The organism is Pseudomonas sp. 28 E 9, from assembly GCF_900004785.1.
GTDB classification, from domain to species: Bacteria; Pseudomonadota; Gammaproteobacteria; order Pseudomonadales; family Pseudomonadaceae; genus Aquipseudomonas; species Aquipseudomonas orientalis_A.
The window spans coordinates 1-57,671 of record NZ_CVTK01000057.1; the positions used below are offsets into that span (position 1 = coordinate 1).

General features: G+C 60.5%; 47 protein-coding genes, 2 rRNA genes and 2 pseudogenes (1 of these 51 running past the window's edge). 32 read left to right on the top strand and 19 right to left on the bottom strand.

The features are described from left to right. Nucleotides 1–63: 63 nt before the first annotated feature. The 8 genes from BFQ00_RS24775 (at nt 64) to BFQ00_RS24810 (ending at nt 15,014) form a co-directional block, all read left to right on the top strand. Nucleotides 64–2,955: ribosomal RNA gene (locus tag BFQ00_RS24775) — 23S ribosomal RNA — on the top strand. Nucleotides 2,956–3,112: 157 nt separating this feature from the next. Further along, nucleotides 3,113–3,228 (top strand): 5S ribosomal RNA (gene rrf / locus BFQ00_RS24780). A 135-nt stretch (nt 3,229–3,363) separates the two neighbouring features. Beyond that, the gene (gene recC / locus BFQ00_RS24785; protein WP_065935022.1) at nt 3,364–6,816 is read left to right on the top strand and encodes an exodeoxyribonuclease V subunit gamma; all 3,453 of its coding nucleotides are present in this window, start codon (nt 3,364–3,366) and stop codon (nt 6,814–6,816) included. After that, a complete protein-coding gene (recB, locus tag BFQ00_RS24790; protein ID WP_065935023.1) occupies nt 6,813–10,484 on the top strand; it encodes an exodeoxyribonuclease V subunit beta in 3,672 nt (1,223 codons plus the stop codon). Before recC ends, recB begins: the two co-directional genes overlap by 4 nt. Beyond that, the gene (gene recD / locus BFQ00_RS24795) at nt 10,481–12,550 is read left to right on the top strand and encodes an exodeoxyribonuclease V subunit alpha (protein ID WP_065935024.1); all 2,070 of its coding nucleotides are present in this window, start codon (nt 10,481–10,483) and stop codon (nt 12,548–12,550) included. Before recB ends, recD begins: the two co-directional genes overlap by 4 nt. A 142-nt stretch (nt 12,551–12,692) precedes the next feature. After that, nucleotides 12,693–13,259 carry a YfiR family protein gene (locus BFQ00_RS24800; protein WP_065935025.1) on the top strand — a complete coding sequence of 189 codons (567 nt, stop codon included), beginning with the start codon at nt 12,693–12,695 and terminating at the stop codon, nt 13,257–13,259. Continuing rightward, on the top strand, nt 13,256–14,518 hold the full coding sequence (locus tag BFQ00_RS24805) for a diguanylate cyclase domain-containing protein (protein ID WP_065883483.1): 1,263 nt from the start codon (nt 13,256–13,258) through the stop codon (nt 14,516–14,518). Before BFQ00_RS24800 ends, BFQ00_RS24805 begins: the two co-directional genes overlap by 4 nt. A gap of 4 nt (nt 14,519–14,522) precedes the next feature. After that, nucleotides 14,523–15,014 (top strand): OmpA family protein, encoded by a 492-nt coding sequence (locus BFQ00_RS24810; RefSeq protein ID WP_065935026.1) that lies wholly within the window; start codon nt 14,523–14,525, stop codon nt 15,012–15,014. A gap of 414 nt (nt 15,015–15,428) precedes the next feature. On the opposite strand, the gene BFQ00_RS24815 is transcribed toward BFQ00_RS24810, so the two are convergent. Further along, nucleotides 15,429–16,376 carry a LysR family transcriptional regulator gene (locus tag BFQ00_RS24815; RefSeq protein WP_065935027.1) on the bottom strand — a complete coding sequence of 316 codons (948 nt, stop codon included), beginning with the start codon at nt 16,374–16,376 and terminating at the stop codon, nt 15,429–15,431. 124 nt (nt 16,377–16,500) lie between these two features. On the opposite strand from BFQ00_RS24815, the gene BFQ00_RS24820 reads away from it, so the two are divergent. Both BFQ00_RS24820 and mmsB read left to right on the top strand, forming a co-directional pair. After that, entirely contained in the window at nt 16,501–18,018 is a 1,518-nt protein-coding gene (locus BFQ00_RS24820; RefSeq protein ID WP_065935028.1) for a CoA-acylating methylmalonate-semialdehyde dehydrogenase, read from the top strand. A gap of 16 nt (nt 18,019–18,034) precedes the next feature. Beyond that, on the top strand, nt 18,035–18,922 hold the full coding sequence (gene mmsB, locus BFQ00_RS24825; RefSeq protein ID WP_065935029.1) for a 3-hydroxyisobutyrate dehydrogenase: 888 nt from the start codon (nt 18,035–18,037) through the stop codon (nt 18,920–18,922). Between the two features lie 158 nt (nt 18,923–19,080). On the opposite strand, the gene BFQ00_RS24830 is transcribed toward mmsB, so the two are convergent. Further along, on the bottom strand, nt 19,081–19,425 hold the full coding sequence (locus BFQ00_RS24830; RefSeq protein ID WP_015885872.1) for a cupin domain-containing protein: 345 nt from the start codon (nt 19,423–19,425) through the stop codon (nt 19,081–19,083). Between the two features lie 370 nt (nt 19,426–19,795). Here BFQ00_RS24830 and kynB point away from each other — a divergent pair, with 370 nt between their 5' ends. Together kynB and kynA are read left to right on the top strand one after the other, a co-directional pair. After that, the gene (kynB, locus tag BFQ00_RS24835) at nt 19,796–20,446 is read left to right on the top strand and encodes an arylformamidase (protein WP_065883501.1); all 651 of its coding nucleotides are present in this window, start codon (nt 19,796–19,798) and stop codon (nt 20,444–20,446) included. Next, entirely contained in the window at nt 20,443–21,315 is an 873-nt protein-coding gene (gene kynA, locus BFQ00_RS24840) for a tryptophan 2,3-dioxygenase (protein WP_065935030.1), read from the top strand. Before kynB ends, kynA begins: the two co-directional genes overlap by 4 nt. A 50-nt stretch (nt 21,316–21,365) precedes the next feature. On the opposite strand, the gene BFQ00_RS28695 is transcribed toward kynA, so the two are convergent. The 3 genes from BFQ00_RS28695 to BFQ00_RS24850 form a co-directional block, all read right to left on the bottom strand. Then, the gene (locus BFQ00_RS28695) at nt 21,366–23,054 is read right to left on the bottom strand and encodes a M60 family metallopeptidase (protein WP_083227429.1); all 1,689 of its coding nucleotides are present in this window, start codon (nt 23,052–23,054) and stop codon (nt 21,366–21,368) included. Nucleotides 23,055–23,220: 166 nt separating this feature from the next. Next, nucleotides 23,221–24,624, bottom strand: a complete 1,404-nt coding sequence (locus BFQ00_RS24845) for an amino acid permease (protein ID WP_065935031.1) — start codon at nt 24,622–24,624, stop codon at nt 23,221–23,223. A 195-nt stretch (nt 24,625–24,819) separates the two neighbouring features. Continuing rightward, nucleotides 24,820–25,293: an Lrp/AsnC family transcriptional regulator gene (locus tag BFQ00_RS24850; RefSeq protein ID WP_065883506.1), complete on the bottom strand. Its 474-nt coding sequence runs from the start codon at nt 25,291–25,293 to the stop codon at nt 24,820–24,822. Between the two features lie 144 nt (nt 25,294–25,437). Between BFQ00_RS24850 and kynU the strand changes: the two genes are divergently transcribed. The 6 genes from kynU to BFQ00_RS24880 all read left to right on the top strand — a co-directional run bounded on the left by kynU (nt 25,438) and on the right by BFQ00_RS24880 (nt 33,066). Then, nucleotides 25,438–26,688 carry a kynureninase gene (gene kynU, locus BFQ00_RS24855; protein WP_065935032.1) on the top strand — a complete coding sequence of 417 codons (1,251 nt, stop codon included), beginning with the start codon at nt 25,438–25,440 and terminating at the stop codon, nt 26,686–26,688. 210 nt (nt 26,689–26,898) lie between these two features. Further along, nucleotides 26,899–28,305: an amino acid permease gene (locus tag BFQ00_RS24860; protein ID WP_065935033.1), complete on the top strand. Its 1,407-nt coding sequence runs from the start codon at nt 26,899–26,901 to the stop codon at nt 28,303–28,305. Nucleotides 28,306–28,351: 46 nt separating this feature from the next. Next, nucleotides 28,352–29,119 carry a sulfite exporter TauE/SafE family protein gene (locus BFQ00_RS24865; RefSeq protein ID WP_065935034.1) on the top strand — a complete coding sequence of 256 codons (768 nt, stop codon included), beginning with the start codon at nt 28,352–28,354 and terminating at the stop codon, nt 29,117–29,119. A 29-nt stretch (nt 29,120–29,148) separates the two neighbouring features. Continuing rightward, the gene (locus BFQ00_RS24870; protein ID WP_065935035.1) at nt 29,149–30,045 is read left to right on the top strand and encodes a LysR family transcriptional regulator; all 897 of its coding nucleotides are present in this window, start codon (nt 29,149–29,151) and stop codon (nt 30,043–30,045) included. Between the two features lie 103 nt (nt 30,046–30,148). Next, nucleotides 30,149–31,042, top strand: coding sequence for an NAD-dependent epimerase/dehydratase family protein (locus BFQ00_RS24875; protein ID WP_065935036.1), 894 nt, complete (start codon nt 30,149–30,151; stop codon nt 31,040–31,042). Nucleotides 31,043–31,620: 578 nt separating this feature from the next. Next, nucleotides 31,621–33,066: a SulP family inorganic anion transporter gene (locus BFQ00_RS24880; RefSeq protein WP_065935037.1), complete on the top strand. Its 1,446-nt coding sequence runs from the start codon at nt 31,621–31,623 to the stop codon at nt 33,064–33,066. Between the two features lie 11 nt (nt 33,067–33,077). On the opposite strand, the gene BFQ00_RS24885 is transcribed toward BFQ00_RS24880, so the two are convergent. Next, complete coding sequence (locus tag BFQ00_RS24885; protein ID WP_065883518.1) at nt 33,078–33,458, bottom strand: lysozyme inhibitor LprI family protein; 381 nt, start codon at nt 33,456–33,458, stop codon at nt 33,078–33,080. Between the two features lie 248 nt (nt 33,459–33,706). On the opposite strand from BFQ00_RS24885, the gene BFQ00_RS24890 reads away from it, so the two are divergent. From BFQ00_RS24890 to BFQ00_RS24910, 5 genes are all read left to right on the top strand, one after another. After that, nucleotides 33,707–35,056, top strand: a complete 1,350-nt coding sequence (locus BFQ00_RS24890; protein ID WP_177343725.1) for a GntT/GntP/DsdX family permease — start codon at nt 33,707–33,709, stop codon at nt 35,054–35,056. A gap of 11 nt (nt 35,057–35,067) precedes the next feature. Further along, on the top strand, nt 35,068–35,928 hold the full coding sequence (locus tag BFQ00_RS24895; RefSeq protein ID WP_065935039.1) for a MurR/RpiR family transcriptional regulator: 861 nt from the start codon (nt 35,068–35,070) through the stop codon (nt 35,926–35,928). Nucleotide 35,929: 1 nt separating this feature from the next. Continuing rightward, a complete protein-coding gene (locus BFQ00_RS24900; protein WP_065935040.1) occupies nt 35,930–37,402 on the top strand; it encodes an N-acyl-D-amino-acid deacylase family protein in 1,473 nt (490 codons plus the stop codon). A gap of 119 nt (nt 37,403–37,521) precedes the next feature. Then, nucleotides 37,522–39,990: a dermonecrotic toxin domain-containing protein gene (locus tag BFQ00_RS24905; RefSeq protein WP_065935041.1), complete on the top strand. Its 2,469-nt coding sequence runs from the start codon at nt 37,522–37,524 to the stop codon at nt 39,988–39,990. An 82-nt stretch (nt 39,991–40,072) separates the two neighbouring features. Further along, on the top strand, nt 40,073–40,441 hold the full coding sequence (locus tag BFQ00_RS24910) for a glyoxalase superfamily protein (protein WP_065935042.1): 369 nt from the start codon (nt 40,073–40,075) through the stop codon (nt 40,439–40,441). Nucleotides 40,442–41,074: 633 nt separating this feature from the next. Here the strand turns inward: BFQ00_RS24910 and BFQ00_RS30560 are convergent. Both BFQ00_RS30560 and BFQ00_RS30565 read right to left on the bottom strand, forming a co-directional pair. Then, complete coding sequence (locus BFQ00_RS30560; protein WP_370671195.1) at nt 41,075–41,938, bottom strand: methyl-accepting chemotaxis protein; 864 nt, start codon at nt 41,936–41,938, stop codon at nt 41,075–41,077. A 39-nt stretch (nt 41,939–41,977) separates the two neighbouring features. Next, nucleotides 41,978–42,994: pseudogene (locus tag BFQ00_RS30565) on the bottom strand (methyl-accepting chemotaxis protein); the annotation flags it as partial. Nucleotides 42,995–43,250: 256 nt separating this feature from the next. Between BFQ00_RS30565 and BFQ00_RS24920 the strand changes: the two are divergent. Further along, entirely contained in the window at nt 43,251–43,868 is a 618-nt protein-coding gene (locus BFQ00_RS24920) for an FKBP-type peptidyl-prolyl cis-trans isomerase (RefSeq protein ID WP_003176055.1), read from the top strand. Between the two features lie 124 nt (nt 43,869–43,992). On the opposite strand, the gene BFQ00_RS24925 is transcribed toward BFQ00_RS24920, so the two are convergent. The 3 genes from BFQ00_RS24925 to BFQ00_RS24935 form a co-directional block, all read right to left on the bottom strand. Then, nucleotides 43,993–44,250 (bottom strand): PA4570 family protein, encoded by a 258-nt coding sequence (locus BFQ00_RS24925; RefSeq protein ID WP_003194088.1) that lies wholly within the window; start codon nt 44,248–44,250, stop codon nt 43,993–43,995. A gap of 157 nt (nt 44,251–44,407) precedes the next feature. Next, nucleotides 44,408–44,749 (bottom strand): zinc ribbon domain-containing protein YjdM, encoded by a 342-nt coding sequence (locus BFQ00_RS24930; protein ID WP_065935044.1) that lies wholly within the window; start codon nt 44,747–44,749, stop codon nt 44,408–44,410. A 192-nt stretch (nt 44,750–44,941) separates the two neighbouring features. Then, the gene (locus BFQ00_RS24935) at nt 44,942–45,910 is read right to left on the bottom strand and encodes a polyprenyl synthetase family protein (RefSeq protein ID WP_065883534.1); all 969 of its coding nucleotides are present in this window, start codon (nt 45,908–45,910) and stop codon (nt 44,942–44,944) included. A gap of 239 nt (nt 45,911–46,149) precedes the next feature. On the opposite strand from BFQ00_RS24935, the gene rplU reads away from it, so the two are divergent. The 7 genes from rplU to BFQ00_RS24970 all read left to right on the top strand — a co-directional run bounded on the left by rplU (nt 46,150) and on the right by BFQ00_RS24970 (nt 51,786). Next, nucleotides 46,150–46,464 carry a 50S ribosomal protein L21 gene (gene rplU / locus BFQ00_RS24940; RefSeq protein WP_003176051.1) on the top strand — a complete coding sequence of 105 codons (315 nt, stop codon included), beginning with the start codon at nt 46,150–46,152 and terminating at the stop codon, nt 46,462–46,464. A 34-nt stretch (nt 46,465–46,498) separates the two neighbouring features. Continuing rightward, on the top strand, nt 46,499–46,756 hold the full coding sequence (rpmA, locus tag BFQ00_RS24945) for a 50S ribosomal protein L27 (protein WP_003176049.1): 258 nt from the start codon (nt 46,499–46,501) through the stop codon (nt 46,754–46,756). Between the two features lie 193 nt (nt 46,757–46,949). Continuing rightward, nucleotides 46,950–48,173 (top strand): Obg family GTPase CgtA, encoded by a 1,224-nt coding sequence (gene cgtA / locus BFQ00_RS24950; RefSeq protein ID WP_065883536.1) that lies wholly within the window; start codon nt 46,950–46,952, stop codon nt 48,171–48,173. A gap of 110 nt (nt 48,174–48,283) precedes the next feature. After that, nucleotides 48,284–49,402: a glutamate 5-kinase gene (gene proB / locus BFQ00_RS24955; protein ID WP_065935045.1), complete on the top strand. Its 1,119-nt coding sequence runs from the start codon at nt 48,284–48,286 to the stop codon at nt 49,400–49,402. Between the two features lie 15 nt (nt 49,403–49,417). Continuing rightward, nucleotides 49,418–49,882, top strand: coding sequence for a CreA family protein (locus BFQ00_RS24960; RefSeq protein ID WP_065935046.1), 465 nt, complete (start codon nt 49,418–49,420; stop codon nt 49,880–49,882). A 101-nt stretch (nt 49,883–49,983) separates the two neighbouring features. Further along, nucleotides 49,984–50,466: a glutathione peroxidase gene (locus BFQ00_RS24965; protein WP_065885054.1), complete on the top strand. Its 483-nt coding sequence runs from the start codon at nt 49,984–49,986 to the stop codon at nt 50,464–50,466. A gap of 216 nt (nt 50,467–50,682) precedes the next feature. Next, the gene (locus BFQ00_RS24970) at nt 50,683–51,786 is read left to right on the top strand and encodes an NADH:flavin oxidoreductase (RefSeq protein ID WP_065935047.1); all 1,104 of its coding nucleotides are present in this window, start codon (nt 50,683–50,685) and stop codon (nt 51,784–51,786) included. Here the strand turns inward: BFQ00_RS24970 and BFQ00_RS24975 are convergent. Both BFQ00_RS24975 and cysZ read right to left on the bottom strand, forming a co-directional pair. Beyond that, nucleotides 51,755–52,957, bottom strand: coding sequence for a glycosyltransferase family 4 protein (locus tag BFQ00_RS24975; protein WP_065935048.1), 1,203 nt, complete (start codon nt 52,955–52,957; stop codon nt 51,755–51,757). The genes BFQ00_RS24970 and BFQ00_RS24975 overlap by 32 nt on opposite strands. Before the next feature lie 54 nt (nt 52,958–53,011). After that, on the bottom strand, nt 53,012–53,776 hold the full coding sequence (cysZ, locus tag BFQ00_RS24980; protein WP_065935049.1) for a sulfate transporter CysZ: 765 nt from the start codon (nt 53,774–53,776) through the stop codon (nt 53,012–53,014). Nucleotides 53,777–54,059: 283 nt separating this feature from the next. Here cysZ and trxB point away from each other — a divergent pair, with 283 nt between their 5' ends. Beyond that, nucleotides 54,060–55,022, top strand: a complete 963-nt coding sequence (gene trxB, locus BFQ00_RS24985; RefSeq protein WP_065885058.1) for a thioredoxin-disulfide reductase — start codon at nt 54,060–54,062, stop codon at nt 55,020–55,022. Between the two features lie 124 nt (nt 55,023–55,146). On the opposite strand, the pseudogene BFQ00_RS24990 reads toward trxB, so the two are convergent. The 6 genes and pseudogenes from BFQ00_RS24990 to folM all read right to left on the bottom strand — a co-directional run. Beyond that, nucleotides 55,147–55,308 (bottom strand): annotated as a pseudogene (locus tag BFQ00_RS24990) (HopJ type III effector protein); the annotation flags it as partial. Between the two features lie 142 nt (nt 55,309–55,450). After that, complete coding sequence (locus tag BFQ00_RS24995) at nt 55,451–55,792, bottom strand: HopJ type III effector protein (RefSeq protein WP_065935051.1); 342 nt, start codon at nt 55,790–55,792, stop codon at nt 55,451–55,453. Beyond that, complete coding sequence (locus BFQ00_RS25000; RefSeq protein ID WP_065885060.1) at nt 55,785–56,081, bottom strand: DUF1244 domain-containing protein; 297 nt, start codon at nt 56,079–56,081, stop codon at nt 55,785–55,787. The genes BFQ00_RS24995 and BFQ00_RS25000 overlap by 8 nt, the downstream gene beginning before the upstream one ends. Nucleotides 56,082–56,097: 16 nt before the next feature. Next, a complete protein-coding gene (gene folX / locus BFQ00_RS25005; RefSeq protein WP_065885061.1) occupies nt 56,098–56,469 on the bottom strand; it encodes a dihydroneopterin triphosphate 2'-epimerase in 372 nt (123 codons plus the stop codon). Nucleotides 56,470–56,471: 2 nt separating this feature from the next. Beyond that, a complete protein-coding gene (folE, locus tag BFQ00_RS25010; RefSeq protein WP_065935052.1) occupies nt 56,472–57,032 on the bottom strand; it encodes a GTP cyclohydrolase I FolE in 561 nt (186 codons plus the stop codon). Between the two features lie 20 nt (nt 57,033–57,052). Further along, on the bottom strand, nt 57,053–57,671 hold the 3' portion of the coding sequence (folM, locus tag BFQ00_RS25015) for a dihydromonapterin reductase (protein ID WP_065892854.1). It continues 92 nt past the right edge of the window; only the last 619 of its 711 coding nucleotides appear in the window; its start codon lies beyond the right edge, outside the window — the gene reads right to left on this strand; it ends in the stop codon at nt 57,053–57,055.

Consider the following 57,671-nt stretch of genomic DNA (forward strand, 5'->3'; position numbering starts at 1 on the left):
GAGAAATTCGAATTTTCGGCGAATGTTGTCTTCACAGTATAACCAGATTGCTTGGGGTTATATGGTCAAGTGAAGAAGCGCATACGGTGGATGCCTTGGCAGTCAGAGGCGATGAAAGACGTGGTAGCCTGCGAAAAGCTTCGGGGAGTCGGCAAACAGACTTTGATCCGGAGATGTCTGAATGGGGGAACCCAGCCATCATAAGATGGTTATCTTACGCTGAATACATAGGCGTAAGAGGCGAACCAGGGGAACTGAAACATCTAAGTACCCTGAGGAAAAGAAATCAACCGAGATTCCCTTAGTAGTGGCGAGCGAACGGGGACTAGCCCTTAAGTGGCTTTGAGATTAGCGGAACGCTCTGGAAAGTGCGGCCATAGTGGGTGATAGCCCTGTACGCGAAAATCTCTTAGTCATGAAATCGAGTAGGACGGAGCACGAGAAACTTTGTCTGAATATGGGGGGACCATCCTCCAAGGCTAAATACTACTGACTGACCGATAGTGAACTAGTACCGTGAGGGAAAGGCGAAAAGAACCCCGGAGAGGGGAGTGAAATAGATCCTGAAACCGTATGCGTACAAGCAGTGGGAGCCCACTTTGTTGGGTGACTGCGTACCTTTTGTATAATGGGTCAGCGACTTATTTTCAGTGGCGAGCTTAACCGAATAGGGGAGGCGTAGCGAAAGCGAGTCTTAATAGGGCGTCTAGTCGCTGGGAATAGACCCGAAACCGGGCGATCTATCCATGGGCAGGTTGAAGGTTGGGTAACACTAACTGGAGGACCGAACCGACTACCGTTGAAAAGTTAGCGGATGACCTGTGGATCGGAGTGAAAGGCTAATCAAGCTCGGAGATAGCTGGTTCTCCTCGAAAGCTATTTAGGTAGCGCCTCATGTATCACTGTAGGGGGTAGAGCACTGTTTCGGCTAGGGGGTCATCCCGACTTACCAAACCGATGCAAACTCCGAATACCTACAAGTGCCGAGCATGGGAGACACACGGCGGGTGCTAACGTCCGTCGTGAAAAGGGAAACAACCCAGACCGTCAGCTAAGGTCCCAAAGTTATGGTTAAGTGGGAAACGATGTGGGAAGGCTTAGACAGCTAGGAGGTTGGCTTAGAAGCAGCCACCCTTTAAAGAAAGCGTAATAGCTCACTAGTCGAGTCGGCCTGCGCGGAAGATGTAACGGGGCTCAAACCATACACCGAAGCTACGGGTATCACGTAAGTGATGCGGTAGAGGAGCGTTCTGTAAGCCTGTGAAGGTGAGTTGAGAAGCTTGCTGGAGGTATCAGAAGTGCGAATGCTGACATGAGTAACGACAATGGGTGTGAAAAACACCCACGCCGAAAGACCAAGGTTTCCTGCGCAACGTTAATCGACGCAGGGTTAGTCGGTCCCTAAGGCGAGGCTGAAAAGCGTAGTCGATGGAAAACAGGTTAATATTCCTGTACTTCTGGTTATTGCGATGGAGGGACGGAGAAGGCTAGGCCAGCTTGGCGTTGGTTGTCCAAGTTTAAGGTGGTAGGCTGGAATCTTAGGTAAATCCGGGATTCTAAGGCCGAGAGCTGATGACGAGTCGTCTTTTAGACGACGAAGTGGTTGATGCCATGCTTCCAAGAAAAGCTTCTAAGCTTCAGGTAACCAGGAACCGTACCCCAAACCGACACAGGTGGTTGGGTAGAGAATACCAAGGCGCTTGAGAGAACTCGGGTGAAGGAACTAGGCAAAATGGCACCGTAACTTCGGGAGAAGGTGCGCCGGTGAGGGTGAAGGACTTGCTCCGTAAGCTCATGCCGGTCGAAGATACCAGGCCGCTGCGACTGTTTATTAAAAACACAGCACTCTGCAAACACGAAAGTGGACGTATAGGGTGTGACGCCTGCCCGGTGCCGGAAGGTTAATTGATGGGGTTAGCTAACGCGAAGCTCTTGATCGAAGCCCCGGTAAACGGCGGCCGTAACTATAACGGTCCTAAGGTAGCGAAATTCCTTGTCGGGTAAGTTCCGACCTGCACGAATGGCGTAACGATGGCGGCGCTGTCTCCACCCGAGACTCAGTGAAATTGAAATCGCTGTGAAGATGCAGTGTATCCGCGGCTAGACGGAAAGACCCCGTGAACCTTTACTATAGCTTTGCACTGGACTTTGAATTTGCTTGTGTAGGATAGGTGGGAGGCTTTGAAGCGTGGACGCCAGTCTGCGTGGAGCCAACCTTGAAATACCACCCTGGCAACTTTGAGGTTCTAACTCAGGTCCGTTATCCGGATCGAGGACAGTGTATGGTGGGTAGTTTGACTGGGGCGGTCTCCTCCTAAAGAGTAACGGAGGAGTACGAAGGTGCGCTCAGACCGGTCGGAAATCGGTCGTAGAGTATAAAGGCAAAAGCGCGCTTGACTGCGAGACAGACACGTCGAGCAGGTACGAAAGTAGGTCTTAGTGATCCGGTGGTTCTGTATGGAAGGGCCATCGCTCAACGGATAAAAGGTACTCCGGGGATAACAGGCTGATACCGCCCAAGAGTTCATATCGACGGCGGTGTTTGGCACCTCGATGTCGGCTCATCACATCCTGGGGCTGAAGCCGGTCCCAAGGGTATGGCTGTTCGCCATTTAAAGTGGTACGCGAGCTGGGTTTAGAACGTCGTGAGACAGTTCGGTCCCTATCTGCCGTGGACGTTTGAGATTTGAGAGGGGCTGCTCCTAGTACGAGAGGACCGGAGTGGACGAACCTCTGGTGTTCCGGTTGTCACGCCAGTGGCATTGCCGGGTAGCTATGTTCGGAATAGATAACCGCTGAAAGCATCTAAGCGGGAAACTAGCCTCAAGATGAGATCTCACTGGAACCTTGAGTTCCCTGAAGGGCCGTCGAAGACTACGACGTTGATAGGTTGGGTGTGTAAGCGCTGTGAGGCGTTGAGCTAACCAATACTAATTGCCCGTGAGGCTTGACCATATAACACCCAAGCAATTTGACTACTCTAACGAGCATCAGATTGCGGTGTGTGAAGACGAGATGAACCGAAAGTTCGACGCTCACAAAACACCGACAGCTGTCACATACCCAATTTGCTGAAGCGAGGCCATCAGGCCACGACTCAGTACCCGAATTTCTTGACGACCATAGAGCATTGGAACCACCTGATCCCATCCCGAACTCAGCAGTGAAACGATGCATCGCCGATGGTAGTGTGGGGTTTCCCCATGTGAGAGTAGGTCATCGTCAAGATTAAATTCCAGAACCCCAATTGCGAAAGCAGTTGGGGTTTTGTTTTGGGCGCTTGAAAAGTATCAAGGCGCTCATGGCAATGGTCTTCAGTGCTAAAGTCCAAGCCTCGATTTTTGCTTTTCCAAGGAAACCGTTATGCCGGGTGCGATGTCCCTCAGCGCAGGATTCATGGTGGTTCACGGTAACCGCCTGGACGAGTTGCGCAGCCTGGTAGTCAGCTGGATGCGTCGTTATCCCCTGGCGCCCCTGGAGAATGAAATTGCTCTGGTCCAAAGCAATGGCATCGCCCAATGGCTCAAGCTTGCCCTGGCCGAAGATCCGCAGGCAGACGATATGGGGGGCTGTGGCATCGCCGCGGCAATCGATGTGCAATTGCCCGGCAGTTTCATGTGGCAGCTCTATCGCATGGTGCTGGGGCGTGACGAAATCCCCCCCAAGTCTCTGCTTGATAAGGCCCCGCTGACGTGGCGACTCATGCGTCTGCTCCCGGAGCTTATCGATCAGCCCCATTTTGAGCCGTTGCAACGCTTCCTGACGCACGACACCGACCTGCGCAAACGCTACCAGCTTGCCGAGCGGCTGGCCGACTTGTTCGACCAATACCAGGTGTATCGCGCCGATTGGCTGGAAGACTGGGCGGCGGGGCGCCATCAATTACGCAACGGGCGGGGCGAATCCAAACCCCTCAACCCCGCCAACTGCTGGCAGGCTGAATTATGGCGCGCGTTGCTGCTCGACGTCGGGGAGCAGGGCATGGCCGAGAGCCGTGCGGGCGTTCATCAGCGGTTTATCGAACGCATCAACACACTCGAGCAAGCGCCGCCCGGCTTGCCTTCCCGCGTGATTGTTTTCGGCATTTCATCGCTGCCCGCCCAGGCGCTCGAAGCACTGGCGGGCCTGGCTCGTTTCAGCCAAGTGTTGCTGTGCGTGCACAACCCTTGCCGCCATCATTGGTCGGACATCGTGGCCGACAAAGACCTGCTGCGTAACGAATACAAGCGCCAGGCGCGCAAAGCGGGCATGCCCGTCACCATTGATCCTCACACCTTGCACCAGCACGCTCACCCGCTGCTCGCCGCCTGGGGCAAGCAGGGTCGTGACTACATCAGCCTGTTGGACAGTTATGACGACCCCAACAGCTACCGCGCCGCCTTCCGTGATGGTCGTATCGACCTGTTCAGCGAGAGCCAACCCACCACGCTGCTCAACCAGCTTCAGGATGACATCCTGGAATTGCGCCCACTCGATGAAACCCGTGAGTTCTGGCCGGCGGTCGACCTCACACGCGACGCATCCATTCGCTTTCACATCGCCCACAGCGCTCAACGCGAAGTGGAGATTCTCCACGACCAATTACTCCAACGTTTCAGCGCCGACCCCACGTTGCGCCCTCGGGACATTATCGTCATGGTCCCCGACGTCGACAGTTATGCACCGCACATCCGCGCGGTGTTCGGTCAACTGGAAAGAAACGACCCACGCTTCATTCCGTTCACCCTGACAGACCAGGGGCAACGTGGTCGTGACCCGCTGTTGATTGCGGTCGAGCACCTGCTCAAACTCCCCGACAGCCGTTTCCCGGTCAGCGAAATTCTCGACCTGTTGGATGTCCCGGCCCTGCGCGAACGTTTCGCCATCAATGAGCGCGACCTGCCTACACTGCATCGCTGGATTGAAGGCGCGGGCATCCGCTGGGGGCTCAACGCCGAACAGCGTGCGGGCCTGGGGCTGCCCGCAGAACTTGAGCAGAACAGCTGGCGATTCGGCCTGCGGCGGATGCTGCTGGGCTACGCCGTCGGCACGGGTGTGGCGTGCGAAGGCATCGAGCCTTACGACGAGATCGGTGGGCTTGATGCGGCGCTGATTGGGCCACTGGTGGCCTTGCTCGATGCCTTGAATGACGCGCACCAGACGCTGTCGCAACCCGCACCTCCCCATGTGTGGGGCGAGCGTCTGCAACGCTTGATGCAACTGTTTTTCCTGCCCGGGAGCGAGCACGATGACTACCTGCTTGGCCAGCTTGAACAGTTAAGAGAGACGTGGCTGGAGACCTGTGAATCCGTCGGACTGCAGGATGAATTACCGCTCACCGTGGTCCGTGAGGCCTGGTTGGCCGGGCTTGACCAGGGCCGCCTGTCCCAGCGCTTCCTGGCGGGCGCGGTCAATTTTTGCACCTTGATGCCCATGCGCGCGATCCCGTTCAAACTGGTCTGCCTGCTCGGCATGAATGACGGCGACTACCCGCGTGCCCAGCCGCCACTGGACTTTGACCTGATGGGCAGCGACTACCGTCCCGGCGATCGTTCACGCCGTGAAGACGATCGCTACCTGCTGCTCGAAGCCCTGCTGTCCGCGCGCGACCAGCTCTACATCAGTTGGGTCGGCCGCAGCATCCGCGACAACAGCGATCGCCCGGCCTCGGTGCTGATCGGCCAACTGCGTGACCACCTCGCCAGTGGCTGGCATAACGCCCAAAGCGCCGAACCCCTGATCGACGCAATGACCCAGGAACACCCGCTCCAACCGTTCAGCGCCCGCTACTTCCATGAAGGCGACCCGCTGTTCAGTTACGCTCGCGAATGGCAGTTGCTGCATGAAGCTCCAGCCGCACTGGTGCACGACCACGCGCTGGCACCGCACCATCAGGAAGAGCCCCTGAGCCTCGGCCAATTACAGGATTTTCTGCGCAATCCTGTCAGGCATTTCTTCAGCCAACGCCTGAAAGTGTTCTTCGAAGCCGCCGAAGTACCGCTGGCCGACGAAGAACCCTTCGTCCTCGACGCACTGCAACGCTACACCCTCAGCGACAGTCTGCTCAACGCAGCACTGGCCCGGCCCGACCAGCTTGATCAGGCCCTCAACGCCCAAGCCTTGCGCCTGCAAGGCAGTGGCCTGCTGCCGATGGTCGGCTTCGGTGAATGCCTGCGCAACGAGCTGATCGAGCCGTTGCCGGACCTGTTGCAGCGCTACCAACACCTCCTGGCGCTCTGGCCAACGCCGCACATTGGTGCGCAACCGATCAGCTTCGCGTACCAGGGCATTCAGCTCGAAGGCTGGATCAGCGGCCTGCATCGGCGCGGTGATGGCGGTTTGTTAAGCGTGACCACCATCCCCAACAGCATCGGCTCGATCAAGACGCGCAAATGGCACCGCCTGATTCGCCCCTGGGTCAATCATGTGGTCGCCTGTGCCTGTGGCGTGCCGTTGAGCACCGGCCTGGTGGCCAGTGACGACACCTTGCTGCTGGCCCCGCTGGACACTGCCACCGCTCAGAACCTCCTCGGTGACTTGCTGCTCGCCTGGCACACCGGCATGAGCAAACCGCTGCCCGTCGCGGTAAAGACCGCCTTTGCCTGGCTCGGCCAGACCGATCCGGCCAAAGCCCACGCCGCTGCCAGCAAAGCCTACGAGGGCGACGGTATCACCGCCGATGGCGAACGCCGCGAAACGCCCGCGCTCACTCGCCAGTTCCCCAACTACGCCACGCTGGTCGCCAGCGAAGAGTTCGAAGGCTGGTGCGAAACCTTGTATCGCCCCCTGCTCAACGCCCCCTGGCGCTCACTGTCCAGCGAGGAGGCCGGCGCATGACCAGCAAACCCTTGGCCCTGGCCTTTCCGCTCAAAGGCAGCCAACTGATTGAAGCCAGCGCCGGCACCGGCAAAACCTTCACGATTTCGGCCCTGTACCTGCGGCTGGTGCTCGGCAACGGTGGCGATGAGTCCGGCTTCGGCCGTGAACTGCTACCGCCGCAAATCCTCGTGGTGACCTTCACCGACGCCGCCACCAAGGAGCTGCGTGAACGTATCCGTATCCGTCTGGCGGAGGCCGCGCGGTTTTTCCGTGACGAAATCGAGCAGCCCGACGCCTTGATCGCCGACCTGCGTCACCAATACCCCAGTGACCAATGGCACGCCTGCGCCAATCGGCTGGACATCGCCGCGCAGTGGATGGACGAGGCAGCCGTCTCGACGATTCACAGTTGGTGCCAGCGCATGCTGCGCGAACACGCGTTCGACAGCGGCAGCCTGTTTACCCAGACCCTGGAAACCGACCACAGCGACTTGCTCGGTGAAGTGCTGCGCGACTACTGGCGCCTGTTCTGCTACCCGATGCATGACGATGCGCTCAACTGGGTGCGCAACAACTGGGGCGGCCCGGCCGCGTTGATGCCACGGGTGCGCGCGCTGTTCGGCAGTGAGCGGCCCGCCGAAGACAGCCGCGAGCCCGCCGAGATAATCGCTGCCTGCCTGCAAGAGCGTCGCGAGGCACTGACCAGCATCAAGGCCCCCTGGCAACAATGGGCCGTCGAGCTGCGTGATCTGTGCCTGCAAGCCGTGGCCGCCAAAGCGGTCGATGGACGCAAAATGCAGGCGCGTTATTTCGAGCCCTGGTTTGAAAAAATCAGTGCCTGGGCCGCCGACGAAACCCTGGAACAACTGGATATCGGCACCGGCTTTACCCGGCTGACCCCCGAGGGTATGGCCGAAGCCTGGAAAGGCGAGCCGCCACGGCATCCCGGCATCGACGCGATGGCCGGTCTGAAAGCGGCCCTTGACGCACTGCCCACCCCGGACGCCGCGGTGTTGCAACACGCCGCCGCCTGGGTGGGCAAGCGCTTCGAAGAAGAGAAGCGGCGTCGCGCTGAAATGGGCTTCGACGACATGCTGATCCGCCTCAACGCCGCGCTCCAGGCCGACGGCGGCGAGCGCCTCGCCAGTGTGATCCGCGAGCAATTCCCGGTGGCCCTGATCGATGAGTTCCAGGACACCGACCCGGTGCAATACAGCATCTTCGACAGCATTTACCGTATCGAAGAAAACCACCTGGACAGCGGCCTATTCCTGATCGGCGACCCCAAACAGGCGATCTACGCCTTCCGGGGCGCGGACATCTACACCTACCTGCGCGCCCGGGAGTCCACCACCGATCGCCACCACACCCTGGGCACCAACTTCCGCTCCAGCCATGCGATGGTCGAAGCGGTGAACCATCTATTTCAGCGCGCGGAAACCGGCCGCGGCGCGTTCCTGTTTCGTGAGCCCGACGGCCGTAACCCGGTGCCGTTCCACTCGGTGCTGTCCCAGGGCCGCAAAGAACGGCTGCAGGTCGACGGCCAGACGCTGCCGGCAATGAACCTTTGGCATTTAGCCACCGACCAACCGATTTCCAATGTGCTGTATCGCCAGCAACTGGCGGCTGCTTGCGCCACGCAGATCGTCGAATTGCTTAACGGTGGGCAGCACGGCAGCGCAGGCTTTGCCAGAGACGACACGTTCAAAGGCGTGCTGCCGTCAGACATCGCCATCCTCGTGCGAGACGGCAAGGAAGCCCAGGCCGTGCGCGTCGAGTTGGCGGCACGGGGCGTGCGCAGCGTGTACCTGTCGGACAAGGACTCGGTCTTCGCCGCCCAGGAAGCCCACGATCTGCTGGCCTGGCTCAAGGCCTGCGCCGAGCCGGACGTCGAGCGCCCGCTGCGCGCGGCCCTGGCCTGCGTCACCTTGAACCTGTCACTGACGGAACTGGAGCGTCTGAACCAGGATGAACTGGCGTGGGAACGCCGCGTGATGCAGTTCCGGGGTTACCGCTCGATCTGGCGCTCCCAAGGCGTACTGCCGATGCTGCGTCGCCTGCTGCATGACTTCAAGCTGCCGCAAACCCTGATCGCCCGCAGCGATGGCGAACGTGTGCTGACCAACCTGCTGCACCTCAGTGAGCTGCTGCAACAGGCCGCGTCGGAGCTGGACGGCGAACAGGCATTGATTCGCCATCTTGCCGAGCACCTGGCGCTGTCGGGCCAGGCCGGTGAAGAACAGATCCTGCGCCTGGAAAGTGACGAGCAATTGGTCAAGGTGGTGACGATCCACAAATCCAAGGGCCTGGAATACGACCTGGTCTTCCTGCCCTTCATCTGCTCGGCCAAACCGGTGGACGGCACGCGCTTGCCGCTGCACTACCACGACGCGCAGGGCAAATCCCACGTCAGCCTGCGGCCCACGGCTGAGTTGATCGCCCAGGCCGATGATGAGCGCCTGGCCGAAGACCTGCGCTTGCTGTACGTCGCCTTGACCCGCGCCAAACACGCCTGCTGGCTGGGCATCGCCGACCTCAAGCGTGGCAACAGCGGCAGCTCCGTGCTGCACCTGTCGGCGCTGGGCTATCTGCTGGGCGCCGGTGCGCCACTGGGTGAGTCCGCCGGCCTGGCGCGCTGGTTGCTGGATGTGCAGCAGGGCTGCCCGGCCATCAGCTATGCCCAGGTGCCGCCAGCGCAAGACATCGTGTTCCACCCCCCGCGCAACGAAGCGACCTTGCGGGCTCCGCTGTTGCCCAAACGCAAGGCGGCGGAGAACTGGTGGATTGCGTCCTACAGCGCCTTGCGCATTGGCGACAGTATGAGCGCCGCCAGTCTCGAAGCGCCTGAAAGCCCGCAGGCGCAGAAACTGTTCGATGACGAACGCCTTGATCCCGATGCACCGCGCGAAGTGGTGGCGTCCGGCGGCGATATTCATCGATTCCCACGCGGTCCGAATCCAGGCACTTTCCTTCACGGCTTGTTGGAGTGGGCCGGTGAAGAAGCATTCAACGTCAGCCCCGAGGCCATTGAAAAGGCCGTCGGGGCGCGTTGCAATCGGCGCAATTGGGAAGGCTGGATCGTCACCCTCAGCGCCTGGCTTGACCACTTGCTGCACGCGCCGCTGCCTCTGTACGACGGCCGGGTCAGTCTCAGCGCGCTGACGCACTACCAGATCGAAATGGAATTCTGGTTCGCCAGCCATAAAGTCGACGTGCTCGCCCTCGACAAACTGGTGTGCCAGCACACCCACCACGGCGTCTCACGCGTGGCGGCCGAACCGGTGTTGCTCAACGGCATGTTCAAAGGCTTTATCGACCTGACCTTCGAGCACGATGGCCGTTATTACGTGGCTGACTACAAATCCAACTGGCTCGGGCCTGACGATTCGGCCTACACCATGGACGCCATGGAACAGTCGATCCTTGAGCATCGGTACGACCTGCAATACGTCCTTTACCTGCTGGCCCTGCATCGCCAACTCAAGGCGCGCCTGCCTGATTACGACTACGAACGCCACGTCGGCGGCGCCCTCTACCTGTTCCTGCGCGGAACGCAGTCGGCGACCCAGGGCGCGTACTTCACCCGGCCGCCGCGTGAGCTGATCGAAGGGCTGGACCTGTTGTTCCAGGGCAAGCCTGTCCCACCAAAAGCCGAGCCCGCCTGGGAACAAGGAGTGCTGCTATGAGCCTGTCGCCGCTACTGCTGGAGGAACTGTCGCCGCTCAGTCGCGCCGCCGACCTGGTGCAACTGCTGGAGCGCTGGGTGGACCGTGGCTGGTTGCGGGCCCTGGACAAAGCCTTCGTCGGCTTCCTGCACGAGCTTGACCCACAGGCCGATCCCCTGGTGCTGCTGGCGGCGGCATTGACCAGTCACCAATTGGGTCACGGCCACGTATGCCTCGACCTGTTCGAAACCCTGCAGGCGCCGGACTTTGCCCTGTCGCTGCCGCCCGAAGGCGACCAGCAGACCGGCGCGATGCTGCTGCCGTCGCAATTGCTCGAGGGGCTGGACGGCGCGCACTGGTGTCATGCCCTGGCCACCAGCCGTTTGGTCGCGCCGGCGTTCGATGACAGTGAGTCGGCGCGGAGCCGCCCGTTGGTGCTGTGCGGAAAACGCCTTTATCTACGCCGCTATTGGGCTTATGAACGGCGCATCGACAGTGCCTTGCGCCTGCGGCTGGCCAGCCACGAGAGCGTCGCCGCCGATTTGCCGCAGCGCCTGAATGGTTTGTTCGACCAACCGGCGCCCGACGGCGTGATCGACTGGCAAAAGCTCGCCTGTGCCCTGGCCACCCGGGGCGCATTCAGTATCGTCACCGGCGGCCCCGGCACCGGCAAGACCACCACCGTGGTGCGCCTGCTCGCGCTGTTGCAGGCGCCTGCCGTGGAGAGCGGCAATCCCCTGCGCATCCGCCTGGCCGCGCCCACCGGTAAAGCCGCCGCGCGTCTCACCGAATCCATCAGCCAGCAAGTGCTGTCGCTGAAAGTGCCCGACAGCGTGCGCGAAAAAATCCCGACCCAGGTCACCACGGTTCACCGGTTGCTGGGCAGCCGCCCGGGCACTCGGCACTTCCGTCATCACGTCGGCAACCCGTTACCGCTGGATGTGCTGGTGGTGGACGAAGCGTCGATGATCGATCTGGAAATGATGGCCAATCTGCTCGACGCCTTGCCGCCCCATGCTCGCCTGGTGCTGCTGGGTGACAAGGACCAGCTTGCGTCGGTGGAGGCGGGCGCGGTGCTTGGTGATCTGTGTCGCGATGCCGAGGCCGGCTGGTACAGCCCGGCCACGCGCCAATGGCTGCAGGCGGTCAGCGCCGAAGACCTCGGCAACAGCGGCTTGCAGGAAGACCTTGACGGCAGTCATCCGCTGGCCCAGCAGGTGGTGATGCTGCGCTACTCGCGTCGTTTCGGCGAGGGCAGCGGCATCGGCCAACTGGCGCGCTGGGTCAACCAGCAGAACGCTGAGCAAGCGCGCATGTTGCTGGCCGCGCGCAGTCATGACGACCTGTTCTGCCTCAGCCTCAAGGGCGAGCATGATCACGCGCTTGAGCGCCTGGTGCTGGACGGGCAGGGCGAAGGTGCCCAGGGCTATCGCTTCTACCTGAACCTGCTGCAGTCGGCGCGTCCTGCGCCGCAGACCCCGCGTGACGATCACGCCTGGACCCACTGGGCGCAACAACTGCTGCAAGCCTTCGACGCGTTCCAGTTGCTCTGCGCCGTACGCAAAGGTCCCTGGGGCGTCGAAGGGCTGAACCTGCGCATCACCGCCGCCCTGCGCAAGGTGCGGATGATCGAGGGCGACGAGCAGTGGTATGAAGGGCGTCCGGTGCTGATGACCCGTAACGACTACGGCCTGGGCCTGATGAACGGGGATATCGGTATCGCCCTGAAATTGCCCGAGAGCGACGGCGGCCCTCAGGTGCTGCGCGTGGCTTTCCCGCGCAATGACGGCCAGGGTGGCGTGCGCTTCGTGCTGCCCAGCCGGCTCAACGATGTGGAAACCGTCTATGCCATGACCGTGCACAAATCCCAGGGGTCGGAGTTCACCCATACCGCGCTGATCCTGCCGGACGCGTTGAACCCGGTACTGACCAAAGAACTGATTTACACCGGTATCACCCGCGCCAAACGCTGGTTCAGCCTGATCGAACCCCGTGCCGGCGTCTTTGAGGAAGCCGTACGGCGCCGGGTCAAACGCTTGAGCGGGCTGATGCTGGAGCTGGACGCCACGGCCGAAGAAGCTGACTGAACGGTCATGCGATATTTTTGATTCAGATGTCTGATTTTTCTGAAAAAATACTCAGCACTGTGGAAAGCCTCGCGTCATGGGGTTTTCCGCTGCTGTGCTATCGTTGCGGCATCACCATCGAATTTCTTGAGAGAATTGCTGCATGAACGTGGCTGTCTCGCTCTCAGAGCGCAGTTTGAGCTGGAGGCGCCTGTTGCAGGTGGCGGTGCTATGCCTGCTCGCTCCACAGGCCTGGGCTCAAACGTCCAGCCTGGCCGAGCAGCGCGCCCAGGCGGTCACCCAGGTTGTGCTGGGGATTCTCAGTTATGCCCGTTGGCCGGTGGAGCCTGTGCAACTGCGCTTGTGCATCGTCGGGCCCACCCAGTACACCGACGACCTGATCAAAGGCACTACCCAGGCCACCGGCCGACCGGTGGCGGTGCGACGCCTGCTGGCCAATCATCCGGACATCGTCAGTGCCTGCGACGCCGTCTACATCGGCAAACTCAGCGCTGACGAACGCACCGCGTTGTTTGCCTCATTGATCGGCCATCCGGTGCTCAGCATCAGCGAAGGCGGCGATCAATGCACCGTGGGCAGCCTGTTCTGCCTGCGGGTGAGTGATGCGCAAGTGTCGTTTGAGGTGAACCTGGATTCCGTTGCCCGCAGTGGCGTACGCATTCACCCCAGCGTGCTGCAACTGTCGCGCCGTCGAGCGCCGACGCCATGAGGCCGGCCAAGACGCGACCGACCCTGAGGTCGGTCATCGGCAGAGGGCACATGATCCTGGCCCTGGTGGCGGTGGCGCTGGCCAGTGTGTCCCTGACCCTGCTCGGCGTGCTGGCGCTGCGGGTGTACGCCGAGCACAACCTGCACTTGATCGCACGCTCGATCAATTACACCGTGGAAGCAGCCGTGGTGTTCGACGACAGCGCCGCCGCCACTGAAGCCTTGAGCCTGATCGCTTCGACCGAAGAGGTGGCCCAGGCCGAAGTCTTCGATGCCAGTGGCAAGCTGCTGGCGCAATGGGTGCGGCCGAACAACGGGATGTTGTCGCGGGTTGAACTCGAACTGGCGCATGCCTTGCTCGAGCAACCCATCAGCCAGCCGATCCTTCACCAGGGGCAAACGGTCGGCAGTATCCACCTGACCGGTCATGGCGGCAGCCTGTTGCGCTTCCTGCTCAGCGGCCTGGCGGGCATTGTGATCTGCACCGCGCTCAGCGCCTGGGTGGCGCTGCACCTGGCGCGGCGTCTGTTGAATGGCATCACCGGGCCGCTGCAAAGCCTTGCCGCCGTGGCCCACGCCGCCCGCAGCGAACGCGACTTCGACCGGCGCGTGCCCCCGGCCCAGATCGCAGAACTGGACAGCCTGGGCAGCGACTTCAATGCCCTGTTGGGCGAGATGGAGGCCTGGCAAAGTCATCTGCAAAGCGAAAACGAAACCCTCGCGCACCAGGCCAGCCACGACAGCCTCACCGGCCTGCCCAACCGTGCATTCTTCGAAGGCCGGTTGATTCGAGCCTTGCGCAGCGCCGCCAAAGTCAACGAACGGGTAGGCGTGCTGTTTCTCGACAGTGATCGTTTCAAAGACATCAACGACAACTTCGGCCACGCCGCCGGCGATGCCGTACTGGTGGCCGTTGCCGAGCGCGTGCGGGCACAGCTGCGCGAAGATGACCTGGTGGCGCGCCTGGGCGGCGACGAATTCGCCGTCCTGCTGGCGCCGCTGAACAAAATCGAGGATGCGCAACGCATTGCCGACAAGATCATTGCCAGCATGGACCAACCGATCCCGCTGCCCGGCAACACCCAGGTCTTGACCTCCCTCAGTATCGGCATCGCCATTTATCCGGACCATGGCGCCACGCCCGGCACCCTGCTCAATGCAGCCGATGTGGCGATGTACCAAGCCAAGCGGCTGTCTTCGGGCAGTCAGCAAACGGCGGAGCCTGTGCACTCTGTCGTCAATGTCCAGCACAGGAGTTAATCCCTTGTTCTCTCACCCACGCGTTGTTTTCATCAGCTTGCTTCTCGCCTGCCTGGCCCTCGGCGGCTGCCAGACCTCACCGCCCAAAGGCCTGAGCCCGGCACAAGTGGCCGTGCTCAAGCAGCAGGGTTTCGAGCTGACGGACGAAGGCTGGGCCTTCGGCTTGTCTGGCAAAGTGCTGTTTGGCAGCGACGTCGAAACCCTCAACAAACCGAGCACCGACATCGTCGAGCGCATCGGCAAGGCCCTGGTAGGCGCAGGCATCGAACGCGTACGCGTCGACGGCCACACCGACGCGTCGGGCAAGGAACTCTACAACCAGGCCTTGTCCCTGCGCCGTGCTGAAAGTGTGGGCAAGGTGCTGAGCAGCGTGGGCATGAAACAACAAAACATCCAACTGCGCGGCCTGGGCAGCAGCGAGCCGGTGGCGGAAAATACAACGGCGGCGGGGCGCACCGAGAATCGACGCGTGTCGATTGTGGTCATCGCGGACTAAGGCCTTCACCGTCCTCAATCTGAAACGCATTCAAATGTGGGAGGGGGCTTGCCCCCGATAGCCATAGGTATCTACACAACTTTATAGCGCCCAACCGTAACCACGATGCGAAGCGAGTCGCTCTTGATCTTGACCTGCTTTTGATCTTGATCTCAGGCGCCCCGTTAAACCACGCTGGCCGGAGAGAGGGCACACCGAGCCTAAGCGAGGTGCCGAGTGGTGGGGCAAGAGCGTTTTGCTTACTTTTGCGCTTTTCAAAAGTGAGCCGCTGTAAAAGCGGAACCATTAGCAGCCGTTACCGCAGAAACGGATATGTACTCGATCTGATCCAACATCCTGGTCGGCCCGGAGGCCGCCATCGGGGGCAAGTCGAATCGTCGCACCGCCCCTCCCACAGTTGTCCGCGCGGCGCATTCAGTCTGCAAAGCGCATCTCCCGCGTCTCCCCCATCAACAACCCCTGATTCTGCTCCGTCACCTCCCGGATGTAGTCCCACAACAACGTAATCCGCTTCAACTTCCTCAAATCCTCCCGGCAATACATCCAGAACTGCCGCGTAATCGCGATCTGCTCCCCCAGCACCGGCAGCAGTCGCGGGTCCTGCGCCGCCAAAAAACACGGCAATATCGCCATCGACCGGCCCTGCTGCGCGGCGACGTATTGTGCAATCACACTGGTACTGCGCAGGCTGGCGCTGGCGCCCGGTACTACGTTCGCCAGGTACAGCAACTCCGAGCTGAACGCCAGGTCATCCACGTAGCTGATAAACGGATGCTCGGCCAGATCCGTCGGGCGTTGGATCGGCGGGTGTTGGTCGAGATAGTCCTGTGTGGCGTACAGCTGCAGTTTGTAGTCGCACAGTTTGCAGCATACGTACGGGCCGTGTTCCGGGCGTTCCAGGGCGATGACGATGTCGGCTTCGCGCTTGGACAGGCTGATGAAGTGCGGCAGAGGCAGGATGTCCACCGAGATCGCCGGGTAGGTGTCGACGAAGTGGCTCAGTTGCGGGGTGACGAAGAAGCTGCCGAAGCCCTCGGTGCAGCCCATGCGCACATGGCCGGACAGCGCCACGCCGGAGCCGGAGACTTGTTCGCACGCCATGTGCAGGGTGCTTTCGATGGATTCGGCGTAACCCAGCAAACGCTGGCCCTCAGCGGTCAGGACAAAACCGTTGGTCCGGGATTTTTCGAACAGCAGGGTGCCGAGCGACACTTCCAGCGAGCTGATGCGCCGCGACACCGTAGTGTAGTCAACCGCCAGGCGCTTGGCGGCGACACTGGCCTTGCGGGTGCGGGCCACTTCGAGAAAAAACTTCAGGTCGTCCCAGTTCAGGGAGCCCAGTGATGTGATGTTTTTTTGCATATTGGACCGGCTTTTATGTGCGTTCTTATTAGAGATTTGCACATCTATACTCCAAAAACAGTCCGAACGCCTCCTTCTTCAAGGCGATTCACTCTCTGCATAACAACAAGATCCGGAGACCCTCATGAACGCATCTGCCGATATTTCCGTACAACAGGTCAAGTTGCTGATCAACGGCGAGTGGGTCGAGTCCAAGACCACCGAATGGCAAGACATCGTCAACCCGGCTACCCAGCAAGTGCTGGCCAAAGTCCCGTTCGCCACGGCCGATGAGGTCAACGCGGCCATCGATGCGGCCCATCGCGCCTTCCAGACCTGGAAGCTGACGCCGATTGGCGCGCGCATGCGCATCATGCTCAAGCTGCAAGCCTTGATCCGCGAACATTCCAAGCGCATTGCCGTGGTCCTCAGCAACGAGCAGGGCAAGACCATTGCCGATGCCGAGGGCGATATTTTCCGTGGCCTGGAAGTGGTGGAACACGCCTGTTCCATCGGCACCCTGCAAATGGGCGAATTCGCTGAAAACGTCGCCGGTGGCGTGGATACCTACACACTGCGCCAACCCATCGGCGTGTGCGCCGGTATCACCCCGTTCAACTTCCCGGCGATGATTCCGCTGTGGATGTTCCCGATGGCGATCGCGTGCGGGAATACCTTCGTCCTGAAACCGTCTGAGCAAGACCCGCTGTCGACCATGCTGCTGGTGGAGCTGGCTCTGGAAGCCGGTGTCCCTGCTGGCGTGCTTAACGTGGTGCACGGCGGCAAGGACGTGGTGGATGCGCTGTGCACCCATAAAGACATCAAGGCCGTGTCCTTCGTCGGCTCGACCGCCGTGGGCACCCATGTCTATGACCTGGCCGGCAAGCACGGCAAGCGCGTGCAATCGATGATGGGCGCCAAGAACCACGCGGTGGTGCTGCCGGACGCCAACCGCGAACACACCCTCAATGCCCTGGTCGGTGCCGGTTTCGGCGCGGCGGGCCAACGTTGCATGGCCACCTCGGTGGTGGTGCTGGTGGGCGCGTCCAGGCAATGGCTGCCGGACCTCAAGGCGCTGGCGCAAAAGCTCAAGGTCAACGCCGGCAGCGAGGCGGGTACGGATGTCGGCCCGGTGATCTCCAAGCGCGCCAAGGCACGTATCCTGGAGCTGATCGAAAGCGGCGTGAAAGAAGGCGCCACGCTGGAGCTGGACGGCCGCGACATCAAGGTGCCGGGCTTCGAGCAAGGCAACTTTGTCGGCCCGACCCTGTTCTCGGGCGTGACCACCGACATGCGCATCTACACCGAAGAAATCTTCGGCCCGGTGCTGGTGGTGCTGGAGGTCGACACCCTCGATCAAGCCATTGCGCTGGTCAACGCCAACCCGTTCGGCAACGGCACCGGCCTGTTCACCCAGAGCGGCGCGGCGGCGCGCAAGTTCCAGAGTGAAATCGATGTAGGCCAGGTCGGCATCAACATTCCGATCCCGGTGCCGGTGCCGTTTTTCAGCTTCACCGGCTCCCGCGGTTCCAAGCTGGGGGACCTGGGCCCGTACGGCAAGCAAGTGGTGCAGTTCTACACCCAGACCAAGACCGTCACCAGCCGCTGGTTCGATGACGACACGGTCAACGATGGCGTCAACACCACCATCAACCTGCGCTGAGACCTGGGAGACGACCATGAAGATTGCATTTATCGGCCTGGGCAACATGGGCGCGCCCATGGCCCGCAACCTGATCAAGGCCGGGCACGCGCTGAACCTGTTCGACCTGAACCAGACCGTGCTCCAGGAACTGGCCGAGTTGGGCGGCCACATCAGCGACTCACCGCGTGACGCAGCCCAGGGCGCGGAGCTGGTGATCACCATGCTGCCGGCCGCCGCCCATGTGCGCAGTGTGTGGCTGAATGAAGACGGTGTGCTCGCCGGCATCGGCAGCGGCATTCCCGCCGTGGATTGCAGCACCATCGACCCGCAGACCGCCCGCGATGTCGCCGCTGCCGCCGCCCGGCAAGGCGTGGTGATGGCCGACGCACCGGTGTCCGGCGGCACCGGCGGGGCGCAAGCCGGCACGCTGACCTTCATGGTCGGCGCCACGCCTGAACTGTTCGCCACCCTGCAACCGGTACTGGCGCAGATGGGCCGCAACATCGTGCACTGCGGCGACGTGGGCACGGGGCAAATCGCCAAGATCTGCAACAACCTGCTGCTGGGCATCAGCATGGTCGGCGTCAGTGAGGCGATGGCCCTGGGCGATGCGCTGGGCATCGACACGCAGGTGCTGGCCGGCATCATCAACAGCTCCACCGGGCGCTGCTGGAGTTCGGACACCTACAATCCATGGCCGGGCGTGATTGAAACTGCGCCGTCGTCGCGCGGTTATACCGGCGGTTTTGGCGCCGACCTGATGCTCAAGGACCTGGGCCTGGCCACCGAAGCGGCGCGCCAGGCAAAACAGCCGGTGATCCTCGGTGCGGTGGCCCAGCAGTTGTATCAATCGATGAGCCAGCGTGGGGAAGGGGGCAAGGACTTTTCGGCGATCATTAACAGCTATCGCAAGCCTGAATGATGGTGTAGGAGCGAGCTTGCTCGCGAAGAACTCACAGACGCCGCGTGCATCCAGGAAACACGCGTTATCGTTGACGTTCTTCGCGAGCAAGCTCGCTCCTACAAACGATGTCGGCCGAGCCCGTTCACCGTGGGAAAGCCGCTTGCTGTAGAGATGGCTCAGGCAAACACAAAATACTTACGCACCGTCTCCACTACCTCCCACGTCCCCTTCATCCCGGGCTCCACCACAAAGATATCCCCAGCCCGCAGGTGAATCGGCTCCATGCCTTCCGGCGTGATGATGCAATAGCCTTCCTGGAAGTGGCAGTACTCCCATTTCACATAGTCCACGTACCACTTGCCCGGCGTGCAGATCCAGGTGCCCATGATCTTGCTGCCGTCTTCGCTGGTGTAGGCGTTGAGGTTGACGGTGTGCGGGTCGCCTTCGAGCTTTTCCCATTTGCAGGCATCCAGGACCGGCAAGGGATGGGTGTCGCGCAGTACGGTGATGGGCTTGGACATGATGACTCCGAGGCAAGGGAATAAGAGTCGAACCCTATAGCGTCGCAGCGGGGGCTGGTGGTCTGGACTCGACATCGGTATGCCCAGAAGCGCAGCCCAATACGAAGCGCGGTCAATGTGGGAGGGGGCTTGCCCCCGATGGCGGCGTGTCAGCCAACTTCTGATTGACTGGCCCATTGCTATCGGGGGCAAGCCCCCTCCCACATTGATTGCTGGTGGCAGCGCCACTGTGTTCAGAGGCGGTTCTGCGCGTAAATCAGGGATTTTCTCGCAGTAACTGCGAAAGAACTCCCCGTTCACGCCAGAATTCGCAAGAAAATTCACGTCCGGCCCTCGTATCATTCACCCAGGAATGAGTGAGAGCCGTTAAATGAACCCAATAAAAACGTGGTGGGATATCAGCCCGCCCTTGAGTGCGGCGACCCCGACCTGGCCGGGCGATACGCCGTTCCAGGAAGAGCGCGTGTGGCAGTTCGGGCCGCAGTGCCCGGTGAATGTGGGTCGTGTGACGCTGTCGCCGCACACCGGCGCCCATGTGGATGCGCCGCTGCATTACAGCGCCGACGGCGCGCCGATTGGCGAGGTGTCGTTGGACGTGTACATGGGCCCGTGCCGAGTGTTGCACTGCCTGGGCAGTGGTGCCCTGGTGCAACCGCATCAACTGCAGGGGCGTGTGGATAACCTGCCCGAACGCGTGCTGCTGCGCACTTATCCACAAGCCCCCCTGACGCAATGGGATTCAGACTTCACGGCCATCGCCCCGCAAACCATCGAGCTGCTGGCCGGCCTCGGCGTGCGCCTGATCGGGATCGACACGCCCTCCCTGGACCCGCAACAGTCCAAGACCATGGACTCGCACAACGCTGTGGCGCGCCATGGCATGGCGATCCTCGAAGGCATCGTGCTCGACGACGTACCGGAGGGCGACTACGAACTGATCGCGCTGCCGCTGCGTTTTGCCAACCTGGACGCCAGCCCGGTCCGCGCAATCCTGCGCCCGCTTTTGGAGCCCACGCGATGAGCCAATGTCCCTTCTCTCCAGAATATAAGCCTGCCGATTACCAACCCCCGGAGGAATGGCACAACGCCGAGCTGAATTTTTCCGAGTCCATGAGCTACGGCGACTACCTGGACCTGGGCAAAGTCCTCAGCGCCCAGCACCCGCTGTCGCCGGACCATAACGAAATGCTGTTCATCATCCAGCACCAGACCTCGGAGCTATGGATGAAACTGATGCTGCACGAACTCAAGGCGGCCCGCGACCATGTGCGCCTCGGTGAGTTGCCGCCGGCGTTCAAGATGCTGGCGCGGGTCTCGCGGATCTTCGATCAACTGGTGCACGCCTGGGCGGTGCTGGCGACCATGACACCGTCGGAATACAAGGCGATCCGCCCGTTCCTCGGGCAGTCGTCGGGGTTCCAGTCGTTCCAGTACCGCGAGATCGAATTCATTCTCGGCAACAAGAGCCCGGCGCTGCTGCGGCCCCACGCCCATCGCCCGGAGTTGCTGCAGCAATTGCAGGTGGCGATTGCTACGCCGTCGTTATATGACGAGGCCGTAAACCTGATGGTCAAGGCGGGGCTGGCGATTGATCCCCAGCGCGCCGAACGCGACCCGACGGCGGCGACGGTGCACGATGAGTCGGTAGAAGCGGCCTGGCGCGAGGTGTATCGCGACCCGAGTCGTTACTGGGATTTGTATCAATTGGCCGAGAAGTTTATCGACCTGGAAGATTCATTCCGCCAGTGGCGCTTCCGGCATGTCACCACGGTGGAGCGCATCATCGGCTTCCAACCGGGTACCGGCGGCACGGAAGGTGTGGGTTACCTGCGCAAGATGCTCGACACGGTGTTGTTTCCCGAACTCTGGCGGGTGCGCTCTTCGCTGTAGGTAAGTTAGCCGACGTCCTGGCGAAGAGTGCTTCTACCGATATGACATGCTTAATGTGTGCTGTCAGTGTTACAGCCAGGTGGGTGAGGATGGTCGGTGCAGTGTATGAGTTCCGGTGGCGCAATGGTTGATGGTTGCGTTGACCGAGGCTCACGGAGGGTTTGCGGCTTGACCGATGGTAATGGCAAGCCCAAGCGCCCGATGTCCTCTTTACACTGATTTGAAAGAGGTATACCCCAAGCGGAAAAGAAGTCGCGCAGGTCAGCCTTAGCGGCTATCGAGGCAAACAACCCAAGGTTGTCAAAGGCTTTTTCCCGACTAGGCCAAAAGCCATTTGATGACCATTGTTCTCGAGTCGTTCTATTCAGGTCTCGCCAAAACTGATCACCAAATGCGAGTCTGAGTTGTTCAAGTGCAGCCAGGCGTTCGTATATACCCAAATCAGCAATTGATAGATTGGGTGAGCCGAGCTTCGCAAGTGTACTGTCCCAAATGTCTCGCCCATCGGCACCTTGTCCGGTCAGTGTCGAAGGCAATCCGAACGCACGTTCTACCGCGAGTGAGTGAATGTTGTTAGTCACTTCAATAAAGTCAGGCGCGAGGTAGGCCAGCATCTGATTTTGATGCCCGAGTTCATGAGCGACTCCCCACGATCCTTTCAGGCCATTGGGTGTCAGCAATTCTCGGCCGAAATTTTCATGATAGGCCGTATATCCATGCGCCGCATGGGCATATCCCGGTCCTCCGTAATTGCCCAGAATAAGGTGGTGTTTGAGAGGCGCTCTCTTGTGCAGTGCTGTTGATCCATCAAGGCCCAATAGGTTGTCCTCGATAGATATTATTTGTTCGTAAGTATCCATCAGGATGTTCTGGTCACTGCTTTGGTAGGTCAATGCCGCCGCACGACTGACGGTGACAACTGCGCGCTCACTGATAAGTTCGACAAAGGGCGAACTGTCCCACGTTGTCAGCATATCTCTATAGTTTTTAAGGGTGTTTTTTTTATGTTCAAAACAGGGCGCTTCTACAACCCCTGAGGTAAATGTCAGGTTTGCGATGTTTTCTTCACCGCCGAGTAGCAAATAGACCATGCCGCCGCCCTCATCCCTTATCGTATTGAGTCCTACCGTCAAGGGGTAGATCCGGGGAAGCGCATAAGTAGTGTCAGGGTCTGTATAGGCGGCACCGATTATCAACGTCGGTTGGCTGCCTTCAATCGTCCCTGTGAGTAAAAGCTCGCAGGTAAGTACGGAGTTTTTAGGGTGATAGAAGCCTGTGGGTTGCTGGACACTACTGAAAAACCAATTACCTACCCTTTTTATAGCTTCAAAAGCGTCGACGGTTCCGTTGAATAATGAACGAGAGACTTTACGCAGCCCTGTAGACCCATCTGCTTGGGGGACCAGGTTGAAGCGCTGATTTCGATTGCCCTCTACGTAGCTGCTTGATCGGACCCCAAATTCAGTCATTGTTAAAGCACTGCCTGAATAAGCATTTCGAATGATACTGGAGCCGTCAGGCTGCTGGATTATCCAAAAGCTTTGATAAGCACTGCCTTCGTAGGGGGATGCCCATACTCCGGTCTCGGAAAGATTGAGCGCTAGATCGGTATAGAAACTGCGAATGCCAGAGCTCCCGTCTGCTTGCTGCACAATACGAATGCTTTGGGATGGCTTGCCCACGTACGGAGTGGCCTCAATATTGTTATTGGAGAAGGTAAGTGTGATTAACTTACTCATGATAGTCAGACTCTTTGAAAATGAGCCTGAGTATTTGGCAGGGCTATTATTTTTGGCTACTGTCAGAAATGACAGTTAAGACGGACGGTCAGGGCGGCACTTATATTAAAAAACGGCACTCAGGAAGTGCCGTTTTTTATTGTTGAGGTGCCATTCGCAGAGCGGTCTACCGAGCAACCACTCGCGCACTGTTCCTGCGCATCCGGAACCGGTAGGCAATATAGATAATCCCCACCCAGACCGGCATCGCATACACCGACTCACGAATATCCGGGATCGCCAGCATCACGCTGATGATCACCAGCATGAACGCCAGGCACAGGTAGTTGCTGAACGGGAACCAGAAGGTCTTGAACGACGGCGTCACGCCTTGCTCGCCCATGGCCTTGCGGAACTTGATGTGGGTGATGCTGATCAGCGCCCAGTTGATCATCAGCGAGGCAACCACCAATGCAAACAGCAACTCCAGGGCACTCTTCGGCGCGACGTAGTTGACCACCACGCACAGCAGGGTCACCAGCGCCGAAATCGCCAGCGCCCGCAATGGCACGCCTTGCTTGTTGAGCTTCATCAACGCCTTGGGTGCGTCGCCTTGCTCGGCCAGGCCGAACAGCATGCGGCTGTTGCAGTACACGCCGCTGTTGTAGACCGACAGCGCCGCGGTCAGCACCACGAAGTTGAGGATGTGCGCAGCGGTGTCATTGCCGATCAGCGAGAAAATCTGCACGAACGGGCTACCGCTGTAGGGATCGCCCGACGCGCCGAGGGTTTGCAGCAGTTGATCCCACGGGTACAGCGACAGCAGCACGGCGAGGGCGCCGACGTAGAAAATCAGGATTCGGTACACCACCTGGTTGATCGCCTTCGGGATCACCTTGCGCGGCTCGCTGGCCTCGGCGGCAGTGATGCCGACCAGCTCCAGGCCACCGAACGAGAACATGATGAACGCCATCGACATCAACAGCCCCATGCCACCGTTCGGGAAGAAACCGCCGTGGCTCCACAGGTTGCTGACCGACGCCTGCGGGCCGCCGGTACCGCTGAACAGCAGGTAGCAGCCGAGCACGATCATGCCGACAATCGCCACCACCTTGATGATCGCGAACCAGAACTCGGCTTCACCGAAGAACTTCACGTTCAGGGTGTTGATCAGGTTGACCGCGACGAAGAACACCAGCGCGCTGACCCAGGTCGGGATTTGTGGCCACCAGAACTGGATGTATTTGCCCACGGCCGTCAGTTCGGCCATGCCCACCAGCACGTACAGCACCCAGTAGTTCCAGCCTGCGAGAAAGCCCGCGTAACCGCTCCAGTATTTATGCGCAAAGTGGCTGAAGGAGCCGGCCACCGGCTCTTCGACGATCATCTCGCCGAGCTGGCGCATGATCAGGAAGGCGATGAAACCGGCTATCGCGTAACCCAGGATCATCGACGGCCCTGCCGACTTGAGCACCCCGGCCGAGCCGAGGAACAACCCCGTGCCGATCGCCCCTCCCAAGGCAATCAGTTGAATGTGCCGGTTCTTCAGGCCGCGCTTGAGGCCCACCGGGTTTACCATGTCATCCGCCATTAACGTTCCCTTCATACTTGTTTTTCTTAAGGGTGAGTGCAGGCGCATCAGCCCCTCAGAAGTGCTGAGGGGCAGATATTACTCTGCGTAAACTTTTCGTAATACAGCTGGACGCCATCAAGTGCCTGATCCGTGACCACCCGGACCAACCTCAGTGACGATCCGCAGCGGGCCCACGCGTTTGGCGGGCAGGGGCTATTTGCGCAGGACCAGATCCAGCACCTCATCCCGATCCTTGATTTTCTGCAGCACAATCTCCGAACGTATATCCACGACCCCTGCCGTGCGGTTGAGTTGGTTCACGATAAAGTCCGAAAAATGCTTGAGGTTGCGCGCCTGTACCCGCAGCACATAGTTGCTGGCGCCGGTGACCACATAGGCACTGGCCACCTCCGGCCAGCCCTGTACTTTCTCGATGAAGGTCTCATGCCAATCTTCCACATCCTGGCGCAAGGACAGGTGCACGATGGCCTCAAGCTCAATGCCCAACTGCTCGGCATTGAGCACCGCCCGATAGCCGCTGACCACGCCTTCGCTTTCCAGCAGGCGCAGACGGCGCAGGCAGGCCGAGGGCGACAGCGCGACTTTTTCCGCCAGTTCCTGGTTGCTGATACGGCCATCCTGTTGCAGGAAATGCAGGAGGCGCAGGTCGGTGGCGTCAAGAATCATGATTTGAATAAATCCGCGTGTTTTGGAGTTAAATTCGAATTTCCTACAGCTTAAATAGCGCTTCACCTACCACTTTGCACGAAAATTCTCTAAAGCTTCGTTCATTATTTGGTCCATCTTCTCTTATAAAAACCAGGACAGACCATGACCACCCGAAGCCATTGCCAAGCCCTCGATGTCCAGGACCCGCTGGCGCCTTTGCGCGATCAGTTCGCCTTGCCTGCGGGCGTCATCTACCTCGACGGTAATTCCCTCGGCGCGCGTCCGCTGGCCTCGCTGGCGCGGGCGCAACAGGTGATCGCCGAAGAATGGGGCAACGGCCTGATTCGCAGCTGGAACAGCGCCGGATGGGCGGATCTGTCCCTGCGCCTGGGCAATCGCCTGGCACCGCTGATCGGCGCCGGCGAGGGCGAAGTGGCGGTGACCGATACCACGTCCATCAACCTGTTCAAGGTGCTCAGCGCGGCGCTGAGCGTACAGCGCGAGCGAGCGCCGGCGCGCAAGGTGATCGTCAGCGAAGCGAGCAATTTTCCCACCGACCTGTACATCGCCGAGGGCCTCGCCGAGCTGCTGCAACAGGGTTATGTGCTGCGCCTGGTCAACAGCCCGGACGAACTGCCCCGCGCCATCGACCAGGATGTCGCGGTGGTGATGCTCACCCACGTCAACTACAAGAGCGGCTATATGTATGACATGCATGCGCTCACCGACTTGAGCCATGAGTGCGGCGCGTTGAGCCTCTGGGACCTGGCGCATTCGGCCGGTGCGGTGCCCATCGACCTGCACGCGGCCGGCGCCGATTATGCAATTGGCTGCACCTACAAATACCTCAATGGCGGCCCGGGCTCCCAGGCGTTCGTGTGGGTCAACCCCGCGTTGGTGGACCTGGTGCGCCAGCCGCTGTCGGGCTGGTTCGGGCATACCCGTCAGTTTGCGATGGAATCCAACTACGCACCGAGTGCCGGCATCGCCCGCTACCTGTGCGGCACCCAGCCGATCACCTCGCTGGCCATGGTGGAGTGCGGGCTGGAGATATTTGAACAGACGGACATGGCCAGCCTGCGCAGCAAATCCCTGGCGCTGACCGATCTGTTTATCGAGCGGGTCGAAGCACGCTGCGCCGTTCATGGCTTGAAGCTGATCACCCCGCGTGAACACGCCAGGCGCGGCAGTCATGTGAGTTTCGAACACCCTCAAGGGTATGCGGTGATACAGGCGCTGATCGCCCGGGGCGTGATCGGTGACTACCGTGAGCCGCGCATCATGCGGTTCGGTTTTACCCCGCTCTACACACGCTTCACCGACGTGTGGGATGCGGTGGAAATCCTCGGTGACATTCTCGACACCGCCACCTGGGACCAGGCGCAATTCAAGGTGCGTAACAGCGTGACCTAAGAGCTTAAGCGTACCCCGCCCTCTGTAGGAGCGAGCTTGCTCGCGAAAAACTCACAGGCACCGCGTTCATTCAGCAAGCACGCGTTATCGTTGACATTTTTCGCGAGCAAGCTCGCTCCTACAGCGGGCCAGGTACGCTTAACTGACTGGCATCAGGACTTGCCATCTGTGACAACAGCACCAATCACAATAATAAAAGGGGCACGCCACGTGACCACGCCAGACAACGGCTTTGCAGAAATCACCCACCGCGAACTGGGCCTCAGGCGCCAGCTCACTTGCGGACAAATGAGCATGATCGCCATCGGCGGCGCCATTGGTACCGGGCTGTTCATGGGCAGCGCCTACGCCATTGGCTATGCCGGGCCCAGCGTATTGCTCAGCTATGCCATCGGTGCGTTGATTACCTTGATCCTGATGGGGTGCCTGGCGGAGATGACGGTGGCCCATTCCACCTCCGGCTCTTTTGGCGCCTATGCCGAGTTTTATATTGGCCCGCTGGCCGGGTTCCTGGTGCGTTATGCCTATTGGGCGGCGATCGTGCTGGCAGTCGGCGCCGAGGTGACGGCGGTGGCGATGTACATGAAGTTCTGGTTCGCCAACGTGCCGGAATGGGTATGGATCGTGTCGTTTTCCAGCGTGTTGATCCTGCTCAATGCGATCAGTGTGAAGACCTTTGGCAACTTCGAATACTGGTTCTCCACCATCAAGATCAGCGCGATTGTCGGCTTCATCATCCTGGCCGTGTACGTGGTGTTCGGCTCGGGCAACCCGGAATATGGCGTGCAGAACTACACGGCCCATGAGGGTTTTTTCCCCCATGGGTTGAGCGGTATGTGGATCGCGGTGATCGTGTCGATCTTCAGCTACCTGAGTGTGGAGATGATCGCGGTGGCTGCCGGTGAAGCGGCCGACCCGGAGCGAGCGGTGAAGAAAGCCTTTCGCGCGACCCTCGTGCGCCTGGTGGTGTTCTACCTGCTGACCCTGGCCCTGATGCTGGCCATCGTGCCGTGGAACCAGGCGGGTCAGGCCCAGAGCCCGTTCGTCACAGTGATGCAGACCATCGGCATTCCCGGCGCCACCGGGGTGATGAATTTCGTGATTCTGGTCGCGGCGCTGTCGGCGATGAACAGCCAGCTCTACATCACCACGCGCATGATGTTCAGCCTGTCCCGCGCAGGGTTTGCGCCCAAATCCATGGGCGCGTTGAGCAACAGCGGTATCCCGCTCAATGCCTTGCTGCTGTCCAGCTCCGGTATCGCCTTGGCGACCCTGCTCAATGTGCTGTACCCGCACAGTTCGTTCACGCTGATGATGGCGATCTCGATGTTCGGGGCAATTTTCACCTGGTTCATGATCTTCCTCACGCACCTGTTTTTCCGGCGCTACCGCAAACGCCACGGCGGGCCGACGCTGTCCTTCGAGCTGCGCCTGTTTCCGTACAGCACCTTGCTGGGGCTGGTACTGATGGGTGCGGTGATGATCACCACGTATTTCACCGAGGTGTTCAGGATGACCCTGGTGTTTGGCGTGCCGTTCCTGCTGATCCTGAGCGCGGTGTATTACGGGTTTTTCCGCAAGGGCAGGGCCAGGGCATCGAACAAGGCCTTGGTATGACACCGGCTGGTGTTCGAACGACGGCAGTTGACGGCATACTCCCGGCATGATGACTTTCCTGACGTTCTATCAAAACCTCGGCCCAGCCCTGACGCTGTTGGTTGTCGGCACGTTCCTGCTGGCCGGTACGGTCAAGGGGGTGATTGGCCTCGGCCTGCCCACGGTGGCCATGGGCATGCTCGGCCTGGCTATGCTGCCGGCACAGGCAGCGGCGTTGCTGATCATTCCGTCGACGGTCACCAACCTCTGGCAACTGGCGTTGGGTGGGCACCTGGGTACCTTGCTCAAGCGCCTGTGGCCGATGTTGCTGCTGGTTGTCCTGGGTGCCGGGCTGGGCACGCTGTGGCTGGGCCTGGACGGTGGGCCGTGGGTGGTACGCGCGTTGGGTGCGGCGTTACTGGTGTATGCGCTGAGTGGATTATTCCTGCCGACCTTCAGAGTGCAACCCCGAACCGAGCGCTGGCTGGGCCCGCTGTGCGGGCTGGTCACGGGCGTCATCACTGCGGCCACCGGCGTGTTCGTGATTCCTGCGGTGCCGTACCTGCAGGCGCTAGGGTTGAGCCGCGATCAGTTGGTGCAGGCGCTGGGGCTGTCGTTCAGCGTCTCGACCCTCGCGCTGGCCGGCGGGCTCGCCTGGCGCGGCGCGCTCGGTGGCGGTGAAATCAGCGCATCGTTGTTGGCGCTGGTGCCGGCGTTGCTGGGGATGTGGTTGGGCCAGGTGGTGCGCCAGCGCATCAGTGCGCTGTGGTTCAAGCGCGGATTTTTCAGTGGTATGGCGCTATTGGGAGGCCATTTGTTGCTCAGTGGTCAATAATGAGCCCGAGCCAATAACCAGGACAGCCCGTGAAAGCCCGATCCGATGAACTACAGATTTTTGTCAGCGTGATCGAGTGCGGCTCGATTTCCGCCGCCGCCGAGCAGGTCGGCCAGACGCCGTCGGCGGTCAGCCGCACCTTGTCGCGCCTGGAGGCCAAGCTCGATACCACCCTGATCAACCGCACCACGCGGCGCATGGACTTGACCGAGGAGGGCCGGTACTTCTTCGAGCAGGCCAAGGTGATCCTGGCGCAAATGCAAGAGCTGGAAGAGCGTCTGTCGTCACGCCAGCAAAAACCGGCCGGGCGGCTGCGCATCAATGCGGCGGTGCCGTTCATGCTGCACGGGATCATGCCGTACATCGGCGAGTTTCGTGGCCTGTACCCGGATATCCAATTGGAGCTCAACAGCGACGACGTGATCATCGACCTGCTGGAGCAAAGCACCGACATTGCCATTCGTATCGGCACCCTGGCCGACTCCACCCTGCATGCCCGCGCCCTGGGCAGCACGCCGCTGCACATCCTGGCCAGCGCCGCATACCTCAAGCAACACGGCACGCCGACCACCGTCGCCGAGTTGGCCGGGCATACGTTACTGGGGTTCACCCACACCGACACCCTCAACCATTGGCCGCTGCGCCATGCCGAAGGTGACCGCTGGCTGATCCAGCCGGGTATTGCCGCCTCCAGCGGTGAAACCGTGCGCCACCTGGCATTGGAGGGGCAGGGCATTTGCTGCCTGTCCAACTTCATGACCCACAAAGACATCGATGCCGGGCGCCTGGTGCCACTGCTGGACACCTTCAACAGTGGCTACCGCCAGCCGATCCATGCGGTGTACTACCGCAACTCCCAACTGGCGTTGCGTATCCAATGCTTCCTGGACTTTATCCAGGCCAAATTGGCGCGTTATGCCCGCTGATTCGTGACTGCCGCGCAAGAGTGAATTGGCCGGCACGGGGTTATTCAACGTCGGGGGCTGCTGGATACTGGGCTCATCACTTACCCAGTCAGGAGCACTCTCCATGAATGTATTCGTTACCGGCGCGGCCGGTTTTATCGGCGGTTCCATCGCCACCGGTCTGGTCAAGGCCGGGCACGCCGTCACCGGCCTGGTGCGCAGCGCCGAGCAAGCTACTGAAATGACGGCACTGGGCATCACCCCGGTGATCGGCACCCTCGATGACGCGGCGGTCTTGACCGAACAGGCGCAGCAAGCCGATGCGGTGATCAACGCCGCCAGCAGCGACCATCGCGCCGGCGTCGAAACCCTGCTGGCTGCCTTGAAAGGTTCCAACAAGCCGTTCCTGCACACCAGCGGTTCGAGCATCGTCGGCGACGCGTCGGGCGGCAAGGCCAGTGATGTCATTTACTTCGAGGATAATCTGCCGCAGCCGACCGCCGACAAGGCCGCTCGGGTGGCGATCGATAACCTGATCCTGGCCGCCGCCAGGGAGGGTGTGAATTCGGCCGTGATCTGTAACACCCTGATCTACGGTCACAGCCTGGGCGTGAAACGCGACAGCGTGCAATTGCCGCGCTTGCTCAAACAGGCTCGCAACAGTGGTGTGGTACGTCATGTGGGGCCGGGGCAGAACATCTGGTCCAACGTGCATATCGAAGACGTGGTCGCGCTGTACCTGCTGGCGTTGACGAAGAATGTGCCGGGCACGTTCTATTTCGTGGAAAGCGGCGAAGCGGCCTTTATCGACATGACCACGGCGATTGCCCAGGCGCTGAACCTGGGCGAGCCGCAGGACTGGCCATTGGCCGAGGCTGAGGCCGAGTGGGGGTATGAAATGGCCAACTACGGGCTGGGCTCCAACAGCCGAGTGCGCGGCAAGCATGCCCGGGAACGGCTGGGCTGGGTGCCGAAGCGTACGTCGGTGGTGGAGTGGATTCGCCACGAGATGGTGTGATGTTCGCTTGATACCGGGGTGAGGCTATCGGGGGCAAGCCCCCTCCCACACTTTGAATGTATTCACAGTTCAAATGTGGGAGGGGGCTTGCCCCCGATGGCGGCCTCTGGGCCGACCAGGATGTTGGATCAGATCGAGTGCATATCCGTTTCTGCGGTCACGGCTGCTTAGGGTTCCGCCCTTACGGCGGCTCACTTTTGAAAAGCGCAAAAGTAAGCAAAACGCTCTTGCCCCACCACTCGGCACCTCGCTTAGGCTCGGTGTGCCCGAACGCAGGCTTGAATCCGTGGGCCGCCGCCACGCGCCATCCATGGCGCGGGGCGGCTAACCCGGCGTCCTGCCGGGTTGCCCACGGATTCAAGCCTGCGTTCGGCCAGCGTGGTTTAACGGGGCGCCTGAGATCAAGATCAAAAGCAGATCAAGAGCGGCTCGCTTCGCATCGTGGTTACGGTTGGGCGCTGCTGAGTTGTGTAGATACCTATGCCCCGATTGGGGTCGCCTCGGTCTTCGAGGCTAGCCCCGCCCCGCTCAATTCCGTACCATTCCCCGCCTTATCCCCCGCAACTCCCTGGTACTCCATGAAGCTCACCCGTCTGCGCGCCGACGCCCTGGCCGGCCTCACCACGTCATTTGCATTGTTGCCCGAATGCATCGCCTTCGCCCTGGTGGCCCATCTCAACCCGCTGATGGGGCTCTACGGCGCTTTTATCATTTGCACCCTCACCGCGTTGTTCGGCGGCCGGCCCGGCATGGTGTCCGGTGCGGCCGGTTCCATGGCGGTGGTGATCGTGGCGCTGGTGGTGCAACACGGCGTGGAGTATCTGCTGGCGACCGTGCTGCTGGGCGGCTTGATCATGCTCGCGTTCGGCCTGTTGCGCCTGGGCAAGCTGGTGCGCATGGTGCCCCACCCGGTGATGCTGGGGTTCGTCAACGGCCTGGCGATTATCATTGCGCTGGCGCAGTTGGAGCACTTCAAAAGGGGTGAAGCCTGGCTCAGCGGTACACCGCTGTACGTGATGGTCGCGCTGGTCGCGGCCACCATGGCCATCGTCTACCTGCTGCCACGCCTGACCCGCGCCGTGCCGCCGGCCCTGGTGGCGATCCTCGGCGTGGGCCTGGCGGTGTACCTGCTCGGCTTGCCTACCCGCACCCTCGGCGATATGGCGCACATCGCAGGCGGCCTGCCGACCTTCGCGCTGCCGCAGATCCCCTGGACCCTGGAAACCCTTGGGATCATTGCGCCCTATGCGTTCCTGATGGCAATGGTCGGCCTGCTGGAAACCCTGCTGACGCTCAACCTCACCGACGAAATCACCGAGACCCGTGGCTACCCTGACCGCGAAAGCGTGGCCCTGGGCGCTGCGAATATGGTCTCGGGCCTGTTCGGCGGCATGGGCGGTTGCGCGATGATCGGGCAGACCGTGATCAACCTCAGTTCCGGCGGGCGTGGGCGTTTCTCCGGCGTGTTTGCCGGGGTGATGATCCTGCTGTTCATTCTGTTTCTGTCGCCGCTGATCGAGCGGATTCCGCTGGCGGCCCTGGTGGGGGTGATGTTCGTGGTGTCCCAGCAGACGTTCGCCTGGGCGTCGTTGCGGGTGATCAACAAGGTCCCGCTCAATGACGTGCTGGTGATCATCGCGGTGACGGTCATCACCGTGTTCACCGACCTGGCGACCGCCGTGCTGTGCGGTATCGTGATTGCTGCGCTGAATTTCGCCTGGCAACAGGCGCGTGAGCTGTATGCCGATGAACACCTGGAAGCCGACGGCAGCAAACTGTATCGCCTGCACGGCACCTTGTTCTTTGCCTCGACCACGCCGTTCCTGAATCAATTCGACCCGGCCAACGACCCGGCCGAGGTGACGCTCGACTGCCGTCACCTGAGCTTCGTCGACTATTCAGCGATTGCCGCGCTGATGACCCTGCGCGAGCGCTACAGCAAAGCGGGCAAGCATCTGCGCGTGCTGCACCTCTCGGAGCGCTGCAAGAAGCTGCTCAAGCGTGCCAGGGTTCAGCACGACTGACCTGCAGCAGCCTATGGCCCGACCAGGTTTTCGAGTTCCTGCGCCCGGGTCTGGGTCATGTCCAGCACACAGCCGGAGCCGTTGACCTGATCGATGGTGCCGCCGGTGGCGCTGCCTGCAAAGGCGCAATTGGCGTCACGGTATTTGATCCACAGGCGCTGCAGATCCTGCAGTTGCTGCTTGCGGTTGCCTTCCTGGGCGGCCAGCGCAGTCTTGTAAGCCTTGTTCAGCCGCGCATCCTGCACCTTGGCCTCCTTGACATTGCAGCCGACCATATCGGCGGTGGTGTTCGCGCCGTCCATGCATTTGTTCAGCGCCGGGTTATCGGCGGCGGCGGCAGTGCCGCAGATGGCAAGAAGCAGGGCGCCGGCGGCGAGCGTTGTGCGAATCATCTGTGTTTTTCCTGGCATCGATGGATGTGCAGTGTATGACTCGACGACGCACGCTGAGTTTCCGGCCCTTATCTAAAGGTGATGTAAGAACACCCCCTGAATTTTCATGCGGCGGCGTCGGGCATATCCCACCGCGACAGCGCTTATCCCTGCGCGGTAATTATTTTCATAAAGTTTGAAAACCCTCTTCGGTAATGATTTATGAGTTTCACAACGTATTCGACGTGACCCTTTCCGAGGAGTACCGCATGGCCGCATCACCGGGCTTCGGGCTATTGGCATACGCCGCCATCGCCATCATTGCTTTGATCGTGCTGATCGCACGTTACCGGCTCAATCCGTTTATCGTCATCACCCTGGTGTCCATTGGCCTGGCGCTGATGGCCGGGATGCCGGCGGACACCATCATGGGCTCTTACGAGGCGGGCGTCGGCAAGACCCTGGGGCATATCGCCCTGGTCGTGGCGCTGGGCACCATGCTCGGCAAGATGATGGCCGAGTCCGGTGGCGCGGAGCAGGTGGCCCGTACGTTAATCAACCGTTTCGGCGAGCGTAATGCCCATTGGGCCATGGTCTGCATCGCGTTCCTGGTGGGGTTGCCGCTGTTTTTCGAGGTGGGCTTTGTGTTGCTGGTGCCGATCGCTTTCACCGTGGCGCGGCGTGTGGGCGTGTCGATCCTGATGGTCGGCCTGCCGATGGTCGCCGGCCTGTCGGTGGTGCATGCGCTGGTGCCGCCGCACCCGGCGGCGATGATGGCGGTGCTGGCGTATAACGCCTCGGTCGGGCAAACCGTGCTGTATGCGATCCTGATCGGTATTCCGACGGCGATCATCGCCGGGCCGGTCTACGCCAAATTCATCGTGCCGCACATTCACCTGCCGGCGGAAAACCCCCTGGAGCGCCAGTTTATCGAGCGCGAACCGCGTACCCGTTTGCCGAGCTTCGCGCTGACCATGGGCACCATCCTGTTGCCGGTCGTGCTGATGATGATCGGCGGTTGGGCCAATGTGATTTCCACGCCTGGCACCGGCTTCAACCAGTTCCTGTTATTTATCGGCAACTCGGTGATCGCACTGCTGGTGGCGACCCTGGTGAGTTTCTGGACGCTGGGCCTGGCCCAGGGCTTCAACCGTGAGTCGATCCTCAAGTTCACCAATGAATGCCTGGCGCCCACGGCAAGCATCACCCTGCTGGTGGGGGCGGGCGGTGGCTTGAACCGCATCCTGGTGGATGCCGGCGTCACTAACGAAATCCTCGGCCTGGCCCATGCGTTCCAGCTGTCGCCACTGGTGATGGGCTGGTTGTTCGCCGCGCTGATGCGTATCGCCACGGGCTCGGCCACGGTGGCCATGACCACGGCGTCCGGTGTGGTGGCGCCGGTCGCTTTGGGCATGGGTTATCCCCACCCTGAATTGCTGGTCTTGGCGACCGGTGCAGGTTCGGTGATCTTTTCCCACGTCAACGACGGCGGCTTCTGGCTGATCAAGGAATACTTCAATATGACGGTGATCCAGACCTTCAAGACCTGGACCGTGCTGGAAACCCTGATTTCGGTGGTGGCCTTCGGTCTGACCTACGGTCTGTCCTGCCTTTTGTAAACGGGAGCCCCATGGACATCCTTTACCAGATCCGCGCCCGTCAGGACTCTTTCAGCGCCGGCGAAGGGCGTATCGCCAGGCTGATGCTCGACGATGTGGGCTTTGCCGCGTCGGCCAGCCTGGAAGCGCTGTCGCAACGGGCCGAGGTCAGTACCGCCACCTTGTCGCGCTTTGCGCGCAGTGTCGGTTGCCGCGACTTGCGTGACCTGCGCCTGCAGTTGGCCCAGGCCAGCGGGGTTGGCAGCCGCTTCCTGGACCCGGCGGGGCTGCCGGAACAATCGGCATTTCATCGGCAGATTCTCGGTGATATCGAAGCGACGTTGCGCCAGCACCTGGCTGGCTTCAATCAGCACAGCTTTGTCGATACGGTGAGCCTGCTGGGCAAGGCACGGATGATCCATGCGTTCGGCATGGGCGGCCCGTCGAGCCTGTGCAGCGATGAATTGCAGGTGCGGCTGGTGCGCCTGGGCTATCCGATTGCGGCCTGCCACGACCCGGTGATGATGCGGGTGACGGCCGCGACCCTGGGTCCGGAACAGGCGCTGATTGTCTGCTCGCTGAGCGGACTGACCCCCGAACTGTTGGATGTGGTGACACTGGCGCGCAACTACGACGCGCGCGTTGTCGCCATCACCCTGGCCGATTCGCCGCTGGCCGGGCTGGCGGACGTGGTGCTGCCGCTGCAACCGGCTGAAACCCATTTTATCTACAAGCCTACGGCTGCCCGCTACGGCATGTTGCTGGCCATCGACCTGCTGGCCACCGAGCTGGCGCTGGCCATGCCCGACGCCAACCAGGAACGCCTGCGCCGGATCAAACTCGCCCTGGACGATTATCGCGGCGGCCCTGACAGCCTGCCGCTTGGAGATTGAAATGACGTACGACACGCTGATTCGCCAGGCGCTGATCATTGATGGCAGCAACACGCCTGGGTACCTCGCCGATGTGGGGGTGCGCAACGGGCGTATCGAGACGATCGGCGACCTGTCGGCGGCGACGGCCGAGCATGAAGTTGACGCCACCGGCTACGTACTGGCGCCGGGCTTTGTCGATGTGCACACCCACGACGACACCGTGGTGATCCGCCACCCGCAGATGCTGCCCAAGCTCAGCCAGGGCGTGACCACGGTGATTGTCGGCAACTGCGGCATCAGCGCTTCACCTGTGAGCCTGCGTGGCAATCCACCCGATCCGATGAACCTGTTGGGCGATGCCGAGGCGTTTGCCTACCCGCGCTTTATCGATTATCGCGCGGCGGTCGAACGCGCCCACCCCGCAGTCAATGTCGCCGCACTGATCGGCCACACGGCACTGCGCAGCAATCATATGGACGACCTGCACCGCACGGCTGCGGCGCATGAAATCGCGGCCATGCGCATGCAATTACAGGAGAGCCTTGACGCCGGTGCCCTGGGTTTATCCACGGGCCTTGCCTACGCCAGTGCATTCAATGCAGAGACCGAGGAGGTGCTGCAACTGAGCGAAGAGCTGAGCGCTTATGGCGCGGTGTACACCACGCATTTGCGCAGTGAGTTCGAGCCGGTATTGGAGGCAATGGATGAAGCGTTTTCAATCGGCCGACATGCCCGGGCGCCTGTGATTATTTCTCACCTCAAGTGCGCCGGTGCGGGGAACTGGGGGCGCAGCCCGCAACTGTTGGCGTCGCTTGAGGCGGCGGCGAAAACCCATCCGGTGGGCTGTGATTGTTATCCCTATGCGGCCAGCTCGTCGACCCTGGACCTCAAGCAGGTCACTGACGCGTTCCGCATCACCATTACCTGGTCCACACCCCATCCTGAAATGGGCGGGCGTGACTTGCAGGACATTGCCGCCGAGTGGGGCATTGCGCTGATGGACGCCGCCCGCCGCCTGCAACCCGCCGGTGCGGTGTATTACGGAATGGATGAGGCGGATGTGCGACGTATTCTTGCGCATCCGCTGTCGATGATCGGTTCCGACGGGTTGCCCGAAGACCCGTTTCCCCACCCCCGATTGTGGGGCGCGTTCCCACGGGTGCTGGGACATTTCAGTCGTGATGTCGGATTGTTCCCGCTGCACACCGCAGTGCACAAAATGACCGGGCTGTCAGCAGCGCGCTTCGGCCTGGCTGAGCGTGGCGAAATCCGTGAAGGGCACTGGGCCGACCTGGTGTTGTTCGATCCGCTGCGGGTGCGCGACAGGGCGGACTTCAAGGCGCCGCAGCGTGCAGCCGAGGGGATCGAGGGCGTCTGGGTCAACGGGGTGTTGAGCTATCGCCAGGGGCAGGCGACGGGTCAGCGATCGGGGCGTTTTTTGGTGCGCAGCGGGGATTTGCGTCAGGGCTTCGGGCTGGCGTCGGGCACATGAATTAACGTTTTTCGGCGGTGGATAACGTGTCGGAATATGCCCAATGAGCGCTTACAAAAAGCGGATTGAGTGTGCGCAACCGCTCTCTAAGATGAGCAGGTCGCTTCCGGAGAATCCGTATGAATACTCAATCCATAAGCTCCAGTCATGTCGGTAATCTTCCTGTCTCTGTCCCCGCTTCGACCACCGGTGCCGCACCTGGCGCCACGCTGAATTCAGGCGCCGATGCGGTATCGGCGTTCCCCTTTCCCCGCGATACCCTCAAAGGCTGGATCCAGGAAAAAGTCTGGAACGAGACCAATCAATGGGTCGATCCGGACAAGGTTTACCTGCATCGCTTCTCACCCGCCGCCAGTACCCGCAACGGCAGTGCCGTCACAGGCTGGGAGCATCGTGCAAAGCCCGAGTCGTCGATGACACTCACCGAGGCCGTCGCCAGTAATTTTTTCTCGGCCGAACGCTACGGGGTGGCCGGCAAGGCCCAGGCCGTGGCGCACTTCGTGTCTTCGAACACCAGCCCGTTTTCGTTGTTCGACAGCGAGAGTGTGCCGGATTTTTTCAGCCGGCTCGGTCGTCTGGTGCTGGATCGAACGGGGCCGGGTTATCTCTATTCGAAAATTCATGACGATGTGCCCAATGCCAGGGAGACGTGGCGTGACCTGGATTCAGTCTATGGCCTCTACCTGGATGGCCCGGGCAAGGGCAAATACGATGCGGACAATCAACTGCGAATCAAGCCCAGTGAGTTATTGAAACTGGTCCGAGAGGGCGATCTGCAGAAGAAAGTGACCGCCAGGCTGGATGAATTCTGGACGCAGCATGGCAGTGAGTGGCGGGCGTTGGCCAAGCAACAGTTTGTGATGGAAGCCCGTGCTGCGCGGGCCCTCAACCAGCAGGATCCGAGTCAGGGGCTCAGCCCACAGGCCTACGCCGGTGTCATGAAGGCCGCCGCGCCCAACGTGCCGCTTGAAGGGCCGGTCACGAAAGCGCAGTTGCAGGCAGAGGCCGCGCCAGAGGGGGACGTCAAGGCGTTATGCTTCGACATCAATGGCTATCGATCCAACGACATCCTGCGTTTTGTGACCAAGGATGGCGCTGAAACCTTGTGTTTTCCTGGGGGCAAGCCTGCCTTCAAAACATTCAAGGACCGCGCCGCAGTGGATCAATGGGTGGTGGAGCAGAGCAGGGACCCTGTCAAGGCAGCGGCGCTGGAAGAGCATTTTGCGTTGCGTGATCGCCAGCAGGGTGTATTCGGTGCCCTGAGTGTCAACGGCGTAGACAGTACCTTGAGTAAGATCGGCACGGGCGCGATGGCGGCCAATGACAGTCATATCAATACCCGCAACGTCCCGATTGGCGGTGATGTATTCACCTTCATGGCCAATCAGACACGTCAGCGTATCAACGACGACGCAGACACTGAAATGAAGTCCAACGCCGAAGTCTACAAGGACGATGCGTTAGGCATGCTGCAAGCGGGCAACGCGGTGTTTTCCATTCCCATGGCATTGCTCGGTCCGATTGGCCTCGCCCTGGGCGCTACCTCATACGGGGTTCAAGTGGGCATGGAAATCGACCAGGCCGTTGAAGGCGACACCCAGGCCGAGCGCAAAAGCGGTTTGCATGCCGCCGTAACGGATGTGGCGACCATGGCGTTTTTCCATGCACTGGGCAAGGCCGCCCCCACTGAGGGCGACTCCGCTGGCCAGGCAGGCGCACAAACGACGCAAGGTGAAACCGGCGGCGCGCGCGGTGATAAACCGTTTTTCAACTATCGGCGGGTAAACGGGCAAATCGGTGTGCTGATGAGTCCCAATCAGCCTCCTCGATTACCCGCCGTGCAGGAGGGCCAATTGAACCCCTTATGGGATTCATCCATGGACATCTACCTGCAGCCCGGGTCCAAGCGTCCCCGGGTACAGCCCACCTATGAAATAGTGGCAGACGCTCCGGTCACGCCCAAGAAACCGAGAATCGACGAGTCGGAAACCGAGCTGTCGGACGATGAACGCTCGCCTTCTTCCGTCGACTCGAACGCCACATCGTCCGGGGATTATGAGGCGTATGACGATGACAGCGTGCTCAAGACCAATCCGTTCAAAGCCAGCGTCAGCCTGCCTGCCGGCGGGTATTTCAACAGTCGTGGCATGATTGAGCGCACTGACGTGCCGAAGTTGTATCGCGTCGAAAAGGCCGACCGCGTAGAGCGTCGGGGCGATCCGGAAGATACGGGGTTTCGCGATTCGAATTTCTTTTCCGGTCCGGAAAAGATGATGGATGGCAACGTCGTGGTCGCCTCCCGCTCAAAGGAGGCGGCGAAGTACTTTGGTGAAACCGAATTCGCCGGCCAATACAACCTTTACGAAATCGACAGTCGTGGCATTCCCGTCGTGTCCTTCAATGAAAATATCGATGCCAATCCCCAGTTCGTCGAAGCGCGCCAGTGTGTGGCCTCAGGCACTATTGAACGCCTGCGCAACGAAGGCCGCTTGCGCGAGTTTGCCGACGATGCTTATCAGTTCGATGAAGTGCATGTGGACAATGATCAGTTGTCCAGCGCGAGGATCACCAGGCTTTCCCGTCACTGAGTGTGTTTCACTTTGGCGGTCTGTGAGCTAGGGTGGATGTTCGCCTGTAGCGAGCAGTGTTTACCTGGACTTGGAGAGTCGCATGCACTTAGGAAAAGTCACCCCCATCCTGCGGATTTTCGACGAGGCCAAGGCGTTGGAATTCTACGTCGACTTCCTGGGGTTCAAAGTGGACTGGCAGCATCGCTTCGAGGCCAATTTTCCGTTGTACCTGCAGGTGTCGCTGGGTGAGTGCGTGCTGCATTTGTCCGAGCATCATGGCGATGCGTCGCCGGGCGCTGCGGTGCGGATACAGGCGCAAGGAATAGACGCTTATCAGCAGCAATTGCAGGCCAGGAACTATCGTTACGCCAAGCCTGATGTGGAGCAGACCCCCTGGGGCTCGCGGGAGATGAGCATCAAGGACCCGTTTGGGAATCGGCTGGTGTTTGTCGAGGAAGGGGAGGGCTGAGGTAAATCGCAGGCAATAAAAAACCGCCTTAGTAGGGCGGTTTTTTTTGCAATCCAGTTAGTGGCTGGATTGCTATCATCAAAGATGCATTGACCTGCAGGCGGATATTAACCCTGGTCTTATCATCATGCAAGATTGAACGATGTCCTGCCCCCCCTTCTTTATGGGACTCCATAGGAATGATCCCTGTCGCAAAATTTTGCAATAGATCCCCCGAACAATACTGAGTATTTGCCCAGCGCTTGTCGCACCTTCCCGCGGAGTTTTGGGTAGGCTCCATTCGTTCTGAGTTTGTCGCTTTCAGGTGCGCCGGGTACGCGCGCGATTTTTTGGACCGACCGCCACGGGCTAGTAATCCGTGCCGGATTCAAGCGGGGGGCCCATCAACCCGGCCGCCTCAAAGATGCATTGACCTGCATCCGAAGGCCCACATGTTCCGGTAAGTGTGCTGGAGGTAAGGCCTGACTCACGGAGGGCCGAGTATGTCTAAGTTTGCACGACGTGCGTGGAACCTCGTAGTGAATGCCGTGCATGTTTATCATGTTTGGAAATTCCTACGGGACAGCTTCGATGACCTTTAAGGTCTAATGAAGTGGAGCCGCCTCGGTTTAGATCGAGGCGGCTTTTTGTTTTTTACACCCGGAAATGACTGACCATCTGCTGCAACTGACTACCCAGCCGCGCCAATTCCACGCTCGACTTGGCCGTCTCGTCACTGGCCGTAGCGGTCTGCTCGGATACATCGCGCACATTCACGATGCTGCGGCTGATCTCTTCGGCCACGGCGCTCTGCTGTTCGGCGGCCGCTGCAATCTGCTGGTTCATCGACTGGATGTTCGACACTGTACGGGTGATGTTTTCCAGGGATGCACCGGCTTTGCGCGTGAGGTCCACGCTGCTGTCGGTCAGGCTGCGGCTGTTGTTCATCGCGTTGGCCACTTGCTGGGTACCGTTCTGCAAGCCGGCAACCAGGCCTTCGATTTCCTCGGTGGATTTCTGCGTACGCTGGGCCAGGCCACGCACTTCGTCGGCCACCACGGCGAACCCACGACCGGCTTCACCGGCACGGGCTGCTTCAATCGCCGCGTTGAGGGCCAGCAGATTGGTCTGTTCGGCCACGGCCTTGATCACATCCATCACACTGCCGATCTTGTTGCTCTCTTGTTGCAGGTGTGTCATGGCGTCGGTAGAGCGTGCCACTTCGGCCGCCAGGCGTTCGATCTGGGCGATGGCCTCGGCCACCACCTTGTCGCCCGCGCGGGCTTGACCATCAGCATCGGCAGCGGCCAGGGAGGCCTGTTCGGCGTTGCGTGCCACTTCCTGCACGGTGGCGGTCATTTCATGCATCGCCGTGGCGACCTGGTCGGTCTCGATCTTCTGGCTGTTGACGCCGGCGCTGGTTTGCTCGGTCACGGCTGAGAGCTCCTCGGCCGCGCTGGCGATCTGGGTCACGCCGTCACGAATGCCGCTGATCAGTTCACGCAAGGTGGTGCCCATGCGCTGGATGCCTTGTTGCAACACACCCAGTTCATCACGGCGGGTGACCTGGATGTTGTGGCTCAGGTCGCCGGAGGCAATGCGCTCGACGACAGCCAGGGTGTCTTGCAGCGGGCGGGTGATCTGGCGGGTGATGACCCAGGCCGCGATGATGCCCACCAGCAGGGCCAGCAACGTGCTGATCAATTGCAGGCTGCGGGCCTGGGCGCTTTCGGCGTCGCGGCGGTCCAGCTGGATGTCGTAGAGCTTGTCGCTGATGGTGACGATATCGGCGCCCTGGGTGGTCATTTCAGCGCGGGCGGCCACGATGTTGGCGTTGGCGGCTTTATAGCTTTGTACCGCGCTGCGATAGGCACCCAGTGCGGTTTCCAGCGCGCTCAGCGCGGCCTGTTGGCTGCTGCCGAAGACGGCATTGAGGCTTTTCAGGCCGGCGATGGTTTTTTCGATTTGTGCGGCGGCACGGGCTTCGTTTTCTGCGTTGACGTTGTTGGTGTAACCACGCACTTCGTAGCGCGCCAGCAGGAACTCTTCCTTGGCATTGGACACGGCCTGGAACTGTGCGAAACGTTCCGGGCTGTCGGGCATCTGCTGCACGTTGGTGTCCAGTGCATTGATTTGTGCGTTGGCGATGTCGGCCTTGTCGCCCATGACCTGGCGTGCGGCGTTGCCGTTGCGATAGGCCTCGCGCATTTTGTTCAATGATTGCTGATACGCCGTAATGACGGCTTTCTGTTGATTGAGCAGCTTGACGTTTTCAGGGCTCTTGAAGCTGTCCAGCAGCTTTTGTTGCTTGGCGGCAAAGGCGTCAAGGCTGGTTTGCACGTTCTGCGCCACGTCTTCATCGCCATTGGCCAGCATATATTGCAGGCGCACAATACGCAGTTTGGTCAGTGAGGCGTTGAGCTGAGTGATGTCGCTCATCCAGTTGCTGCGATCGATCAGGCCGCCCAGGCTGGTCCAGCCGGTGAGTGCCAGGATCGAGGTGAGGACAAGCACCAGGCCGAAGCCCAGGCCCAGTTTGAGGTTGACGCTGATGTTACCGAACCAGCTGTTCATCTAATGCTCCGCAAGAGTGATGTCTGTTCGCTGGACGATGTTGTTTTGTTGGAGCCAGCCAAAGTGTGTAGCGCTGTATCGGCGGCAGGGCGTGAATCTGAAATACTTTTATCGGCGCAGTGAAAAAACGTTGCAGGTGCGGTAATGGAAGCGGGTGTGCGGGGCTCATCACGCGTCGGACTTGTGTGCTAGTCTGCGGGCCCTTTTAGTTTTGGATGGCGCAGTAAACAGCGTTGTCCTACAGCGGAGCCTCTTCATGTCCGAAGTTAATCTGTCCACCGACGAAACCCGCGTCAGCTACGGTATCGGCCGTCAGTTGGGCGACCAACTGCGCGACAACCCGCCACCGGGCGTAAGCCTGGACGCGATCCTGGCCGGCCTGACCGATGCGTTCGCAGGCAAGCCAAGCCGTGTTGACCAGGAGCAAATGGCGGCCAGCTTCAAGGTGATCCGCGAAATCATGCAAGCCGAAGCCGCTGCCAAGGCTGAAGCTGCCGCAGGTGCGGGCCTGGCATTCCTGGCTGAGAACGCCAAGCGTGACGGCATCACCACACTGGCTTCCGGCCTGCAATTTGAAGTCCTGACAGCCGGTGATGGCGCCAAGCCAACCCGTGAAGATCAAGTGCGCACTCACTACCACGGCACGCTGATCGACGGCACGGTGTTCGACAGTTCCTACGAGCGCGGTCAGCCTGCAGAATTCCCGGTTGGCGGCGTGATCGCCGGCTGGACCGAAGCCCTGCAACTGATGAATGCCGGCAGCAAATGGCGTCTCTATGTGCCGAGCGAACTGGCTTACGGCGCTCAAGGCGTTGGCAGCATCCCGCCGCACAGCGTTCTGGTGTTCGACGTCGAGCTGCTCGACGTTCTGTAAGACCTGTACCTGTAGGAGCGAGCTTGCTCGCGAAGAACGTCAACGATAACGCGTAAAGCCTGGTTCAACGCGCTGCCTTTGTTATCTTCGCGAGCAAGCTCGCTCCTACATTGGCTGTTGTTTCTCATGGATGGAACTTGCCATTGAGCTCCGTCGCCGGGCGCAACGCCCGGGCATAGCAGAACAGAAACAGATTCCTCACCACTTCCTTCAGCACCCCAGGCTCACTGGAGCTCAGGCCATTCACGTCCAGGTCGCCCTGGTCCTGCAGTTCATTCAGCGCTTCTTCTTCAAGCACCGCACAGACTTCGCCGGTTTCCCGATGCAGGATTCGCAGGTACGGATGTGGACGGTCCAGCCAGGCATCTATCAAATAAGTCATGGTCGTTCTCCTTGATGGGTTTCAATGAGAATAATTCTTATTCGTAGAATAGCAAGTGTCTATTGGCGGTTTACGATTTTTTGTGTGGGTATTTGAGACAGGTCAACGGGAGGGCAAAGCGCCATCCCGCAGCGGGTGCGGGATGGATGCAGCAGATTCAGACTTTGCGCACGAACTCGGACTTGAGCTTCATCGGACCGATGCCGTCAATCTTGCAGTCGATATCGTGGTCGCCGTCGCACAGGCGGATATTCTTGACCTTGGTGCCGACCTTGACCACCAGGGAGGTGCCCTTGACCTTGAGGTCCTTGATCACGGTGATGGTGTCGCCGTCCTGCAGGACATTGCCCACAGAGTCTTTCTTCACGGTTTCATCGCCCGCTGCTTCGGCCTCGCCAGTGGCGGACCATTCATGGGCGCATTCCGGGCAGACCAACTGGGTGCCGTCTTCGTAGGTGTATTCGGAATTGCATTTCGGGCAGGGTGGCAACGTGCTCACTAAAGCTCCTTGAGAGTCAGGATGGCTAAAAGTCGCACATTATATAGGGTTTTGTGGCCTTGCAGGCTGTATGACATTCAAATGTGGGAGGGGGCTTGCCCCGATTGCGGTCTGTCAGCCACCTTATACATTGGCTGACCTACTGCTATCGGGGGCAAGCCCCCTCCCACAGGGTCCTGCGGCGCTGGTGCTTTAGTGAGTGCGGGCGACCGCAAACTCACTCAGCTCAACCAGCGCATCCCGGTATTCGCTGGCGGGCAGGGCGTCCAGGCACTTGATCGCACGGGCCACGTAGTCACGCGCCAGTTGTGCGGTGTACTCCAGCGAGCCTGACGCCTCGACGGCGGCACGGATGGCCTCCAGGTCTTCGATGCCGCCTTTCTGGATCGCCTTGCGCACCAGTGCAGCCTGTTCCGGCGTGCCTTCGCGCATGGTGTAGATCAGCGGCAAGGTCGGCTTGCCCTCGGCCAGGTCGTCACCGACGTTCTTGCCCAGGGTTTCGGCGTCGCCCTTGTAGTCGAGCAGGTCATCCACCAGCTGGAACGCCACGCCCAGGTGATCGCCAAAGGTGCGCAGGGCCTCGGCCTGCTCGGCGGTAGCGCCGCACAGCGCGGCGGCGCTGTGGGTGGAGGCTTCGAAGAGCATCGCGGTCTTGCCGCGAATCACTTCCATGTAGGTTTCTTCGGTGGTGCTGGCGTCGCGTACCTTCGACAGCTGCAGCACTTCGCCTTCGGCGATGATGCGCGTGGCCTGTGAAAGAATTTTCATCACCGGCATCGAGCCCAGTTCAACCATCATTTCGAACGAGCGCGAGTACAGGAAGTCGCCCACCAGCACGCTTGGCGCGTTGCCCCACATGGCATTGGCGGTCTCGCGGCCACGGCGCATGCCGGACATGTCGACCACGTCGTCATGCAGCAGGGTGGCGGTGTGCAGGAATTCGATGGTGGCGGCCAGCAGGCGCAGGTCATCGCCTTCGCGGCCCAGGGCCTTGCCGCACAGCAACACTAATAAAGGACGCAGGCGCTTACCGCCCGCCGACGTAATATAGTCGCCAATTTTGGAGACCAGCGGCACTTTGGACGTCAGCTGCTGCTTGATGATGCCGTCGACGGCGCTAAAATCGTCCGCGACCGCGCGGTAGAAAGCTTGGGGTTGCATCAGCGACAGTCGCTCCAGAAGGGTTGCGCGGCATGCTAGGACCCTGACCCCCGGGTGTCAAGGCGCGATAGACGGCCCCTTGCAACACCCATTTACCTTGCGTACAATCGCGCACCCTGAACTTCCTGGGCAGCACCTGCCTTACGCAATTGCATTCGGGACGTCCATCCCATGCAGCCATGCCAGCCAATACCTCTTCTTATAAAGCGCTGGGTGAGCAGGATTATCGGAGAAATACCATGTCGTACGCAGTAATTGTTACTGGTGGCAAGCAATACAAAGTCGCCCCAGGTGAATACCTGAAGATCGAAAAACTGGAAATCGCCACTGGCGAATCCGTGACGTTTGATCGCGTTCTGTTGGTCGCCAATGGCGATGACGTGAACATCGGCGCTCCAGTTGTTGCTGGCGCTACCGTTGTGGCTGAAGTGATCTCCCAAGGTCGTCACGATAAAGTCCGCATCATCAAGTTCCGTCGTCGTAAGCACCACATGAAGCGTATGGGCCACCGCCAGTGGTACACCGAGATCAAAATCACCGGTATTCAGGCTTAATTTCAGCCTAATTCCTCACTAGGAGAATTGACTCATGGCACACAAAAAAGCTGGTGGTAGTACCCGTAACGGTCGCGACTCAGAAGCCAAACGCCTTGGCGTGAAGATGTATGGCGGCCAGAAAATCATTCCGGGCAACATCATCGTGCGTCAGCGCGGCACCCAATTCCACGCCGGTTACGGTGTTGGCATGGGTAAGGATCACACCCTCTTCGCGAAAATCGAAGGCGTGATCAAGTTTGAAGTAAAAGGCGCGTTCAACCGCCGTTACGTGAGCGTTGTCGCCGCTTAATTGCGCGATCGCTGGAAAAGCCCTGTCTCGCGACGGGGCTTTTTCGTTTATGGGGTGAGTCTCTTGCAAAGCTGTTTGTGATGGGCTCCGGGGCTGGATTTGCGGTCGCTGATTGAGGTCGCTACGCTCATTTTTGCAAGAGTCTTATGTCTTGGTTTCTTAAGCTCGTCCGTGCGGCGAGAGGCGTTTTGTTATGAAGTTCGTTGATGAAGTTTCCATCCGAGTAAAAGCAGGCGACGGCGGTAACGGTTGCATGAGTTTCCGTCGCGAAAAGTTCATTGAAAACGGTGGCCCCAACGGCGGTGACGGCGGTGACGGCGGTTCCATCTACATGATGGCCGACGAAAACCTCAACACCCTGGTCGACTACCGTTACACCCGGCACTTTGATGCCGAGCGTGGCTCCAACGGCGGCAGCACCGACTGCACCGGTAAAAAAGGCGAAGACCTGGTACTGCGCGTACCGGTCGGTACCACGATCATCGACTCCGCGACCCAGGAAGTAATCGGCGACCTGACCAAGGCCGGCCAGAAGCTGATGGTGGTGCAGGGCGGCTGGCACGGTCTGGGTAACACCCGATTCAAGTCCAGTACCAACCGTGCGCCACGCCAGACCACCCCTGGCAAGCCGGGCGAGCAGCGTGACCTCAAGCTGGAAATGAAAGTACTCGCCGACGTGGGCCTGCTGGGCCTGCCGAACGCTGGCAAAAGTACCTTCATCCGCTCGGTCTCGGCCGCCAAGCCGAAAGTCGCCGACTACCCGTTCACCACCCTGGTACCCAACCTGGGCGTGGTCAGTGTCGACCGCTGGAAGAGCTTTGTGATCGCCGACATCCCAGGCCTGATCGAAGGCGCTTCCGACGGCGCAGGCCTTGGGATTCGCTTCCTCAAGCACTTGTCGCGCACCCGTCTGCTGCTGCACCTCGTCGACATGGCGCCACTGGATGACACCAGTGCAGCCGACGCCGCCGAAGTGATCGTCAGCGAACTGACCAAGTTCAGCCCGGCCCTGGCCGAGCGTGATCGCTGGCTGGTGCTGAACAAATGCGACCAGATCCTTGAAGAAGAGCACGAAGAGCGCGTCAAGGAAATCGTCGACCGCCTGGAGTGGGAAGGTCCGGTCTACGTGATCTCGGCCATCGCTAAAGAAGGCACCGAGCGCCTGACCCGCGACATCATGCGTTACCTGGAAGACCGCGCCGACCGCCTGGCGGCCGACCCGGTATTCAAGGCCGAGCTCGCCGAGCTCGACCAGCAGATCGAAGACGAAGCCCGTGCCCAGCTGCAAGCGCTGGACGACCAGCGTGCCCTGCGCCGCAGCGGCGTGAAGTCGGTGCATGACATCGGCGACGATGATTGGGACGAAGAAGACGTGGATGACGAAGACGGTCCGGAAATCATTTACGTGCGTGACTGATTCGTTGCGATAAACTTGAACGCCGCTCCCTTGGAGCGGCGTTTTGGTATCCGGGTATAACGTTATGGGCGGCGCTGGGTCGCGCGGCCCTCACTCTAAGGTTGAAGATGATGCGGAGCAAAGTGACAGGTGCGCAGCGCTGGGTCGTAAAGATCGGCAGCGCGTTGTTGACGGCGGATGGCAAGGGCCTGGATCGCACGGCCATGAGTGTCTGGGTCGAGCAGATGGTGGCCTTGCATGAGGCCGGAGTCGAGTTGGTGCTGGTATCGTCCGGGGCAGTTGCCGCCGGGATGAGCCGCCTCGGCTGGACCGCGCGACCCAGCGCGATGCACGAACTGCAAGCCGCCGCCGCCATCGGCCAGATGGGCCTGGTGCAAGCCTGGGAGTCCAGCTTTGCCGAGCACGGTCGCCACACGGCGCAGATCCTGCTGACCCATGACGACCTGTCCGACCGCAAGCGCTACCTCAACGCCCGCAGTACCCTGCGCGCGCTGGTGGAGCTCAAGGTCATCCCGGTGATCAACGAGAACGACACCGTGGTCACCGACGAAATCCGTTTCGGCGACAACGACACCCTCGCCGCGCTGGTAGCCAACCTGGTGGAAGCCGACCTGCTGGTGATCCTCACCGACCGCGACGGCATGTTCGACGCTGACCCGCGCCACAATCCCGACGCCCAGCTTATCTACGAAGCCCGTGCCGATGACCCGGCGCTGGACGCCGTGGCCGGCAGCGTCGGCGGCGCCCTGGGCCGTGGCGGCATGCAGACCAAGCTGCGCGCTGCGCGCCTGGCCGCGCGTTCCGGGGCCCACACCATCATCGTCGGTGGGCGCCTGGAGCGCGTGCTGGATCGCCTCAAGGCGGGCGAGCGCATCGGGACGCTGCTGTCGCCGGAGCGTGGCATGCTGGCGGCGCGCAAGCAGTGGCTGGCCGGGCACCTGCAAACCCGTGGCACCCTGGTGCTGGACGAAGGCGCGGTATCGGCGCTGTCCCAGGGCAACAAAAGCTTGCTGCCGGTGGGCGTCAAACGGGTGCAAGGCAGCTTCCGCCGAGGCGAGATGGTGGTGTGCGTGGCGCCGGATGGTCGTGAGATCGCCCGCGGCCTGGCGAACTACAGTGCCCTGGAAGCGCAGAAGATTATTGGACAATCGTCCGACGCGATTGTCGGACTCCTGGGTTACATGGCTGAGCCGGAACTGGTTCACCGCGACAACCTGATCCTGGTTTAACCAAAGGAATACACGATGCGTTTAGTGACAGGGCTGCTCGGCCTGCTGTTGGCCATGCCGCTGTTGGCCTCGGCCGAAGAAGTCGGCCAGGTGTCGACGGTGTTCAAGATTGTCGGTCCCAATGACCGGATCGTCGTCGAAGCGTTCGATGACCCCAAGGTCGACGGCGTGACGTGTTACCTGTCGCGCGCCAAGACCGGCGGCGTGAAAGGTGGCCTGGGCCTGGCCGAAGACCGCGCCGAAGCCTCGATTGCCTGCCGCCAGGTCGGCCCGATCAACTTCAAGGGCGAACTCAAGGACGGCGATGAAGTGTTCAAGGAGCGCACCTCGCTGGTGTTCAAGACCATGCAGGTGGTGCGTTTCCTCGACAAGAAGCGCAATACCCTGGTGTATCTGGTCTACAGCGACCGCCTGATCGAAGGCAGCCCGCAGAACGCAGTGACGGCGATTCCGATCTTGCCGTGGCCAACCGCGCAGTAACCGGCGGGCGAGTTTTTCAATCGGCATCTATGATTGCAGGCTTGTGGTCTGTAATCTCGAAGGGCTGCAATGCGAAGAACATGGGATATCTGGAGTTCGTCATGAGTGCTTTCCACGACCTGAAACTCAAAGCGTTGGACGGACAAGAGCTGCCGCTGGCGCCCTTCAAGGGCCAAGTCGTGCTGGTGGTCAACGTCGCCTCCAAATGCGGTCTGACCCCGCAGTATGCGGCCCTGGAAAACCTCTACCAGCACTATAAAGACCAGGGTTTCACCGTGCTGGGCCTTCCGTGCAATCAGTTTGCAGGCCAGGAGCCGGGCACCGAGCAGGAGATCCAGGCCTTCTGCAGCCTCAATTACGGGGTGACGTTCCCCCTGGGCAGCAAGCTTGAGGTGAACGGCCCCGATCGTCACCAGCTGTACCGCCTGCTGGCGGGCGAGGGCGCTGAGTTTCCAGGCGATATCACCTGGAATTTCGAAAAATTCCTGCTCGGCAAGGATGGCCGTGTACTGGCGCGCTTCTCGCCGCGTACGCCGCCGGATGATCCAACGGTCGTCCAGGCCATCGAAAAAGCCCTGGCCTGATCCTCACTGTAGGAGCGAGCTTGCTCGCGAAAATCGCCAACGGTGACGCGTACACTCAGGATTTACGCGCCGCCCTCCGATTCTTCGCAAGCAAGCTCGCTCCTACAGGTATTCGGTTGTTTTTATCGCCTTAATCACTCAGATCAATAGTGCTACCCAGCAAGCTTGGGCGCGCATATTATCCACATCATAAATTCGCCTCATGTGGAGTGCTCCATGCCCGTCCAAGCCTTGTTCAAACCTTTCCAGCTCGGTGCACTGCAACTGTCGACCCGCGTGGTCATGGCGCCGATGACGCGTTCGTTTTCACCCGGCGGCGTACCCAATTCCAAAGTGATCGAGTACTACCGCCGTCGCGCCGCCGCCGGTGTGGGCCTGATCATCACCGAAGGCACCGTGGTCGGCCATCAAGCCTCCAACGGCTACCCCAACGTGCCGCACTTCTACGGCGAAGCGGCGTTGGCCGGTTGGAAGAAAGTCGTGGATGCGGTTCACGCCGAAGGCGGCAAGATTGTGCCGCAGTTGTGGCATGTGGGCAGTGTGCGCCGTATCGGTACCGAACCTGATGCCAGCGTGCCGGCCTATGGCCCGATGGAGAAACTCAAGGATGGCAACGTTGTCGTCCACGGCATGACCACCCAGGACATCAAGGACGTGATCAATGCTTTCGCCCAGGCTGCCAAAGATGCCCAGGGCATCGGCATGGACGGTGTGGAAATCCACGGCGCCCACGGCTACCTGGTCGACCAGTTCTTCTGGGAAGGCAGCAACCAGCGCACCGACGAATACGGCGGCAGCCTGGCCAACCGCTCACGTTTCGCCATCGAACTGATCCAGGCTACCCGCGCGGCGGTCGGCCCGGACTTCCCGATCATCTTGCGTTTTTCCCAATGGAAGCAGCAGGACTACACGGCGCGCCTGGTGCAAACCCCCGAGGCGTTGGGCGAATTCCTCAAGCCGTTGTCCGACGCCGGCGTGGACATTTTCCACTGCTCCACGCGCCGGTTCTGGGAACCGGAATTCGAAGGTTCCGACCTCAACCTGGCCGGCTGGACCCGCCAGTTGACGGGCAAGCCGACGATTACCGTGGGCAGTGTCGGCCTGGATGACGAATTCCTGCAGTTCATGGTCAACACCGATAAAGTCGCGCAGCCGGCCAGCCTTGAAAAACTGCTGGAGCGCTTGAATAACGACGAGTTCGATCTGGTCGCCGTGGGCCGTGCGCTGCTGGTAGACCCGGATTGGGCAGTGAAAGTGCGCGAGGGGCGTGAGGCGGACATTCTGCCCTTCAGTCGTGAGGCGTTGACGAGCCTGGTGTAAGCGGCGACAAGACGGGCACCGGTTGCCCGTCATTGCACGCACCACGTAACTGGCGTTCGAACTGCTCGACAATTGCCGGCCAGCCCTGGCGGCTGGCATGTTGTCGGGCATTTAAGCGCGCTCGGCGCAAGGTCTCGCGCTCCTCCAGCAGCCAGACGGCCGCGTCGCAAAATGCGTTTTCATCCCCCGGCATCGCCAGCGCACCGTTGTAGCCATGGCGAATATGCTGGGTGGCGGCCGCCTGGTCGTACGCCACCACGCCCAGCCCGGACGCCATGGCTTCCAGCACCACATTGCCGAACGTTTCGGTGAGGCTCGGAAACAGGAACAAATCGCCCGAGGCGTAATGCCGTGCCAGCTCTTCGCCGCGCCGGGCGCCGCAGAACACCGCTTCGGGCAAGTCGCGCTGCAACAGGCCGCGCTGCGGGCCATCGCCGACAATGACCAGCTTCAGCCGCCGCGAGGGGTAAGTGCTCTGCAGCGCATCGAAACAGCGCTTGAGCAGCCCCAGATTTTTCTCTTGGGCGAGGCGTCCTACGTGCAGCACCACGATATCGTCGCTCCCCACACCCCAGCTTTCGCGCAGGCTGTCGTCGCGTTTCGCCGGATGGAACAGCTGGCTATCGACTCCCCGGGACAGCATCCCGAGACGCTCGAAATGCCGACGTTCCAACTCAAGGCGCTGACTCGCGCTCGGAACCAGCGTCAATGTCGACCGGTTATGAAACCAGCGCAGGTAATGGGTGACCAGGCGACTCAACAGACTCAAGCCGTACTGGTTCGAATACTGTTGAAAGTTGGTGTGGAAGCCGCTGACCACGCTGATGCCCAGGCGTCGCGCCGCGCGTAACGCCGACAGGCCCAGCGGCCCCTCGGTTGCGATGTACAACACATCCGGGCGCTGACGGGTCCAGCGTCGCAGCAGCTTGTGCATCGACGATTGGCCCCATTGCAGCCCTGGATACCCCGGCAACGGCCAGCCACGGCACAGCAGCAACGCATCGTCACTCGGCCGGCTCTGGTCGACACCCTGGCGGGGGCGCACCAGTTCGATTTGATGGCCGCGTGCGCGCAAACCATCGCACAGGCGGCCAAGGGTGTTGGCCACCCCGTTGATTTCCGGCGGGAAGGTTTCGGTGATCAGGGTGATGTGAAGCGAGGCTGTCGTCATGACCCACAGTGTCCCTGCGGGCCATGTCGTCATTGTGTCACTGCGATGATGGATTTATGACCGGGCTACCTGCTGCCCCGTCATCGCCTCGGCACCTTGCTCGCGCACCCAGAACAACGTGGCCCCGGCGACCGCCGCCGGCATCATCAGCAGGTTGACCACCGGCACCAGCAGCACCAGGTAGACGACTCCGCCAAAACTCATGCTCTGCCAGCGTTTCTGGCGCAGCCAGGCGAGCATTTCGTTCCAGCCCAGCTTGTGGTTGTCGGCCGGGTAGTCGATGTATTGGATCGCCATCATCCACACGCCGAACAGCAGCCACAACGGCGCGGCAATCAGGTTGACCACTGGAATGAACGACAGGATGAACAGGCCGATAGCCCGCGGCAGAAAGTAGCCCAGCTTGCGCATTTCCCGGGCCAGGGTGCGCGGGACCATGGCGATCAATTCGGCCCAGCTGAACGCGGGGAAGTCGTCGGTGCCACGCACCACCACCTCGACTTTCTCCGATAGAAAGCCATTGAACGGCGCCGCGATGATATTGGCGAGCATGGTGAAGGTGAAGAACACCATCAGCACCACCAGCGCGACAAACAACGGCCATAACAGGTAATTGAGAAAGCTCAGCCAACTCGGCAGGGTTGGCATCAGGTGGTCAACCCATAGGCTGAACTGGTGCCCGGCAAAATAGATCAGCCCCACAAACAGCAGCAGGTTGATCGCCAGCGGCAGCAGCACAAACAGGCGCAGGCCGGGGCTCAGCACCAGTTTGAGGCCTTCGCGCAGGTATTGCGGGCCGGAAAGAGCGGGGGCGGGCATGGATAACTCCGAGCATAGTGACGAACGGGCCGACCTTACCGGCTTTGTATTCCGGGCGAAAGCGGCGACATCAACGGTAACAAACGCCTCGATTGACCGAGCCGACTGCATAGAGACCACCTATGAGCTGGATTGTTATTCCGTATTTCCTTAATCTTGCCCCCCTCGATACGCTGCACCCATTATTTTCAGGGCCTGCGAGTTCAAGCACTTCCCCAAGTGCTTCGTGGTCCCTTTTTTATTCCAGCCGTCTTGTTGTGCGGACGGTCGATAGGAGTGAGTCATGTCTGATACCCGTCATTCGCGAGTGATTATTCTCGGTTCCGGCCCTGCCGGTTACAGCGCTGCCGTCTACGCTGCCCGGGCCAACCTCAAGCCGCTGCTGATCACCGGCATGCAGGCGGGCGGTCAGTTGACCACCACCACTGAAGTCGACAACTGGCCGGGCGATGTCCATGGCCTGACCGGCCCGGTGCTGATGGAGCGTATGAAAGAACACGCCGAGCGCTTTGAAACCGAGATTGTGTTCGACCACATCAACAAGGTCGACTTCTCCAAGAAGCCTTACAGCCTGACCGGCGACAGCGGCGTGTACACCTGTGACGCATTGATCATCGCCACCGGCGCCAGCGCCCGTTACCTCGGGCTGCCTTCGGAAGAGGCGTTCATGGGCAAGGGCGTTTCCGCCTGCGCGACGTGCGACGGTTTCTTCTATCGCAACAAGCCGGTGGCTGTGGTCGGTGGCGGCAACACCGCCGTGGAAGAGGCGCTGTACCTGGCCAACATCGCCAGCACCGTGACCCTGGTGCATCGCCGCGAAACCTTCCGTGCCGAGAAGATCCTGATCGACAAGCTGCACGCCCGTGTTGCTGAAGGCAAGATCATCCTCAAGCTCAACGCCACGCTGGACGAAGTCCTGGGTGACAATATGGGCGTGACCGGCGCCCGCCTGAAGAACAACGACGGCAGCTTCGACGAGTTGACAGTCGACGGCGTATTCATCGCCATCGGCCACACCCCGAACACCTCGTTGTTCGAAGGCGTGCTGGAAGCCAAAGACGGTTACCTGGTGGTGCAGGGCGGCCGTGAAGGCAACGCAACGGCCACCAACATCGAAGGCATCTTCGCTGCCGGTGACGTGGCGGACCACGTGTACCGCCAGGCCATCACCTCGGCCGGCGCCGGTTGCATGGCGGCCCTGGATGCCGAGCGTTACCTCGATGGTTTGAAAGACGCTTCGTTCTAAGCAGCACTGCAAAAAAATGTGGGAGGGGGCTTGCCCCCGATTGCAGTGTTTCAGTATCAGATGTACTGACTGACACACTGCCATCGGGGGCAAGCCCCCTCCCACATTTTGATTTGTGTATGACTCAGGATTTGCGGGTCAGCGGCTGTGCGCTGAATTTCACACCGGCCAGACCATGGGCGATCAATGCGCGGATATTTCCGTGGTCAGTGCCTTGAGGCGTCGCCACCACTGAACGGTAATGCTCGCCAAACACCAGCAACCCTTCCAGCAACGCCAACCCCAGGCTCTTGCGCGAACTAAGCGACGCTGCAAAACAAATGTGGGAGGGGGCTTGCCCCCGATAGCGGTGTTTCAGTATCAGATGTACTGACTGACACACTGCCATCGGGGGCAAGCCCCCTCCCACATTTTGATTTGTGTATGACTCAGGATTTGCGGGTCAGCGGCTGTGCGCTGAATTTCACACCGGCCAGACCATGGGCGATCAATGCGCGGATATTTCCGTGGTCAGTGCCTTGAGGCGTCGCGACCACCGAACGGTAATGCTCGCCAAACGCCAGCAGCGCTTCCTGATCGCTCAACCCCTCCAGCAACGCCAACCCCAGGGTCTTGCACGAACCTTCGTTCTGGCCGGCGGCATTTTCCACCTCGCCGTTGGTGAAGGCTTGCGGCTGGTAGTCGTAATTTGCGGCAATAAAGGCCAGGGTGTCGGCAAAAGCGTGTTCGCCGCTGTTGAGGCTGGCGCGCAGGGTGTTCAGGTCAGTCATGGGGTTTTCCTTTGGCGAACGCCGCCTGTTGGTCGGCGCTGGCTTCTTGCTGGTATTGGGCTTTCCACTCGGCGTACGGCATGCCGTACACCACTTCACGGGCGTCATCGAGGCTCAGCTCGATCCGACGCTCATCGGCCTCGGCCTTGTACCACTTGGACAGGCAGTTGCGGCAGAAGCCGGCCAGGTTCATCAGGTCGATGTTCTGTACATCCTTGCGGCTGTCCAGGTGGGCTACCAGCCGACGGAAGGCGGCGGCTTCGAGTTCGAGGCGTTGTTGGTCGTTCATAGGGCTCACTTGAGTATCAGCGGCTGGCCGCCAGAGTGATCGAAACCGACTCGGCAAAGCGCAGCGCATGGGGCTTGTCCACTTCGACTTCGGCGTACAGCACCGATTGGTTACTCATCACCAGGTCCAGCAGCTCCTGGGTCAGGCGCTCGAGCAGGGCAAAACGGTTGCCTTCGACGTGGGCGATGATGGCCTTGGTGATGGTGCGGTAGTTCAAGGCATGGTCGATGTCATTATCGCGCACGGCTTCCTGGGCGGCATACAGGATGGTGAGGTTGATCAGCACATCCTGCTTGTTGAGGATTTCGTCCTCGTTGATACCGATAAAGGTGCGCAGGCGCAGGTCCTTGACCCGGATGCGCGCCATGCCTGGTTGAAGTTGTGGCATTGCTACTTGCTCCGTCCAATCAGTTGCAGGAACTCCATGCGCGTGGTGTTCGACTCGCGGAAGGCGCCGAGCATCACCGAGGTGTTCATGGTTGAATTCTGTTTTTCCACGCCGCGCATCATCATGCACATGTGCCTGGCCTCGATCACCACTGCCACGCCCGCGGCCTGGGTCACGTCCAGGATGGCATCGGCGATCTGCCGGGTGAGGTTTTCCTGGATCTGCAGGCGCCGGGCGAACATGTCGACGATGCGCGCCAGCTTCGACAGGCCCAGCACCTTGCCGGTCGGAATATAGGCCACGTGGGCCTTGCCGATAAAGGGCAGCAGGTGATGCTCGCACAGCGAGTACAACTCGATGTCCTTGAGGATCACCATCTCGTCATTGTCAGAGGCGAACAAGGCGCCGTTGACGATTTCCTGCAGGTTCTGCTCATAGCCATGACACAGATACTGCATCGCCTTGGCGGCGCGCTTGGGCGTATCAAGCAGGCCTTCGCGTTCGGGGTCTTCACCCAGGCCCTTGAGGATCTCGCGGTAATGGTGGGGCAGGGACAAAGTCATACAACATCCTCACAAACGGCTTACTTGATGTGCCGCCCGCCGTTGACGGTCAGGGTGGTCCCGGTGACATAGGGGTTGTCCAGCAGGTAACGCACACTCTGGTAGATCACTTGCGGCCCGGGCTCGATGCCCAGTGCCGACTTGGCCAGGACCCTGTCGCGATAGGCCGCGTCGTCGCCTTCATTGAACATCACCATGGCCGGCGCGATGCCGTTGACCTTGATCAACGGCGCGAACTGCGCGGCAAACGACAGCGTGAGGCTGTCGAGCCCGGCCTTGGTGGCGCAATAGGCGATGTGCTGACGGCTGCCCTTGCGCACCACATCGTCGCTGATATGGATGATGTCGGCGGGTGTCGAGCGTTGCAGCAGAGGTGAACAATGCAGGTTGATCAGGTACGGCGCAAGCATGTGCACGCTGAACATGTCGATAAAGGCGCGGCTTTCATCGCCCGGGGTCTCTGCGACCCAGGCCGAGGCATTGTGGATAATCGCGCGCAGTGCGTCGGTGTGTGTCTTCAGCTCGGTGATGAACGCCAGGATTCCCGCTTCGCTGGAAAAATCCGCAAACAGCCCGACCGCGCCGCGTTCGCGCAGTTGCTGCACACCTGGACGTTCGCTGCGGTAGCTGAACATCACC

What these genes read in the sequence shown, in the direction of transcription:
- BFQ00_RS24920 (WP_003176055.1), top strand. Translation starts at nt 43,251, where the DNA reads ATGTCCGAAGTTAATCTGTCCACCGACGAAACCCGCGTCAGCTACGGT.
- BFQ00_RS24890 (WP_177343725.1), top strand. Translation starts at nt 33,707, where the DNA reads ATGGCCGCATCACCGGGCTTCGGGCTATTGGCATACGCCGCCATCGCC.
- BFQ00_RS24910 (WP_065935042.1), top strand. Translation starts at nt 40,073, where the DNA reads ATGCACTTAGGAAAAGTCACCCCCATCCTGCGGATTTTCGACGAGGCC.
- mmsB (WP_065935029.1), top strand. Translation starts at nt 18,035, where the DNA reads ATGAAGATTGCATTTATCGGCCTGGGCAACATGGGCGCGCCCATGGCC.
- recD (WP_065935024.1), top strand. Translation starts at nt 10,481, where the DNA reads ATGAGCCTGTCGCCGCTACTGCTGGAGGAACTGTCGCCGCTCAGTCGC.
- BFQ00_RS24850 (WP_065883506.1), bottom strand. Translation starts at nt 25,293, where the DNA reads ATGATTCTTGACGCCACCGACCTGCGCCTCCTGCATTTCCTGCAACAG.
- kynU (WP_065935032.1), top strand. Translation starts at nt 25,438, where the DNA reads ATGACCACCCGAAGCCATTGCCAAGCCCTCGATGTCCAGGACCCGCTG.
- BFQ00_RS25000 (WP_065885060.1), bottom strand. Translation starts at nt 56,081, where the DNA reads ATGAACGACCAACAACGCCTCGAACTCGAAGCCGCCGCCTTCCGTCGG.
- recB (WP_065935023.1), top strand. Translation starts at nt 6,813, where the DNA reads ATGACCAGCAAACCCTTGGCCCTGGCCTTTCCGCTCAAAGGCAGCCAA.
- BFQ00_RS24885 (WP_065883518.1), bottom strand. Translation starts at nt 33,458, where the DNA reads ATGATTCGCACAACGCTCGCCGCCGGCGCCCTGCTTCTTGCCATCTGC.
- kynA (WP_065935030.1), top strand. Translation starts at nt 20,443, where the DNA reads ATGAGCCAATGTCCCTTCTCTCCAGAATATAAGCCTGCCGATTACCAA.
- BFQ00_RS24880 (WP_065935037.1), top strand. Translation starts at nt 31,621, where the DNA reads ATGAAGCTCACCCGTCTGCGCGCCGACGCCCTGGCCGGCCTCACCACG.
- trxB (WP_065885058.1), top strand. Translation starts at nt 54,060, where the DNA reads ATGTCTGATACCCGTCATTCGCGAGTGATTATTCTCGGTTCCGGCCCT.
- folE (WP_065935052.1), bottom strand. Translation starts at nt 57,032, where the DNA reads ATGACTTTGTCCCTGCCCCACCATTACCGCGAGATCCTCAAGGGCCTG.
- BFQ00_RS24975 (WP_065935048.1), bottom strand. Translation starts at nt 52,957, where the DNA reads ATGACGACAGCCTCGCTTCACATCACCCTGATCACCGAAACCTTCCCG.
- BFQ00_RS24995 (WP_065935051.1), bottom strand. Translation starts at nt 55,792, where the DNA reads ATGACTGACCTGAACACCCTGCGCGCCAGCCTCAACAGCGGCGAACAC.
- BFQ00_RS24805 (WP_065883483.1), top strand. Translation starts at nt 13,256, where the DNA reads ATGAGGCCGGCCAAGACGCGACCGACCCTGAGGTCGGTCATCGGCAGA.
- BFQ00_RS24845 (WP_065935031.1), bottom strand. Translation starts at nt 24,624, where the DNA reads ATGGCGGATGACATGGTAAACCCGGTGGGCCTCAAGCGCGGCCTGAAG.
- BFQ00_RS24815 (WP_065935027.1), bottom strand. Translation starts at nt 16,376, where the DNA reads ATGCAAAAAAACATCACATCACTGGGCTCCCTGAACTGGGACGACCTG.
- BFQ00_RS24820 (WP_065935028.1), top strand. Translation starts at nt 16,501, where the DNA reads ATGAACGCATCTGCCGATATTTCCGTACAACAGGTCAAGTTGCTGATC.
- proB (WP_065935045.1), top strand. Translation starts at nt 48,284, where the DNA reads ATGCGGAGCAAAGTGACAGGTGCGCAGCGCTGGGTCGTAAAGATCGGC.
- BFQ00_RS24865 (WP_065935034.1), top strand. Translation starts at nt 28,352, where the DNA reads ATGATGACTTTCCTGACGTTCTATCAAAACCTCGGCCCAGCCCTGACG.
- BFQ00_RS24965 (WP_065885054.1), top strand. Translation starts at nt 49,984, where the DNA reads ATGAGTGCTTTCCACGACCTGAAACTCAAAGCGTTGGACGGACAAGAG.
- BFQ00_RS24895 (WP_065935039.1), top strand. Translation starts at nt 35,068, where the DNA reads ATGGACATCCTTTACCAGATCCGCGCCCGTCAGGACTCTTTCAGCGCC.
- BFQ00_RS24800 (WP_065935025.1), top strand. Translation starts at nt 12,693, where the DNA reads ATGAACGTGGCTGTCTCGCTCTCAGAGCGCAGTTTGAGCTGGAGGCGC.
- BFQ00_RS24875 (WP_065935036.1), top strand. Translation starts at nt 30,149, where the DNA reads ATGAATGTATTCGTTACCGGCGCGGCCGGTTTTATCGGCGGTTCCATC.
- BFQ00_RS28695 (WP_083227429.1), bottom strand. Translation starts at nt 23,054, where the DNA reads ATGAGTAAGTTAATCACACTTACCTTCTCCAATAACAATATTGAGGCC.
- BFQ00_RS24970 (WP_065935047.1), top strand. Translation starts at nt 50,683, where the DNA reads ATGCCCGTCCAAGCCTTGTTCAAACCTTTCCAGCTCGGTGCACTGCAA.
- cysZ (WP_065935049.1), bottom strand. Translation starts at nt 53,776, where the DNA reads ATGCCCGCCCCCGCTCTTTCCGGCCCGCAATACCTGCGCGAAGGCCTC.
- BFQ00_RS24935 (WP_065883534.1), bottom strand. Translation starts at nt 45,910, where the DNA reads ATGCAACCCCAAGCTTTCTACCGCGCGGTCGCGGACGATTTTAGCGCC.
- recC (WP_065935022.1), top strand. Translation starts at nt 3,364, where the DNA reads ATGCCGGGTGCGATGTCCCTCAGCGCAGGATTCATGGTGGTTCACGGT.
- rpmA (WP_003176049.1), top strand. Translation starts at nt 46,499, where the DNA reads ATGGCACACAAAAAAGCTGGTGGTAGTACCCGTAACGGTCGCGACTCA.
- BFQ00_RS24960 (WP_065935046.1), top strand. Translation starts at nt 49,418, where the DNA reads ATGCGTTTAGTGACAGGGCTGCTCGGCCTGCTGTTGGCCATGCCGCTG.
- BFQ00_RS30560 (WP_370671195.1), bottom strand. Translation starts at nt 41,938, where the DNA reads ATGGGCACCACCTTGCGTGAACTGATCAGCGGCATTCGTGACGGCGTG.
- BFQ00_RS24830 (WP_015885872.1), bottom strand. Translation starts at nt 19,425, where the DNA reads ATGTCCAAGCCCATCACCGTACTGCGCGACACCCATCCCTTGCCGGTC.
- cgtA (WP_065883536.1), top strand. Translation starts at nt 46,950, where the DNA reads ATGAAGTTCGTTGATGAAGTTTCCATCCGAGTAAAAGCAGGCGACGGC.
- BFQ00_RS24900 (WP_065935040.1), top strand. Translation starts at nt 35,930, where the DNA reads ATGACGTACGACACGCTGATTCGCCAGGCGCTGATCATTGATGGCAGC.
- folX (WP_065885061.1), bottom strand. Translation starts at nt 56,469, where the DNA reads ATGCCACAACTTCAACCAGGCATGGCGCGCATCCGGGTCAAGGACCTG.
- BFQ00_RS24925 (WP_003194088.1), bottom strand. Translation starts at nt 44,250, where the DNA reads ATGACTTATTTGATAGATGCCTGGCTGGACCGTCCACATCCGTACCTG.
- rplU (WP_003176051.1), top strand. Translation starts at nt 46,150, where the DNA reads ATGTCGTACGCAGTAATTGTTACTGGTGGCAAGCAATACAAAGTCGCC.
- kynB (WP_065883501.1), top strand. Translation starts at nt 19,796, where the DNA reads ATGAACCCAATAAAAACGTGGTGGGATATCAGCCCGCCCTTGAGTGCG.
- BFQ00_RS24905 (WP_065935041.1), top strand. Translation starts at nt 37,522, where the DNA reads ATGAATACTCAATCCATAAGCTCCAGTCATGTCGGTAATCTTCCTGTC.